Source organism: Pelomicrobium sp. P1 (assembly GCF_052805615.1).
This window is the reverse complement of sequence record NZ_JBRBEM010000016.1, coordinates 52,278-103,372: the sequence shown is the minus strand read 5'-3', so window position 1 is coordinate 103,372 and position 51,095 is coordinate 52,278. Positions and strand designations below refer to the sequence as shown.

Here is a 51,095-nt window from a genome sequence, read left to right as displayed (position 1 = left end):
CGTGACAGAACTCCTCGGCATGAGCCCAAGCTTCAGGGTCCTTCAAAGCCGCTGCTCAAAAGCGCACCCCACGACCCCTCTAACCCGTGCCCACACCGATCGGCTGTTCGATTGTTAAAGAGCAATGCCGCGAATGCGGCGAAGGGCGGCATTATACAGGGCGGCGCATCGGGGTCAAGGAATTTCACCGCCCGCGAGTGCGGACGGTGGCTCGCCAATGGAGGGAAACGGCTTCCAGACGTTACGCCAGAGGGCTCAGACCAGCACCACGCGGGCGAACCTGCGTTTGCCCACCTGCGCGACCACGGTCTCGCCCCGGTGAAGGCGAAGCTGGGCGTCGGTCACCCGCGTCCCGTTCAGCTTCACGCCGCCCTGGCCGATCATGCGCAGCGCCTCCGAGGTGCTGGCCGTCAGCCCCGCCCGCTTGAGCAGTTGGGCGATGGGTAGCCCTTCGCCACCCGCTTCCAGGCTGACTTCGGGCATGGTCTCGGGCAGAGCCCCATACCGGAACCGGGCCTCGAACTCGGCCTGGGCCCGCGCCGCGGCCTCCGTACCGTGGAAGCGCGCCACGATCTCCCGGGCAAATTCCGCCTTGACGTCCCGGGGATTGCGGCCCTGGGCGACCTCCTCCTTCCAGCGCCGGACGGTCTCCAGCGGCTGGAACGACAGCAGCTCGATGTAGCGCCACATCAGCTCGTCGGAGACGGACATGAGCTTGCCAAAGATCTCCTGGGGCGGCTCGTTGATGCCCACGTAGTTGCCCAGGGACTTGGACATCTTGTTGACCCCGTCCAGGCCCTCCAGCAGGGGCATGGTGAGGATCACCTGGGGCTCCTGGCCGAAGTGCTTTTGCAGCTCGCGCCCCATGAGCAGGTTGAACTTCTGGTCGGTCCCGCCCAGCTCCACGTCGGCCTTGAGCGCCACCGAGTCGTAACCCTGCACCAGAGGGTAGAGAAACTCGTGGATGGCGATCGGCTGGTTGCTGCGGTAACGCTTGGCGAAATCGTCCCGCTCCAGCATCCGGGCCACCGTGTAGGTGGCGGCCAGGCGGATCATGTCGGCGGCGGTGAGCCGGTCCATCCAGGTGGAGTTGAAGACCACCTCTGTCTGCTCGGGCTTGAGGATCTTGAACACCTGCTCGGCGTAAGTCCGGGCGTTCGCCTCGACCTCCTGTCGCGTAAGGGGGGGGCGGGTCGCGTTCTTGCCCGAGGGATCGCCGATCATCCCGGTGAAATCGCCGATCAGGAACAACGCCGTGTGGCCCAGATCCTGGAACTGCCTCAGCTTGTTGAGCAGCACGGTGTGGCCGAGGTGCAGATCCGGGGCGGTCGGATCGAAACCGGCCTTGACCCGCAGCGGCCCCCCCCGGGCGAGCTTGCGGGCGAGCTCGTCCTGGGAGATCAGCTCTTCGCAACCGCGGCGGATCTGGGCCAAAGCCCGCTCGATCCCTAGAGAATCGCTCAAGTCCGTTTCCTTATTTCAAACAATAAAATAAATTGATTTTTTAAAAAAGTTTCTTAGAATCTGATTTTGGGGCGGGCGACAAAGCCGCTGCCCGCCATGTTCCCATCGGGAGACGGCGCGCGGGCTCGGTGCTAAAGTTGCATTTTTTTACAAACCCAGCCGGTCAGTGAGGGAGGCATGATCGAGCATGAGATTCTAACCGAAGACCGCACCCGGGCCGTCCGGCGCTCTCGCCGCTGGATGATGGTCCTCTTCGCCATTCCCCTCTTCGGCATGGTGGCCGCTTTCGGCATCGCCCCCGGAACCCAGGTCGAGACCGTCCCCCAGCGCAGCGTGGTGGAAGAGTTCGACCTGCTCCTCGCCACGGAAGAGCGGGAACCCGCGCTGGCCTTCTGGCAGGAAGAGGTGATCCAGAAAGGCGACACGGTGGGAGCCCTCTTGTCCCGCCTGGGCGTGGACAACGGGGATACGGTCGCTTTTCTCCAGAGTGTGCGCGGCAGCCCCGCCCTGCGCCGCCTGGTCCCCGGCAAAACGGTGAAGGCCCAGGTGAGCGAGGACGGCCGGCTGCTGGCGTTCCGGTATCTGGACGGGTCCAACGAGGAGTTCGCCGTGGACCGCTCCGACGAGGGCTTTTCCGTGCGCACCGCCGCCCCGCCGATCGAGCAGCGGGTCGTGCTCAAGGCGGGCACCATCGAGAGCAGCCTGTTCGGGGCGACCGACGCGGCCGGCATTCCCGACGCCATCGCCATCCAGATGGCGGAAATCTTCGCCTCCGAGATCGACTTCCACCGCGACATTCGCAAGGGCGACCGGTTCATCGTCCTCTACGAGGAGGAGCTTTATGACGGGGCGCCGATCCGCTCGGGACGCATCCTGGCCGCGGAGTTCGTGAACGACGGCAAGACCCACCGGGCCATCCACTTCGCCACCCCCGAGGGCAGCGGTTACTACACCCCGGAAGGCAAGAGCCTGAAAAAGGCGTTTTTGCGCTCCCCCCTCCCCTTCTCCCGGATCACCTCCGGGTTCACCCAGGCCCGTTTCCATCCCATCTTCAAGGAGTGGCGGGCGCACCGAGGGGTCGATTACGGCGCCCCCACCGGCACGCCCGTGCGCGCCACGGGCAGCGGGCGGGTCGCGTTCGCCGGCAAGCAAGGGGGTTACGGCAACATCGTCATCCTCCAGCACGCCGGAGGCTACAGCACCGCCTACGCCCATCTGTCGGGCTTCGCCCGGGGCATCCGTCCCGGCGCCCGGGTGGAACAGGGTCAGACCATCGGCTACGTGGGCATGACCGGCTGGGCCACGGGTCCCCACCTGCACTATGAATTCCGGGTGAACGGGGTGCAGCGGGATCCCCTCCGAGTGGTCATGCCGGAGGCCCCGCCCATCGGCGCTCGGCACCGGGCTGCGTTCAAAGCCGCTGCGGCGAGCCTCACCGCCCGGATGGACCTGATGCGCAGCGTGATGCTGGCCCGCGCCGAATAGTCCTGCTAGGCCCCAGGGGCTGACCGCCCCTGGGGCCCGCGAGCTCCTCTCCCATGCCTTCCGCCGCCTCGAGCGCCGTCGAGCGATACGCGGGCCTCATGTCCGGAACCAGCCTGGACGGGGTTGACGGAGCGGTGGTGGAATTCCAGGGCGACCGCGGACGGCTGGTGGCCACCGCCCACACCCCCTACCCGGACGCCCTGCGCGCAGAGCTCATGGGCCTCGCCCAGCCCGGGGACAACGAGCTGGAGCGCTCCGCCCTCGCCGCCCAAGAAATCTCCCGGCTCTACGCCGCAACCCTGAAGAGGCTGCTGGAGACCGCTCCGGGGAAACCCGCCGTGCGGGCGGCAGGCTGCCATGGGCAAACGGTGCGCCACCGGCCCGAGTCCCGCTTCAGCCTCCAGCTTCTTGAGCCCGCCCTGGTGGCCGAGCTGGCCGGCGTGCCGGTGGTGGCCGACTTTCGCAGCCGGGACCTGGCGGCGGGGGGCCAGGGGGCGCCCCTGGTGCCCGCCTTCCACCGGGCCCAGTTCGGCCTTAAGGGCCGCACCCGCGCCGTGGTCAATATCGGCGGCATCGCCAACGTGAGCGTGCTCCGCTCTGACGGCACCGTGCTCGGCTTCGACACGGGCCCCGGCAACGTCCTGCTGGACGCCTGGTGCCACCGGCACAGGGGGCAGCGGTTCGACGCCGGCGGCGCCTGGGCGAGCTCCGGCCGGCCGATCCCCGCCTTGCTCGAGACCTTGCTGGAAGATCCCTACTTCCGGGCGGCGCCGCCCAAGAGCACCGGCCGGGAACGCTTCCACGAGGCGTGGCTGAACCGCCACCTGCGGGGAGGCGAGCGCCCGGAGGACGTGCAAGCCACGCTCCTTCGGCTCACCGCCGAAAGCGTGGCGGCGGCCATCGAGGCCGCCTGCCCCGACGCCGACGAGGTGTACCTCTGCGGCGGGGGGGCCCGCAACGGCGCCCTGGTGGCGGCTTTGAGGGAGCGGCTCGGCCCTCGCCGGGTCGAGCTGACCGACGTCCTGGGAATCGCGGTGGAATGGGTGGAAGCCGCGGCCTTCGCCTGGCTTGCCCGCGCCACCCTCCTGGGTCTTCCGGGAAACGTGCCGGAGGCGACCGGCGCCGCAGGACCCCGGGTCCTGGGAGCGATCTACCCGGCCTGATCCGGGTGGGCTGGAGAGGCGGCGGGAGAGCTCCCGCCGCCAGGAGACGGCCTCCCGGGACTTACACCGAGAACGAGGAGCCGCAGCCGCAGGTGGTGACCGCGTTCGGGTTCTTGATGACGAACTGCGCCCCCTCGATGCTTTCCTGGTAGTCGATCTCGGCGCCCACCAGGTACTGGAAGCTCATGGGATCGATCAGCAAGGTGACGCCATTCTTTTCCATCACGGTGTCGTCCTCGTTGATCGATTCGTCGAAGGTGAACCCGTACTGGAACCCGGAGCAGCCGCCGCCGCTCACGAATACCCGCAGCTTCAGCTCGGGATTGCCTTCTTCGTCGATCAACTGCCTCACCTTGTTCGCCGCGCTGTCGGTGAAGATCAGCGGAGTCTCGGTCACTGCGTTCATGTTCCGCTCCTGGAAAAACCCGTTTGCTTTCATTATGAAGCCGACGTCGACCCGGGTCAATCGCTGGTGGCGGGCTTGAGGGTCACCACGTTTTCCTTCTCCGCCGCGGCCTGGTCGTGCACGAGCTGCCCGTCCACCAACGCGCCCACCTGGATCTCGATGCGGGCGTAGTGCACATCTCCCCGGACCCGGGATTTGCTTTGGAGTTCCAGGTATTCGGAAGCGTGGACGGGTCCCACCACCGTGCCGTTGATCACTGCGTGGGACACCCGGATCTCCCCCTCGATGGTGGCGTTTTCGCTCAGCACCAGGGTGCACGCGGACTCGCCCGAGGCGATCACGCTGCCCCGCACGTGCCCGTCGACCCGCAGCCCGCCGTTGAAGACGATGTTGCCGTCGATGCGGGTTCCCGCGCCGATGAGACAATCGATGCGATTGTGCGGCTTGGTCGGCTTGTTGAAGAACATCCCGGTTCCTCCCCTTACGAAAGAGCGGTGGTTTCGGTGACGAGAGCCTCCCGCCGTCCCTCGCCGTACACCTGGACCTGCAGGCTTTCCACGGCCGTCCCCGGCGGCACCTTGAATCGCCCCTCCACGCGCTGAAACACCCGGAAGCTCACGTTGAAGGCAGCGGGATCCGGGGCGTCCGGCCCGGGAAGGGGAATGACCGCCTGCCGCCCGCCCTGCACCACCCGCACCGCGAACTGGAGCCGGCCGCGAAACGGCTTGCCCTGGCCCGGCGGCTGTACCAGCAGGAGACTGTAGCGGTATTCGTCCGGGACGATGTCCCGCTCCAGAACGAAGCGGTGCACCGCGAGCTGCCGCCCCGGACCGACGCCGGAGGTGAGGCTCTCGAAGAACGCCAGATCCTCCTTGAGCTGGGCGTTCTCCTGGATCAGGGTCTTGACCTGGCGCGCCAGATCCTCCTGGGCCGCCCGCTCCACCTGCAGCTCGCCTTCGGCCCGGGCGGTGCGCAACCGCAGCTCCTCGTTCTCCCGGGTGAGCCGCTCGCTCAGGCTCCGCAGCCGCGCCAGCTCGCCCGCCGCCTCCGCCGCGCTGAAGCCCGCCACCTCCCGCCCGGTCTCGAACAACCGCCAAGCGAGGAACCCCAAGGCCACCGTGAGGAGCACGATGCTCAAGGTTCTCCAGTACCACGGGACCTGGGGGCGGATCGCCACTTGCGGCGCAGCGATGCCGAAGCGCCTGCGCAGATCCTTGAGCGCCATCAGGGGAACAAGGGCGCGTGGGTGAGCCCCAAGCCTTCCGGCAGCCCGAACATGAGGTTCATGTTCTGGACGGCCTGTCCGGCGGCCCCCTTCACCAGGTTGTCGATGACCGACAGGATCACCAGGGTGTCGCCCCCCTGGGGCCGGTGCACGGCGATCCGGCACAGGTTCGCGCCGCGCACGGAGCGGGTGTCGGGATGGCTGCCGGGGGGCAGCACGTCGACGAAGACCTCGCGGGCGTAACGCTCCTCGAACAGGGCCTGGGCGTCCGTTTCCCGGGTGAGCCGGGCGTAGAGGGTGGCGTGGATCCCCCGCACCATGGGGGTCAGGTGGGGCACGAAGGTAAGCCCCACCGGCCGACCCGCCGCCCGCGTGAGCCCCTGGACGATCTCCGGGTGATGGCGGTGGCCCGGTACCCCGTAGGCTTTGAAGTTGTCGGAGGCTTCCGAGAAGAGCAGGGGCAGTTCCGCCTTGCGCCCGGCCCCGCTCACCCCCGATTTGGCGTCGGCCACCAGGTGCGCCAGGTCCACGACCCCCGCCTCCACCAGGGGCAGGAATCCGAGCTGGACCGCCGTGGGATAGCAGCCCGGGTTGGCCACCAGCCGCGCCGAGCGGATGCGCTCCCGGTTCACTTCCGGCAGGCCGTAGACCGCCTCGGAAACGAGCGCGGGACTCGCATGGCCCATGCCGTACCACTTCTCCCAGGCGGCCACGTCCGCCAGACGGAAATCCGCCGAGAGGTCGATCACCCGCGCCCCCGCCCGGAGAAGCGCCGGGGCCTGTTCCATGGCGACACCGTTGGGGGTGGCGAAGAACACCACGTCGCATTCCGCCAGGGGCGCCGCCTCCGGGGCGGAAAATTTGAGCTGCACCTGCCGGCGCAGGCTGGGAAACAGCTCCGCCACCGCCATGCCCGCTTCCTTGCGGGAGGTGATGGCGTGCAGCCGGACCTCGGGGTGCTCCGCCAGGATCCGGAGCAGCTCCACCCCCGTGTAACCCGTGCCGCCGACGATGCCGACCTTGATCATGAGTCCCGCTTCCACCGCCTGGGCGGCTCCACCGATCGGTGCCGCCCGAAAAGAAAAAGGGGTGAACCCCGGCCGGCGGGGCCACCCCCAATGTCCCTCGTTGGTATCGTTCTTACCGCTTGGAGAACTGCTTGCGCCGCCGCGCCTTGTGCAGGCCCACCTTTTTCCGTTCTACTTCCCGCGCGTCCCGGGTGACCAGCCCCGCCTTGCGCAGCACGGGTTTCAGGGCTGCGTCGTAGTCGATCAGGGCGCGGGTGATGCCGTGGCGCACCGCGCCGGCCTGGCCCGATTCGCCGCCTCCATGGACGTTGATGCGAATATCGAACCGCGCTTCGTTGTTTGTCAAGACCAGAGGTTGCCGCGCGATCATGCGGCCCGTCTCGCGGGAGAAAAACTCGTCGATGGGTTTGCCGTTGACCCGGATCTCGCCCCGGCCGGGCTTCATGAACACCCGGGCCACCGCGCTCTTGCGACGGCCGGTGCCGTAGTAAAACTCGCCTATCATCGGCGCTCCTCAGATGTCCAACTGCTTCGGTTGCTGGGCGGCGTGGGGATGCTCGGGACCCGCGTACACCTTGAGCTTGCGAAACATGGCGTAGCCGAGGGGACCCTTGGGCAGCATGCCCTTGACCGCCTTTTCGACTACCCGCGCCGGAAAGCGCGCCTGCAGCTTGCGCAGGCTGGTGCTGTAGAGCCCGCCGGGGTAACCGCTGTGCCGGTAGTAGATCTTCTGATCCAATTTTTTGCCCGTCACGCGGATCTTGTCCGCGTTGATCACCACGATGTAGTCGCCGGCATCCACGTGGGGGGCGTAGATGGGCTTGTGCTTTCCCCGGAGCCGGCGCGCGATCTCGCTGGCGAGGCGCCCAAGCACCTTGTCCGTGGCGTCCACCACGAACCAGTCGCGCTTCACGTCCTGGGGCTTGGTCGAATAGGTTTTCATCGGACGATTCGATCGGAGGAAAGGCGCGAATTTTAGGTTAGTTTTCCTTTAAGTGTCAAACCACAAGCGCACCCGCCCGGGCGGGGAAATGGGGCGATGGAGGGAATGCGGGTGAACCGGGAGGACGCCCCATCCGGTCACCGTTGAGGCCAATGAATATCACGTGAAACTAATATTTTATAACTCTAATATTGCGTTGCCATAAAAGGCGATTATGCCGCCGGAAATGGAAAGAGATTCAATCTCGACTACCCAAAAGGAGAAAAAAAAGGCGCAACCTGATGGGGTTGCGCCGAGTTCCACCTTAGGAGGAGGATGGAGGAGACAACCATTGAATACCCATGACGAGCATTCAATGTAAGCGCATTATGCCTGAAATGAGCCGCCAATGCAAGTATTTTTTTGCATCGCGTCACAGAGGCCGCGAAAAATATTTAACAAATTGATTTTAAATCATTAACATGACGAGCGGGCCCATGGTCAAGCTTTTAGGAGGGTTCCTTCTCCCGCCCGCCTCCCTTCTGCTTGCCCTGTTAGCAGGCTGGGCCCTGCTCAAGCGGCGCCCGGGAGCGGCAAAAGCCTTTCTGGCCACCGGGATCCTCGGCCTGTGGATCGCCTCCACCCCGGCGGTGGCCTACCGTGCCTTGGGGCTTCTGGAGCCCCCTCCCCTCGCGGGAGATCCCCAGCGCGTCCAGGCCCAGGCCATCGTCGTACTGGGCGGAGGCACCCTGTTCGCCTCCCCCGAATACGCCGAGGACACGGTCGGTTCCTGGACCCTGGAGCGGCTGCGCTACGCGGCGCGGCTCGCCCGCGCGAGCGGCCTTCCGATCCTAGTCACCGGGGGAAATCCCCGCGGCCGCCCCCGCAGCGAGGCGGCCGCCATGAAGGAAGCGCTGGAAGAGGACTTCGGCGTCCCGGTGCGCTGGGCCGAGGAAGGCGCGCGCAACACCCTGGAGAACGCGCTGCGGTCGAAGGAAATCCTCGCTCCCGCGGGGATCACGCGCATCCTGCTGGTGACCCATGCGGCCCACACGCCGCGGGCGGCGATGGCCTTCCAGCAGGCGGGCTTCGAAGCGATCCCGGCCCCCACGGGATACGCGGCCCGGCTCGCCGGCGACGTGTTCGATTGGCTGCCCCGCGCCGACGCGCTCCTTGCCACCCGCAGCTTCCTGCACGAAGCCCTGGGCTATGGCTGGTATCGACTACAATGGGCGCTTCGTTAAAGTAGAAAAGCCCTTCGTAGAGGCGCCGGAAAAGGAGAGGAAATCTCCTCTTCGCGCGCATATGGCGCCTTTTGCGTTTAAGGAATAATTCTTTCTCTGTGTCCCTGCGCCTCTGCGGCGAACGGCCGGAAACCATACGGCGGAAAGGAGCGGACGTGAAGGCGAGGATCAAATGGGTCGAAGAGGCGAGCTTCCTCGGCCAGAGCGAGAGCGGTCATGCCATCCTCATGGACGGGCCGCCCGAGGCGGGCGGCCGAAACTTGGGGCCGCGCCCCATGGAGACCGTGCTCATGGGCACGGGGGCGTGCACCGCCTTCGACGTGGTGCACATCCTGAAAAAAGCCCGCCAGAGCGTCACCGACTGCGTGGTGGAGATCGACGCCGAGCGGGCGGCCCAGGATCCCAAGGTATTCACCCGCATCCACTTCCACTTCGTGGTGAAAGGCAAGGGCCTCAAGCCCGAGCAGGTGGAGCGGGCGATCAAGCTCTCGGCGGAGAAATATTGTTCGGCCTCCATCATGCTAGGCAAAACGGCATCGATCACCCATGACTTCGAGGTGCTGGAGACCTAGTCCCTTGGAGGCCTCTTGCGTCCGCTCCCGCTCCCACCGCTGCGCGGCTTCCGTGTCGCGGCCGCCCTCCCTCATGCTAGGCAAAACGGCGTCGATCACCCATGACTTCGAGGTACTGGAAGCGTAGGGTGCATTGAGCGAAGCGAAATGCACCGCCCTTGGGTGTAGCACCGGCACCGGACCTCGAAGCGCCGAAGCGGTGCGCCCAGGCGCACCCTACCGGCATGTAGGGTGCGTTGAGCCACGCGAAACGCACCGGCAGCAGCACCGGCGGCAGGTCCCGAAGCGCCGAAGCGGTGCGCCAAGGCGCACCGCTTCTACAACCCAAATCCGTAGGGTGCGTTGAGCCATGCGAAACGCACCGGCCAACAGAGGGCGGCGCTATTCACCCCCAATGCTGTCCGGAACGCTCGGCGCCACCCCCGCTGCCCAATCGAGCGGATACCGCCCCTCCCTGACGAACCGGTGGAAGCTGGAATAGGGCCACTGCGCGGGGGTCGAGCACAACCGGTGCTTGACCGGGTTGTAATGAATGTAATCGAGGTGTGCCGCGAGATCCCGCTCGTCACGAATGGTGTGTTCCCAGAATCGCCGCTGCCATATAAGCCGCTCGCGCCGCTTGGCGCGGGAGAAAGCCGCCGGCTGCGTTTCATCGCCTCCCGCCCCCCAGCGTCTGGAGACCGCCGACTTGATCATGCGCCAGCGCCCCGAATAATCCGCATCGCCTGGTGGAAGCCGCCAGATGCAATGCAGGTGGTCGGGCAAGAGCACCCATGCCACGATCTGGAAAGGATGACGGGACCGTACCAGGCGGATCGCCTCCCGCAGGGCCTGGCGCATGGGCTCGGTGCAAAGCCAGGGGCGTCGTTCGTACGCGACCACCGTACAGAAAAATGTGGCGCCCGGAGTCCGATTTCGCCGGTAGTTGGGCATGCAGGAACCCCCTTTCTCCTGCTGCAAACGATACGCTGAAGCGCCGAAGCGGTGCGCTAAAGCGCACCCTACAACTCCATTCGCCTCGATCTCCTCTGCGCGCTTGAGCGCGCCAGAGGGCTACACCCAATACGCCGTCGACGTCATCACCCGGGAGGTGACCCGCATGGCGAGCCGCACCGGCGCGGGCAGCTCCGCGCCGCCGTGATAGAGCGCCGTGGAGGCATGGCGCGCCTCGTCGATCTTCATCTGGAGGAGGATCGCCCGGCTCTTCCTGTCCTGCTTGGGCAGCCGCTCCAGGTGTCCGTCCAGGTGGCCTTCCACCTGCCGCTCGGTCTCCGCCAGGAAGCCCAGGTTCCAGCGGTCGCCCAGGAGGCCCGCCACGGCGCCGATGGCCAACGACCCGGCGTACCAGACGGGATTGAGCACGCTCGTGCGCCCGCCGAGTTCCGCGAGCCGCGCCTCGGTCCAGGCGAGATGCTCGGTCTCCTCCTGGGCCGCCTTGCGCAGGGTCGCCTGGATCGCGGGATGGCGCGCCGTCAGGGCCTGGCCCTGGTACAGGGCCTGGGCGCAGATCTCCCCGGCGTGATCCACCCGCAAGAGCCCCACCACCCGCCGGCGCTCGTCGTCGGAAAGGGGCGCCTCGGGAAGATCGCTCCCCGGCCGCTTGCGGGCCGAGGGGGCCGGGGCGAAGAGGGTGCGCAGGGCGTTGTCCAGGGTGATCAGCAGGGGGTCCAGGTTGAACATTTTTCGCGGGTCGCCTCAACGGCGGACGTGTCAATGCGAAGGCGAGGCTCAGGCGGCGCGCTGGAAGCGCGCCTCTGCTGCCTCTACGAGGACTTAAGCAGTCCGTCAGGAAGCCGAGTCGACAACGCCGTCATGTTCGCGTTCCGAATCGTAGTCTGTTTTGGATTTATCGATGCAATCACGGCATTTCACGCCTGTCAAGGATATCGCACCGGGTAGACTTGAGAGCGGTGCGCCAAGGCGCACCCTACGGGCCTCGTAGGGTGCGTTGAGCCACGCGAAACGCACCGGCGGCAGGTCCCGAAGCGCCCCAAGCGGCGCGCCCAGGCGCACCCGACAACTAACCGGGAAAGAAGGCTTTGAGGATAAGGGCGAGCACGCCGCCCAAGAGGAGGCCCAGCATCCACTTGACGACCGTGATGTCCGCTTTGATGGGCGCGAGCTCGATTTGCAAATCCTTCTTGGTCACAAGATCCGCCTCGCCCTGGGCATCCCGGAAAGCGTCGGCCAAGGCTTCGGCCTGTGCCTCGGTCATGCCGGCCTCCTGCAGGCGCCGGATGAACTGTGGGTGTCGAAGGTGATGGTGGCCACGGAAAAAGTCTAGCACGAAACGCCCAAAAACCGGGCGCCTCGGTCGTAGGGTGCGTTGAGCGCAGCCGAAACGCACCGCCAGCGTGCGGGTGCCTGCGGAGCTGTGCTAACCGGGAAAGAGGGCTTTGAGGATAAGGGCGAGCACGCCGCCCAGGAGGAGGCCGAGCATCCACTTGATCAAGGTCATCTCACCCTTGAGCGCCTCGAAGCGCGCTTCCAGCTTCATCTCGAGCGCTCGAAGATCCTGCTTCGTGGCGAGCTCCGCCTCCCCATAGGCTTCACGGAAGGCATCGACGATCGCCTCGGCTTGGGCTTCGGAAACGCCCGCTTGCTGCAGGCGCCGGATGAACTTGTGGGTGTCGAAGGAAATGCTGGCCATGCCAGAAGTCTAACATGAAACCCGTCAGAGGCCGGGCGCCTCGGTCGTAGGGTGCGTTGAGTGAAGCGAAACGCACCAAATCCTAGCACAAGAAAACGCCCGGGGCTTTGGGCGTCGGGCCGAGCGAAACGCACCGGCATACGGAATCAGGGGCCTTGGAGCGGTGCGCTAAAGCGCACCCGACGGCGCTCAAGCGGTGCGTCGTGCGCGGGCGCGCCAGTAACCCGGGCGGCGTTTACCGTGGGCGACGGCGAGCACTTCCACCTCATCACCACGCAGCCGGTAGATCAAGCTGTAGGGAAAGCGAGGAAAAACGTAGCGCCGGGTGCAAGCGGCATACCGAGGCCACCTGGTCGGTGCCGTGGAAATCGCCACCACCGCGTGTTGGAGTTCTTTGCGAGACCCCTCCGCAGCGGCCTCGCTGCGTTCGGCGTACCATTCGAACGCTGCCAGGACCTCTTCGGCAGCGGCCGGGTAGAACCTAACGCCCGCCGGCACGCCTGTCGCCGAAGAGCTTCGCCCGGAGCGCTTCCCAGGAGACGGCCTGAACGGCTCCGCCGTCGAGCTCAGCCATGCGGCGCTCGATTTCAGCGAGCCAGGCCTCTTCTACGCTCTCCTCCGATCCGGGCTCCAGGCTTTCGATCAACAGGCCCGTCAGTGCCGCCCGTTCCTCGGGGTCGAGCCCCATCGCTTCCTCGTACAGTTTTTGTACCGTGGTTCCCATGGGCTCACCGCTCCTGCGACCCTTACGATGTCAACACAAGATAAGGCCAAGCCCGCCCAGCATGCAAGTCAGCCGTAGGCTACGAGACGTGGGGTGCTTTGGGCGTAGGCGAAACTCACCGGTCACGGGACAAAAGACCTCCGAGGCGGTGCGCTAAAGCGCACCCTACAGGCGTCGTAGGGTGCGTTGAGCCGCAGGCGAAACGCACCAATGCCCGGTGGAAGCGCCCGGACGGTGCGCTCGAGGGCACCCGAGAGCGACCGCCCCGGATCATTCCAGCGCAATTCCTTCGCAAGCCGCAATGTCCCGAATGTCGGCCGCGAGTTGTGGGAGATGCCGTTCGACGATATTCCAGACGAGGTGGATATCGACGCCCAGATACTGGTGGGCCAGCACGTTGCGGGATGCGGCGATTTGCGCCCACGGTGTCCCCGGATACCGGGCTTTGAGGTCATCGATGCCCATGTCCCTGACCGCCTGACCGATGACCTCCAGGTTTCGGATGACCGCGTCCTGGGTCTTCTTGTCGGCCAAAAAAGCTTCTTTCCCATCGCGGACGTATTCTTCGATCCGGCGAATGCAGTCGTGAATGTGCCGGATGTAGACGGAGCGGTCCTTGCTCAAAGGGGTTGAGCCTCGGTCAGGATGCGGTCCTTCAAATAGGGGCTGAGGGCATTGGGGGTCAGCACATCGGTCCTGCGGCGGAGAAGCTGCTCCAGATCCTGCTGGAGGGCCACCAGATCGTACAAGGTGCGGCCTTCCTCCATGTCCACCAGTAAATCAACATCGCTCGACGTCTCTTCCGATCCGCGTACGGCGGAGCCGAAGACCCGCACGTTGTGCGCGCCGTGGCGTGCCGCGATCTCGAGGATTTCCTGCCTGCGCTGCCTCAGCTGTTCCAATAACCCCATCGGCTCACCGTTACCGCCTGTTCGAGCGTTAACCCGGCCATCAACCCCTGCCTCTTCTCGGCGCCCAATAGCCTAGCACAAAGATAAAATCGGGCGCTGCGCCAAGGCGCACCCTACAACCCAAATCGTAGGGTGCGTTGAGCCGCAGGCGAAACGCACCGGACAGCGGAGCACCGCCCCCGTAGGGTGCGTTGAGCCGCAGGCGAAACGCACCGGACAGCGGAGCGAAAACCTCCAGAGCGGTGCGCCCAGGCGCACCCGACAAAAAAAACCGGGCGCCCGAAGGCGCCCGGCGAAAGCCCGCTTTAAGCGCGGTGGCGGCTCGTGGCCGCCCGCGCGCTTTAGAAGCTGTGGCGGACGTGGAGCGCGAAGGCGTCCGGATCCCGTCCAGCCGCAGCCGCGCCACTGCCAATACCAGCAGGGTTCACAAAGAAGTCGTACCCGGCGTTGGTGTCGTTCTTGATCTTGGTGTAGTAGGCGTAGGCCACGGTGCGCTTGGAGAAGTGGTAGCCCACCCCCACGGTGTAGTGATCGGCGCCGCTGTCGCCGATCCCGCAACCTGGCATGCCACCCACGAAGGTGGTGGTAGGCGTGCCGCCCGCGCAGGAGCCGTCCACATCGTCGGCGTGGAACCATTGGGCGCGCAGGTCGAAATTACCCATGCGGTGGGAGCCCACGATGCCCCAGGCGTCCCGCTCGGCCTTAGAGCCGGCGGCCACCACGTTTTCGTACTCCAGGCTTTCCCACACGGCGCCAACGAAGGTGTTGCCCTGGTTGAAGGTGTAGCGCACGCCCACTTTCCACCCGGTGTCGTCTCCCTTGGAACCACCGGTGGTGCGCTGCTCGTTGTGCTTCGCATAGGCGGCGTCGATGCCCAGGCCCATCCACTCGTAGCTGGCGCCGATGGCCCAGCGGTCTTGATTCTGAGCGTTGGTTTTACCCTCGTCGGGGGCATAGGACACCTTGAACGAGAAGCCGGCGAACTTGGGCGACCAGTACTGGACGATGTTCGACTGCCGGTTGCTGAAGCCCGCTGACGTGCCGCCGACGCCGTTATTGTTGCCGATCAGGGCCTCGATGTCGGGCATGCCGGTGGCGTAGAAGCGGTCGTAGCCGATGGTGGCGAGCTTGTACGGCTCATCCCAGCGGCCCAAGAACACATTACCCCAGTTGCCGGAGAGACCCACGGCGCTGTTGCGGCCCGCCCAGGCGCCGCTGGTGGAGCCGTCGGGACGGACGTCGTTTTCCACTTGGAACCAGGCCTTCAAGCCCCCGCCCAGGTCCTCCTGGCCCTTGAAGCCGATGTTGGACGAGTTGCTGTTCACCCGGGTGCGGCGGGCGTCCGTGGGATTGTCGTTGTCCACGGACTCCAAGCTCATGTTGAGGGTGCCGTAGATGGTCACGTTGTCGGCGGCCGTGGCGGCCAGGGGGGCGGCCAGGGCGCCGGCGACGGCCAGCGCGATCAACTTCTTGTTCATGCGGTTTTCTCCTCTGAAGAATCGCTGCTCTAAATAAGGATGGTTCGCGAACGTTCCTTATTTCCTCGACTTCCCTCCCCAAGGTCGAGAAGTCGAGGGTATTGTGGCAAGGGGGCGGCCCGGGAAACAAGAAAAAACCGCCTAAACGCCCCCCCCGGACCCCCCATTTGTTGCGCGGACGCAACACCTCCCGGCGGCTGCCGGGGAGCCCGTCCGCCCAAGGACTTAGGGAAAAATATTGCAACGGCGCCTCAAGGCGCTTGACAAATCCGCCGGCAAAAACGCAACAGGGGCGGCGGGAAGGGTTAGAAAATACGATATATCAAAGGCTTATGCCGATGCGGCGCGCCCAGGCGCATCCGACGGGCATCGTAGGGTGCGTTGAGCGAAGCGAAACGCACCGCCCCCGTAGCACCGGGCGGCAGGTCCCGAAAACGCCGGAGCGGTTGCGCCCATGGCGCACCCGGGCGGGGGCTCGAGCGGCGGCAAGCCCCGAAGCGCCCCAAGCGGTGCGCTAAAGCGCACCCTACAACCCCGAACAGGCATCGTAGGGTGCGTTGAGCGCAGCCGAAACGCACCGCCCCCGTCGCTTGGTCAACAGGCAAACGCCCGCTCGAGGGATCGCCGCACCGCCCTCCGGTCGACCTGGGCCAGGGCGCCCAGCTTGCGGACGACAAAGCGATGGTCCAGCGTGAACAGCTTCATGCGCACCACGGAGGGCGCGGGCAAGCCGGCGCGGGCGAGATCGGCAAGGCGCACATCCAGCGGCCAGGGGGGGTTCTTTGCGCTCGTGATCATGGCCATGACGCTGTGCCCCACCGGATCGTTGAAGGCCTCCCGGTCGGACAGCACAAGGGCCGGGCGCCGCTTTTGCCGGGCCGAATCGGTGAACGGGAAGGGCACCGCCACTACGTCAAACCTTTCATAGGCCACGATAGGCCTCCTCGTCGTTTTCCGACGCCCATTCGCTCAACGTCCCGACGACGGCTTTGGCGTATTCCACGTCGAGGGGTGACACCCGACGCAGGACGACCTTTTGGCCTTCCACCTCGAAGGCCACCCTGTCGCCTTTCTCGATACCCAGCCGCTTGCGCACCTCGGCAGGGATGGTTGCCTGGTATTTGCTCGTGACTTTCGACGCCAGCATGATGACCGCCTCCATGCGTATTGCAGTATTACTGTATGGCGGCACGAGCGGGGCGTCAAGGGACCCGGGGGGCGGGAAGCGTCGTAGGGGGCGTTGAGCCACGCGAAACGCACCGCCCCCGTAGGGTGCGTTGAGCGACGCGAAACGCACCGGGCGGCAGGACCCGAAACGCCGGAGCGGTTGCGCCCAAGGCGCACCCGGCGGGGGCTCGAGCGGCGGCAAGCCCCGAAGCGCCCCAAGCGGTGCGCTAAAGCGCACCCTACAACCCCGAACAGGCATCGTAGGGTGCGTTGAGCGACGCGAAACGCACCGCCCCCGTAGGGTGCGTTGAGCGACGCGAAACGCACCGGGCGGCAGGACCCGAAACGCCGGAGCGGTTGCGCCCAAGGCGCACCCGGCGGGGGCTCGAGCGGCGGCAAGCCCCGAAGCGCCCCAAGCGGTGCGCTAAAGCGCACCCTACAACCTGGAGAAAGGCTGCGGCGAGGCGCGACCGACCAGGCTACCCCATCCCCTCCCTAACCCGTCCACGGCCCGGCCTGCAGGCCGGACCGGCTCCGCGGGCGAGAGAGCTGTGCTCTGCGAAACCCCCGCTCCGCCCCCTTGAAGGGGAGGGAACCCATCCCCTCCCTAACCCTCCCCTTGAAGGGGAGGGGACCCTACCCCAGCCCGTCCACGGTCTGGCATGCCCCTGTCATCCTGCCCCTTCAAGGGGGAGGCCGGGAGGGGGATGGGTGGGCGCGGGCAATTTTTGAGACAGGTGCTCAGAGGGTATACGGCACCAGGACGAAGTCCCACCGGCCGGGAGGGAAGTCCTTCACGTTCCGCGTCGCCAGGCGCAGCTCGTGGTGCTGGGCGAGCGCCACTTGAAACGCGTCGGGCAGCTTCCAGCGGTGCCGGCGGCGTAACTCGGCGGCCCGGTCCGCGATGGGCTGATCGATGGCCAGGGTCGGAAAACAGTCGAGCAGGCGCTTCGCCAGGGCGGCCGCTCGGGTCCCGAAACCGGCCAGCACTTCGGCCCGGGTGATGACCGAGATGGCCGCGCTGCCCCCGCTTTGGGCCAGGTAGCGGGTGGCGGCATCGATCCCGTTGAAGTGATCGATCAGAATCACCGAGTCCAAGAGGACCGTCACCGGCGCCTGTCCCATTCCCGCCGCAGACGGCGCTGATAAACGAGGCCATCATCGCCTTTCCACATCCCCCGGGTCTTCTCCAAGAGTCGTTCCATGCGGGGCGCGGACTCGCACCGCTCGCGCAATTGGCGAACGGCTTGTCGGACGATCTCGGTCATGGGAACGCCTTCTTGCCGGGCTTTGCGGTCCAACCAGGCCTTGTCTTCCGGATCGAGACTCACGACCGTTCGGATCATTCTTTCACCGCGATATCGACTTTTAAGAAATGATATCGTCAATTCGCCGGGAGGCCAATGCAGACAGCGGCGGCCCGGCGGAATTCGAAACGCGCCCCGATCGTCCCGTCCGCGCCGGGCCCGGCAGGCCCGCCGGGTATAATCCGCCCATGGAATGGGACGTGGCGGTGGTGGGCGGCGGGTTCGTGGGGCGGGCCCTCGCCCGGGCGCTTCGGGGCAGCGGGCTCGCGGTGGCGTTGATCGACGCGGAGGCCCGGGCACGAACCGCAGGGGGCGTCGAGGGAGGCGAGACGCGCCGGAACGACACCGGAGAGCGGTGCGCTGAAGCGCACCCGACAAGCCCGATCGACGCGGCAGCGCCGGGGCGAACCGTCGAGGAACTCGAGGGGCGCGAGACGGTCCGAAATGGCGCCCCCGCGCCCCCCGGGGTCCTTCCCGGCTGGGACCCCCGCGTCTACGCCGTGAGCCCCGGGAGCCGGGCGTTCCTCGCCGAGCTGGAGGCGTGGGCCCGGCTCGATCCCGCCCGCGTCGCGACCGTGGAGCGCATGGAGGTCTACGGCGACGACGCCCGCTCCCGGATCGTGTTCAGCGCCTACGAGCTGGGGCGGCCGGCGCTGGCCTATATCGTGGAGCACCGGGCGCTCCAGGCGGCCCTCGAGTCCGCCCTGGCGGGGCAGGCGAATCTCGCGTGGCGGCGGACGCCCCCGCCCGCGGGCCTGGCCTGGGGCCTCGAGGGCATTGCCCTCTCCCTGGAAGGGGGCGAGACCCTGGAGGCTCGGCTGGTGGTAGGGGCGGACGGGGCGAACTCCTGGGTGCGGCGCCAAGCGGGAATCGAGGCGACGGAGAAGCCCTACGGCCAGCAGGCGGTGGTGGCCCATTTCCGCTGCGAGCGCCCCCACCATAACACCGCCTTCCAGTGGTTCCGGGAGGACGGGGTGCTGGCGCTGCTGCCCCTGCCGGGGGAGTGCGTCTCTATGGTCTGGTCCACCTGGGACGCGCACGCGGCGGCGCTCCTCAACCTGGACGATTCCGCACTGGCCGCCCAAGTGGAGGAGGCCTCCCGGGGCGTGGTGGGGGGGCTCGCCGTGATCTCGCCGCCGGCGGCCTTTCCCCTGCGGCTCGTGAAGGTTAAGCGGCTCGCGGCGCCCCGGGTGGCCCTCGCGGGGGACGCCGCCCACACGATCCATCCCCTGGCCGGGCAAGGGGTTAACCTGGGCTTCCAGGACGCGCGGGTGCTGGCAGAGGTCCTCAGGAACCGGGGGCCGGTGACCGACTGCGGCGACTACTTTCTGCTGCGCCGCTACGAGCGGGCCCGCCGGGAGGAGGTGGCCCTGATGCAGCTCGCCACCGACGGGCTCGCGCGCCTCTTCAGCGCCCGGGCCTGGGGCGTCGGGTGGCTGCGCAACACGGGGCTGCGGCTGGTGGACGCCCTCACGCCCGTGAAAGCGCGCCTGGCGCAACAGGCGCTGGGCGAGGCGGTCGAATGAGGATAATGTAGGGTGCGTTGAGCCGCGCGAAACGCACCGGCGGGCCGGCAAAGTACCGCCGGATGCGGTGCGCTGAAGCGCACGCTCGACATACCAGACAGAGCGGTGCGCCCAGGCGCACCCTACCGCAACGACGAAAGGGACCGTGCCGTGCTGAAATCCGTCTTGACCGCCGGGATGGCGGCCGTACTCGCGGTGCTGCCTTCCGCCTTCGCCCGCGCCGACGCCGAGGCGGCGAAGAAGGCGCTGGAGGCGCGCTTGCAGGGGGAGCGCATCGAAAGCGTGAAACCCACCCCGTTCGCCGGCCTCTACGAGGTGATCGTGGCGAGCCCCCGGGGCAGCCTAGTGATGTACACCGACGAAAAGGCCCAGTTCCTGTTCGCCGGCGGGGCGCTTCTGGACGTGCGCAGCGCCCCCTACAAGGACCTTACCCGGGAGACGGTGAGCCGGCTCAACGCCGCCCTGATCAACGGGTCGCTCAAGCTCGCGGTGAAGCGGGTGAAGGGCAACGGCCAGCGCACCCTCATCACCTTCGAGGACCCCAATTGCCCCTATTGCAAGGCGCTGCAGAAGGAACTGGTGCAGCTTACCGACGTCACCATTTATACCTTCCTGTGGCCGTTCCTCTCCGAGAGTTCCCTCACCAAATCCCAGGCCGTCTGGTGCGCCAAGGACCGGGGCAAGGCGTTCGAGGATCTGATGCTGCGGGACCAGGTGCCTCCCGCCGACAAGGCGGGCTGCGAATACCGGGCGGAGCCCGTGCACGACATGGCCCGGCGTCTGGGCCTGCAGGGCACCCCCGCCATCTTCCTCGCCGACGGCACCGAGTACACGGGCCCCCGCACCGCGCAAGCCCTGGATCAGGCCCTCAAGGAGGCGAAGACCGCGGGCGGAGGGGGGCGATGAGGCAAAGCCGCCCGCCCCGTCCCGCCGCCCCGCCGGCCCGGCCCGGCTCTTCCGCCTGAGGCCGCGCCATGTGGGTGGTGCTGCTGGAGACCGCCCTCGCCCTCGGGCTGGTCGTGTTCATCGTGTGGTGGACGATGCCGCGCAAGGGGCGGCGCGACGAGGGACCGGACCGGGAGGGGTAGAAACCCGCGCCCGCCTCAATGGAGCATGCGGGGCGCGCTCAGGGTGAACTCGGGGATGGGCGCTTCGAAGGTCACCCCGTCCTCGGCCCGCATGTGGTAGCGGCCGGTCATGGTGCCCACGGGGGTGGCGATGGCGGTGCCGCTCGTGTATTCGAAGCTCTCCCCGGGGCGCAGCACCGGCTGCTCGCCCACCACCCCCAGGCCCCGCACTTCCTGCACCCGGTTGTCCGCGTCGGTGATGATCCAGTGGCGGCTCATGAGCTGGGCGGCGACCGTGCCGGTGTTGGTGAGGGTGATGGTGTAGGCGAACACGTAGCGGTTTTCCGCCTCGTCCGACTGGTCGGGCAGGTAGGTGGTGCGCGCCTTCACGTCGATCCGGTAAATTTTGCGTTCGCTCATAGGGTACCCTCGCCGAGGCCAGGCTTGCATTGCACACCAAAGGCGCGGCGGGCACAAGCGCCGCAGCATAACGGCGGCTTTTCCCGGCAATCAGCGCCCGTTATGCAGCCGGGGAGGCAATCCCGCTAAAATCCGGGCTTTATCGCCTGCGGAGGGTCCATGCCCACGTACCGGATCGCCCCCAGCATCCTTTCGGCCAACTTCGCGCGCCTGGGCGAGGAGGTGACCTCGGTCATCGCCGCCGGAGCCGACCTGATCCACTTCGATGTGATGGACAACCATTACGTGCCCAACCTCACCATCGGGCCGCTGGTGTGCGAGGCGATCCGGCCCCTCACCGAAGCGCCCATCGACGTGCACCTGATGGTGAAGCCCGTGGACCGGATCGTGCCGGACTTCGCCAAGGCGGGCGCCAACATCATCTCCTTCCACCCCGAGGCCTCGGAGCACGTGGACCGCACCATCGGCCTGATCCACGACTGCGGCTGCAAGGCGGGGCTGGTGTTCAACCCGGCGACACCGCTCCATTACCTGGACTGGACCCTGGGGAAGCTGGACCTGGTGCTCATCATGTCGGTCAACCCGGGCTTCGGCGGGCAGAAGTTCATCCCCACGGCCCTCGAGAAGCTTCGGGAGGTGCGCCGGCGGATCGACGCGAGCGGGCGCGACATCTGGCTGGAGGTGGACGGGGGCGTGAAGGTGGACAACATCGCGGAGATCGCCCGGGCCGGGGCGGACACCTTCGTCGCCGGCTCCGCGATCTACGGGACCAAAGACTACAAGGCGACCATCGCAGCGATGCGGGCGGAGCTGGAAAAAGCCCGAGGCCGAAACACGTGAATTCCCGCTTCCCCATCCCCGTGGGCGCGGTCGTTCTGGATCTCGACGGGACCCTGCTCGACACCGTCGATGACCTGGCGGTGGCGGCAAACGCCATGCTCCAGGAGCTGGGTTTCGAACCGTTGCCGGAGCACGTCATTCGCACCCACATCGGCAAGGGCCTCCAGAACCTGGTCACCCGTTGCCTGGCGGAGGTGACCGGCGCTGAGCCGACTGCGGCGCAGGTCGAGCGGGCATTGGCTGTCTTCGAGCCCCATTACCGGGCGAACCTGTGCGTGCGCACCCGTCCCTACCCCGGCGTGGTGGAGGGGCTCGAAGCGCTGCGCCAAGCGGGTTTCCCGCTTGGCTGCGTGACCAACAAGGCGGAACGCTTCACCCGGCCGCTGCTCACGCAGACGGGGCTTGCCCGCTATTTCGACCTGGTGCTGGGGGGCGACACCCTGCCGCGCAAGAAGCCGGATCCGATGCCCCTCCTCTACGCGGCACGGCACTTCGGCGTCGCCCCGGGCGAGCTCCTGCTGGTGGGCGACTCCCCCAACGACACCCGGGCGGCCCGGGCGGCCGGCTGCCCGGTGGTGTGCGTGCCCTACGGCTACAACGAGGGGACCGAGGTGCAGGACCTCGATTGCGATGCTATAGTAGCGGGCGTGGACGAGGTGCCCCGGCTGGTGCGCAAGGCCCGCCCCGCCGCCGGGCGCCCCCAGTAGGAATTTTTCCGCCAAGTTCAGCCGTGAGCTCCAAGAGGATTGAAATCGAACGGTTCGCGCTCCGCCGCTGGCGCCCTTGGCGCCCGTGACGCGTATCCAGGCGCTTCGCCCTGCCGTTTCCGGTTTCAAACCCTTTTGTGGAGACTTCCGTGACTGAACAGGAATTCGACGATCTGGCCGCGCGCGGCTACAACCGCGTGCCCGTGGTCCTCGAGACCCTGGCCGATCTGGACACGCCCCTCTCCCTCTATCTCAAGCTCGCCGGCGAGCCCTACTCCTACCTGCTGGAGTCGGTGATCGGGGGCGAGCGCTTCGGCCGCTATTCCATCATCGGGCTGCCCGCGGAGCTGCGCATCGAGGTGAAGGGCCACCGCGTCGGCCTGGTCCGGCGGGGGCTTGCCGTGGAAGAGCACGAAACCCCCGATCCCCTGGGCTTTCTCCAAGCGTATCTTGCCCGCTTCCGCGCCGCGCCGCTGGCGGCGGGCCCCCGCTTCTGCGGCGGGCTCGTGGGCTACTTCGGCTACGACACGGTGCGCTACATCGAGCCGCGGCTAGCCCGCACCGACAAGCCGGACGCCCTCGGCACGCCGGACATCCTGCTGCTCCTCTCCGAGGAGCTGGCGGTCATCGACAACCTGCTGGGGAAGCTCTACCTGGTGGTGTACGCCGATCCCCGGGAGCCGGGCGCCTACGCCCGGGCGCGCCGGCGCCTCGCCGAGCTGCTCGCGCGCCTGCGCCAGCCGGTGGCGATCCCAGCGAGCGACCCCTGCCCCTCCGGACCCACGGCTTGCGAGTTCGCGCAGGATGCCTTCATCGAGGCGGTAGAGCGGGCCAAGCGCTACATCTTCGAGGGCGACATCATGCAGGTGGTGCTCTCCCAGCGCATGCGCCAGCCGTTCCATGCCTCCCCCCTCGCCCTGTACCGGGCGCTCAGGGGATTGAATCCTTCGCCCTACATGTTCTACTTCGATCTCGACAGCTTCCACGTGGTGGGGGCCTCCCCGGAGATCCTGGTGCGGCTGGAGGGCGAGACGGTGACGGTGCGGCCCATCGCCGGCACCCGCCCCCGGGGGAAGACGCCGGACGAGGACGCCCGGCTCGCGGCGGAGCTCCTCGCCGACCCCAAGGAGCGCGCCGAGCACGTGATGCTCATGGATCTGGGCCGCAACGACGTGGGACGGGTGGCCCAGACGGGAACCGTGCGGGTCACCGAGAACATGGTGATCGAGCGCTACTCCCACGTCATGCACATCGTGTCCAACGTGGAAGGGCGGCTGCGCCCGGCGCTCGGGGCGCTGGACGTGCTCAAGGCCACCTTCCCGGCGGGCACGGTGAGCGGCGCCCCTAAAGTGCGGGCCATGGAGATCATCGACGAGCTGGAGCCCTCCAAGCGCGGCGTCTACGCGGGCGCCGTGGGCTACCTGGGGTTCAACGGGGACATGGACCTCGCCATCGCCATCCGCACCGCGCTGGTCAAGGACGGGGCGCTCTACGTGCAGGCGGGCGCCGGAATCGTCGCCGACTCGGTGCCGCGCAACGAATGGATCGAGACGCAAAATAAGGCGCGAGCGATCCTGCGGGCGTCCGAGCTGGCCCACGCGGGGTTGGATACAAGGTGGTGAAAATCATGCTGCTGATGATCGACAATTACGACTCCTTCACCTACAACCTGGTGCAGTACCTGGGCGAGCTGGGGCAGGAGGTGAAGGTCGCCCGCAACGACGAGATCACGCTGGAGGAGATCGAGGCCCTCGATCCCCAGTACATCGTCATCAGCCCGGGGCCTTGCACGCCCAACGAGGCCGGGGTGTCGGTGCCGCTGATCCAGCGCTTCGCGGGCCGGATCCCTATCCTGGGGGTCTGCCTGGGGCACCAGGCGATCGGGCAGGCCTTCGGCGGCCGCATCGTGCACGCCCGAGCGCTCATGCACGGCAAGACCTCCCGCATCCGCCATGCGGGAGAAGGCGTGTTTCGCGGGCTGCCGGACGGGTTCGAAGCGACCCGCTACCACTCCCTGGTGATCGAGCGCTCGAGCCTGCCCGACTGCCTCGCGGTGACGGCCTGGACCGACGACGGGGAGATCATGGGGGTGCGGCACAAGGCGTTCCGGGTGGAGGGCGTGCAGTTCCATCCGGAGTCCATCCTGACCCAGCACGGGCACGCCCTGCTCGGCAACTTTCTATGGCCGGAAGGGCCGCCGGGGCAAGCCGCCGCCCCGGGACAGGGAAGCGCCGAAGAACGGGTAAGCGCCGAAAGGAGGAAGGCATGACGCCCCAGGAAGCGTTGAACCGCCTGATCGACAACCGGGAGATCTTCTACGACGAGATGCTCTCGGTCATGCGCCAGATCATGAACGGCGAGATGACGCCGGCCCAGATCGCCGCCATCCTCATGGGCCTGCGGGTCAAGAAGGAAACCATCGGCGAGATCACCGCCGCGGCCCAGGTGATGCGGGAGTTCGCCACCTCGGTGCCGGTGGAGGACAGCGCCCATCTGGTGGACACCTGCGGCACCGGGGGAGACAACGCCCACACGTTCAACGTGTCCACGGCCTCCGCGTTCGTCGCCGCCGCCGCCGGCGCCCGGGTAGCCAAGCACGGTGGGCGGTCGGTGTCCTCCAAAAGCGGCAGCGCCGACGTGCTGGAAGCCCTGGGCGCCTGGGTCCAGCTCACCCCCGAGCAGGTCGCCCGGTGCATCGAACAGGTGGGCATCGGCTTCATGTTCGCCCCCAATTTCCACGCCGCCATGAAGCACGCCGCGCCGGTGCGGCGGGAGCTGGGGGTGCGCACCCTGTTCAACATCCTGGGGCCCCTCACCAATCCGGCGGGCGCCAGGAACCAGCTCCTGGGCGTGTTCCACCCGGACCTGGTGGGCATCCAGGTGCGGGTGCTCCAGCGCCTGGGCAGCCGCCACGTGATGGTGGTGCACGGGCTGGACGGGGTCGACGAGATCTCCATCTGCGCCGAAACCATGGTGGGGGAACTCAAGAACGGCGAGATCTCCGAGTACACCCTGCACCCGGCCCAGTTCGGGATGAAGCTGGGCGAGCCCGCCGCGATCCGGGTGGAGGACGCCGCCCAGGCGAAGGGCATGCTGCTCGGGGTGCTGGACAATGTCCCCGGGCCGGCCCGGGACATGGTGCTGCTCAACGCCGGCGCGACCCTCTACCTGGCCGGCGTCACGAAGACCATGGAACAGGGCATCGAAAAGGCCGCCGCGGCACTGGAGAGCGGCGCGGCGCGGCGCAAGCTGGAAGCCTTCGTCGAGCTAACCAACCGGTTCCGGGCCTGAGCCTGGATATTCGACGAAAGACGATGGCTGACATCCTGGAGCGCATCCTCGCCGCGAAGGCGGAGGAGGTGGCCGCGGCCCGCGCGGCACTGCCCCTGGAGGCGGTCCGGGAACGAGCCCAGACCGCGCCCCCGGCGCGGGACTTTGCCGGCGCCCTACGCGGGCGCATCGCCGCGGGCCGGCCCGCCGTCATCGCCGAGATCAAGAAGGCGAGCCCCAGCAAAGGGGTGCTGCGGGAGCGATTCGACCCGGAAGCGATCGCCCGTAGCTACGCCCGCCACGGGGCGGCGTGCCTGTCGGTGCTCACCGACCGGGCGTTCTTCCAGGGAAGCCCGGATTACCTCCGGGCGGCCCGCGCCGCCTGCGAGCTGCCGGTGCTACGCAAGGACTTCGTGATCGATCCGTACCAGGTGTTCGAAGCGCGGGCCATGGGGGCGGACTGCATCCTGGTGATCGTGGCGGCGTTTCGGCTTGCCGCGGGAGCCCGCCAGCCCTCTTCCTTGTCCCCTCTCCCCACGGGAGAGGGAGATCCACCAGCGGGCGGCGCCACCTGGCCTCCCGTCTCTTGGGAAAGCGAAAGCAGCGACCCCGCCTCCCCCCCGGGGGGAGGGGCTGGGGGAGAGGGCCCTTCCTGCGGGGCCCCCGGCTACGACCTTGCCCGCATGCAAGCGCTCGAGTCCCTCGCCCATTCCCTGGGCATGGCGGTGCTGGCGGAGGTCCACGACGGGGAGGAGCTGGCGGCGGCCCTCACCCTCGCCACGCCCTTGATTGGCATCAACAACCGGAACCTGCGCACTTTCGAAACCCGCCTGGAGACCACCCTCGGACTCCTCGACCGGGTTCCGCCCGCCCGGATCGTGGTGACCGAAAGCGGAATCCTGACTCCCGGGGACGTGGCCCGCCTGCGCGCCCGGGGGGTTCACGCCTTCCTGGTAGGAGAAGCGTTCATGCGGGCGGAAGACCCGGGCGCCGAGCTCGCCCGGCTGTTCGCCTAAGCGAGCTTGAGCGCCCGCACGCAGGCCTTCTCCTCCTGCACGGTCTTGTCGAGGAGCTTGGTGAGGGCGTAGACCGCGTCGATGTGGGGCGAGGGAGTGTCGGTCATGCGCCCAAGCTCCACCACCGCCCCCACCAGGGCGTCCACCTCCAGGGGCCGGCCGGCTTCCAGGTCCTGGAGCATGGAGGTCTTGTGCTTGCCCACCTTCTCGGCGCCGGCGATGCGCTTCTCCAGGGGCACGCGGAAGTGGATGTTGAGCTTATGGGCGATGGCCTGGGCCTCGGTCATCATCTTCGCCGCCAGGTCCCGGGTGAGGGGGTACTGGCAGATGTCCACCAGGGTGGAATGGGTGAGGGCGCTGATGGGGTTGAAGGTGAGGTTGCCCCACAGCTTGAGCCAGATCTCGGAGCGGATGTCGGGCAGGATGGGGGACTTGAAGCCGGCCCGGGTGAAGGTCTCGGACACGCGCCTCGCCCGCTCGGTCTCGGAGCCGTCCAGCTCGCCGATGGGGAAGCGGTCTCCCTCGATGTGCCGGATCACCCCCGGCGCGGCGATCTCGCTGGCAGGATAGACGACGCAACCCAGGATCCGCTCCGCCTCGATGTTCTTCACGCACACCCCGCCCGGGTCCACCGACTCCACGATGCGCCCCTCCAGGGGGCCGCCGTGGCGCTGGAAGTACCAGAAGGGGATGCCGTTCTGGGTCGGCACGACGATGGTCTGGGGCCCGAACATGGCCCGTAGGTCCGACGCCACCGGAGGAAGCTGGTGGGCCTTCATGCCCAGGATCACCAGATCCTGGACGCCCGCCTCGGCCATGGCGCTGGTCGCCTTAACGTTCTTCGCCACGTGCTCGGTGCCATCGTGCATGACGAGCTTGAGGCCGTTTTTCTTGATCGCCTCCAGATGGGCGCCCCGGGCGATGAGGGTCACGTCCTCGCCCGCCAGCGCCAACTTGACGCCCAAATAGCCGCCGATGGCGCCCGCACCCACAACGCAAATCTTCATTGCATCCCCCGTCTTGGCTGTTGTTTCAGGAAATTCCAGATGGCCGGATGGACATCATGCCAGGGCCCGCTGACCCGCTCCCGCCGGGAAGTCCCCGGAGGCCGTCTTCTACCCTTAAGCCCTGGAGCGCAGTGGAGTGTGGTGGAGCAGGCCGCGCCGGAAATTGACCGCGGTCAATTTTTCATATCAGCAAAAATAGATAATCCTTATGGAATGCATCATGCAAGTTTATCATCGCCCTCGGTGCCCGCCCTGCCGTCCGGACCTTCCTTGACAGCCCTCGAGGGCGGCTGGCATAGTTTCGCCCCTCCGTGGCGAATTAGCTCAGTGGTTAGAGCAGCGGAATCATAATCCGTTGGTCCGGGGTTCGAATCCCTGATTCGCCACCAGCGCTTCCGATTCCAGGTCTTTCCAGATCCCGCCCACCCTTCCGCCCGACCGTCTGCCCTCTCTGTCGGTCCCGCAACCGTCTGGGAGGGTTCCCGAGCGACCGGTCCGCCGCCGATTGCGAGCAGGCCCGCCAGCGTGCTATCGTAAGCCCATGCGGTTAGGTTCTATCCTCTTGTTTATCCTGTTTTTTTCCGTGAGCGGAGGCGCCTCCGCGCAGCGCATATTGCCCGCGGAGGCTGCCCTGGGCAAAGTGGACGCCTTCGAATATCCCCACGCCAAGATCGCCGGCAAGACCTATCGCCTCGCCCCGGGCGCCAGGATCTTCGATTCCTGGAATCGTGTCGTGATGCCCCCGGCCCTTCCGCAGGACGCCCGGGTGCTGTACCTGGTGGACGGCAACGGGGATTTGTCCCGTGTGTGGCTGCTCACTCCCGAGGAGCTCGCCCGGGAGGAGCTCAAGCGGCGCCGGTAACGCTTCGATTCCCGTGGGCGGCAAGGTTTACATCAAGACGTTCGGCTGCCAGATGAACGAGTACGATTCGGCCAAGATGGCCGACGTGCTTCGGGCGGCGGAAGGGTTGCAGCCGACCGACGATCCGGCGGAGGCCGACCTCATCCTTTTCAACACCTGCTCGGTGCGGGAGAAGGCCCAGGAGAAGGTGTTCTCCGACCTGGGCACCGTCAAGCACCTGAAGCGCCACCGGCCGGGGATGCTGATCGGGGTGGGGGGCTGCGTGGCGAGCCAGGAGGGGGAGCGCATCATCGCCCGGGCCCCCTACGTGGACCTGGTGTTCGGCCCCCAGACCCTGCACCGGCTGCCCCAGCTCATCCGGGCCCGCCGGGAAACCGGCCGGCCCCAGGTGGACGTGTCGTTTCCGGAGGTGGAGAAGTTCGACGCCCTGCCGCCCCCGGGCGTCAAGGGGGCGAGCGCCTTCGTCTCCATCATGGAGGGCTGCAGCAAGTACTGCAGTTTCTGCGTGGTGCCCTACACCCGGGGGGACGAGGTCTCCCGCCCCTTCGAGGACGTGCTGGCGGAGGTGGCGTCCCTGGTGGACCAGGGGGTGCGGGAAGTGACCCTCCTCGGCCAGAACGTGAACGCCTACCGGGGCGCCATGAGCGACGGGGAAACGGCGGACCTGGCTCTGCTGTTGCGCTACTTGGCGGAGCTTCCCGGCTTGGAGCGCATCCGTTTCACCACGTCCCACCCGCGGGAGTTCACCCAGCGGCTGATCGACGCTTTCGCCCAGATCCCGAAGCTGGCGGGCCACGTGCACCTGCCCGTGCAGTCGGGCTCGGACCGGGTGTTGGCCGCCATGAAGCGGGGCTACACGGTGCTCGAGTACAAGTCCATCCTCCGGCGCCTGCGCGCCGCGCGGCCGGGCATCTCCATTTCGTCGGATTTCATCGTAGGCTTTCCCACCGAGACGGAGGCCGACTTCGAGGCGACGCTGCGGCTCGTGGAAGAAGCGGGCTTCGACGCCAGCTTCAGCTTCGTCTACAGCCCGCGGCCGGGAACCCCCGCGGCGGAGCTGCCGGACCCGACCCCGCAGGCGGTGAAGCTCGAGCGCCTGGCCCGGCTGCAGGCGCTGATCGATGCCCAGGCCCAAGCCTTGAGCCGCGCCATGGTGGGCACCGAGCAGCGCGTCTTGGTGGAGGGACCCTCCAAGAAGGATCCGACGGAACTCCAGGGCCGCACGGAAAACAACCGGGTGGTGAACTTCCCGGGCCATCCGCGCCTGATCGGCCGGTTCGTCCACGTGAGCATCACGGCCGCCCTGCCCCATTCCCTCCGAGGCAGGCTTGCCTCACTACCGAATTGAAGTCCGCCGTCCTCGAACTGTCCTTCACCCCGCCCGACAACCAGCGCCTGGCCAACCTGTGCGGCGCCCTGGACGAGAACCTGCGCCAGATCGAGGTGGCCCTGGACGTGACCATCGCCCGGCGCGGCGAGCATTTCAAACTGAGCGGCGCGCCGGAGCGGGCCGATCTGGCGGCCCGGGCGCTGCGCACTTTTTACGACCAGGCCCAGCATCATTTGAGTGCGGAAGACATCCAGTTGGGGCTGGTGGAGGTGATGAGCCCGGCCCCCGGGACGGCGCGGCCGCTGGAGTCGCCACCCCTAGTGACCCGGCGCGCCGACCTGCACGGCCGCACGCCCCGCCAGGTGCAATACCTGCGCCAAATCCAGGAGCACGACATCACCTTCTCCATCGGTCCGGCAGGCACGGGCAAGACCTACCTCGCGGTGGCGAGCGCCGTGGACGCCCTGGAGCGGGACCGGGTCAAGCGCATCGTGCTCACCCGGCCGGCGGTGGAGGCGGGCGAGCGGCTGGGCTTCCTGCCCGGGGATCTCGCCCAGAAGGTGGATCCCTACCTGCGGCCCCTGTACGACGCCCTGTACGAGCTGATGGGGTTCGACCGGGTGGCAAAGCTGTTCGAGCGGGGGGCGATTGAGATCGCGCCCCTCGCCTACATGCGGGGTCGCACCCTCAACCACTCCTTCATCATCCTGGACGAGGCCCAGAACACGACGCCCGAGCAGATGAAGATGTTCCTCACCCGCATCGGCTTCGCCACCAAGGCGGTGATCACCGGCGACGTGACCCAGATCGACCTCGCCCGGGGACAGAAAAGCGGGCTGGTGGAAGCCCAGGAGGTGCTCGCCGGCGTGCGCGGCATCGCCTTCACCGTGTTCCAGGCCGAGGACGTGGTGCGCCATCCCCTGGTGCAGCGCATCGTCCAGGCCTACGACGAGTATGCCAAGCGGCAGTAGGCGCCCGGCGCCGTTCTCCCTCTCGGTCCAATACGCCACCGCTCGACCAGGGGTGCCCAGCCGCAGCCAGTTCCGCCGCTGGGTCGGCCGCACGCTCCAGCGGCCCGCGGCCATCGTGATCCGCGTGGCGGACGAGCCCGAGGCCCGGGCGCTCAACCAGCGCTTCCGCGGCAAGGACTACGCCACCAACGTCCTCACCTTCCCCTACCCAGAGTTCAAGCCTCTACGCGGCGACATCGTGCTGTGCGCGCCCGTAGTGGAGCGGGAAGCGCGGGAGGCGGGCAAGCCAGTCCTGGCCCATTACGCCCACCTCACGGTCCACGGCGTGCTGCACCTGCAGGGCCACGACCATCAGGGCGAGGACGAAGCGACCAGGATGGAACTCCTGGAGTCCCGGATCATGCGGGCGCTCGGCTACGCCGACCCTTACGGGCCGGAAGCGCCCAGACGCAAGGCACGAACAGCCCATGGAGAAATAGATGGAAGAAGTCGATAAGCCCGGCTGGCTCGAGCGCTTGTCGGCGCTCATCATGCGCGAGCCTGAGGACCGGGAGAGCCTCGTGCAATTGCTCCATTCGGCCTACCGGCGCAACCTCCTGGACGCCGACGCCTTGAGCATGATCGAGGGAGTGATCCAGGTCTCGGAGATGCCCGTGCGCGAGATCATGATCCCGCGCTCCCAGATGCAGATGATCGACATCGAGTCGACGCCGGAGGAGATGACCGCCTTCGCCATCGAAACCGCCCATTCCCGCTTTCCGGTCTACGACGGCCACAAGGACAACGTGATCGGCATCCTGCTCGCCAAGGATCTGCTGCGCTTCTACGCCGGCGAGGAGTCCAGCGTGCGCGCCATGCTGCGCCCGGCGGTGTTCATCCCCGAGTCGAAGCGGCTCAACGTGCTGCTCAAGGACTTCCGCAGCAACCGCAACCACATGGCCATCGTGGTGGACGAGTACGGGGGCGTGGCGGGGCTGGTGACCATCGAGGACGTGCTGGAGCAGATCGTCGGCGAGATCGAGGACGAGTACGACTACGAGGAGGCCGGCGACAACATCATCCGCGACAAGGACGGACGCTATCGCGTCAAGGCCACCACGGAGATCCAGGACTTCAACGCCGCCCTGGGCACCCGGTTCAGCGACGAGGAGTACGACACCGTGGGCGGGCTGGTGCTGTCCCTGTTCGGACGCCTGCCCCGGCGGGGCGAGTCGGTGAGCGCCGACGGGGTCAAGTTCCAGGTCCTGCGCGCCGACAGCCGCCGGCTGCACACCCTGCTGGTCGAGCGGCTCCAGGACGAGGCATGACGGCGGCGCACCGGTCGCTTCCCCGCTTCCGCTCCGCCTCCCGCGCCCGCAGCCTGTGGACGCTGGCCGGCGCCTTCGCCCTGGGGGCGGTGGCGGTCGCCGGCTACGCCCCGTTCCACGCCTTCTTCCTCGCGCCCCTGGCGCTCGCCCTGCTGTTCGCCCTGTGGGGCGTGCTGCCGCGCCCGGGAGCCGCCGCGGCCGCCGGGTTCGCCTTCGGGCTGGGGCTCTTCGGCGTGGGCGTGAGCTGGATCTGGGTGAGTCTGCACGTCTTCGGCGGCATGCCGGCGCCGCTCGCCGCCCTCGCCACCCTGCTCTTCTGCGCGCTGCTCGCCCTCTTTCCCGCCCTGGTGGGCTGGCTGCAGGCCATGGTACCTGTCCCGCCGCTCCGGCGCACGGCGCTTCTCATCCCGGGCCTGTGGGTGACCGTCGAATGGCTGCGGGGCTGGCTCTTCACCGGCTTTCCCTGGCTGGCGGTGGGCTACTCCCAGATTCCCGAAAGCCCTCTGGCCGGCTACGCGCCGGCGGCGGGGATTTACGGCGTCGGGCTCGCCGTGGCGGTCACCGCCGGGCTCGCCGCGGCGGTGCTGCTCGCCGCCGCCCGGCGGCTTCGCTTCTCCCCCGGGCTGCCGCTCGCCGTGGCGGCGGGTGCCGGCCTGTGGCTCGCCGGCCAGGCGCTGAAAAGCGTGACCTTCACCTGGCCGGTCACGGAACCAGTGAAAGTGACCCTGGTCCAGGGCAACGTGCCCCAGGAGCTCAAGTGGCGGGAGGAGCGGGTGGCGGCCACCCTGCGCCAGTACCTGGCGGCGGTGCAAAGGGCGTCCGGTACCCTGGTGATCCTGCCCGAGACGGCGCTGCCCCTGTTCTATCACCAGGTGCCGGAAGCCTACTGGACCGAGCTCACCGCCTCCGTGGCGAGCCGGGGCGGCGACCTGCTGGTGGGCATGCCGGAGAAGCCCGATCCCGACAGCGAGGTCTATTACAACAGCGTGGTGACCCGGGGCAGCTCCCCTCCCCAGGCTTACCGCAAGTCCCATCTGGTCCCCTTCGGCGAGTTCATCCCCCCGGGCTTCGGCTGGGCGATGAAAGCCCTCAGCATCCCGCTCACCGATTTCTCCCGGGGCGATCCGTGGCAGCGGCCGCTCCAGGTGGCCGGCCAACAGGTGGCGGTCAACATCTGCTATGAAGACGCGTTCGGGGAGGAAATCATCCGCCAGCTTCCCGGGGCGACGCTCCTTGCCAACGTGAGCAACGACGCCTGGTTCGGGGATTCCTTCGCCCTCTGGCAGCATCTGCAGATGTCCCAGGCCCGGGCCCTGGAGACCGGCCGCTACATGCTGCGGGCCACCAACACAGGCGTAACCGCAGTGATCGATCCCAAAGGGCAGGTGCTAGCGCAGGCGCCGGTGCACGAGGAAGCCCTGGTAGAAGCCGAAGTCCGGGGCTACGGGGGCGAGACCCCCTACGTGCGCTGGGGCAACGCGCCCGCCCTCCTTCTCGCCCTGGCCGCCTGCGCCGCGGCGTTGCTCTCCCAGCCGCGCCAACGGGAACCGTTCTGACATAAAAAACCGCCGGACCGCGTAAAATAACGATTTTTTTGCGGCTTTCATGCTCACCTTTCAGCAGGTCATTCTCAAGCTCCAGGAATACTGGGACCGGCAGGGCTGCGTGCTGCTGCAGCCCTACGACATGGAGGTGGGCGCGGGCACATCCCACACCGCCACTTTCCTGCGGGCCCTGGGACCGGAGCCCTGGAACGCGGCCTACGTCCAGCCGTCCCGGCGGCCCAAGGACGGCCGCTACGGCGAGAATCCCAACCGCCTGCAGCACTACTACCAGTACCAGGTGGTGCTGAAGCCTTCGCCGCTCCACATCCAGGACTTGTACCTGGACTCCCTGGCCTACCTGGGCATCGATCCCCGCAGGAACGATGTGCGCTTCGTCGAGGACAACTGGGAAAACCCCACCCTGGGCGCCTGGGGACTGGGCTGGGAGGTGTGGCTGAACGGCATGGAGGTGACCCAGTTCACCTATTTCCAGGAGGTGGGCAGCCTCCCGTGCCGCCCGGTCACCGGGGAGATCACCTACGGGCTGGAGCGGCTCGCCATGTATCTCCAGGGCAAGGAGAGCGTGTTCGACCTGGTGTGGACCGATGGGGTCACCTACGGCGACGTCTATCACCAGAACGAGGTGGAGCAGTCCCGGTACAACTTCGAGCAATCCAACGTGCCCTGGCTCTTCTCCCAGTTCGACGGCTTCGAGGCGGAGGCCAAGCGCCTCATCGAGGCGGGGCTACCCCTGCCCGCCTACGAGATGGTCCTCAAATGCTCCCACACGTTCAACCTCCTGGACGCCCGGGGCGCCATCTCGGTCACCGAGCGCGCCGCCTACATCGCCCGCATCCGCACCCTCGCGCGCCTGGTGGCCCAGGCCTATTACGCCTCCCGGGAGGCGCTGGGCTTCCCGATGCTGAACCAGGCCAAGGCGGCGTGAGCCATGACCGAGACCCTGCTGGTCGAGATCCTCACCGAGGAGCTGCCGCCGAAGGCACTGCGGGCGCTGGGGGAGGCCTTCACCGAGGGGCTCGCCCGGCGGCTCGGGGAGCTGGATCTGCTGGAGCCCGACAGCCGGGCCATCGGCTACGCCACGCCGCGCCGGCTGGCGGTGGCGATCTCCCGGGTGCGGGAGAAGGCACCCGACAAGGCGGTAGAGGTGAAGGGCCCTTATGTCGCCACCGCCCTGGACTCCACGGGCCGGCCCACCCAGGCCCTCCTGGGGTTCTGCCGCAAGCACGGGGTCGAGCCGGAGGCGCTCGCCCGCGCCACGGACGCCAAGGGCGAGCACTTCGTCTGCCGCAAGAGCGAAAGCGGCAGCACGCTCGCCGCGGTGCTGGCTACCGCGGTGGAGGAGACGGCCGCCCGGCTGCCGGTGCCGAAGATGATGCGCTGGGGCGCGGGCGAGGAAGAGTTCGTGCGTCCGGTGCACGGGGTCATCCTGCTCCACGGCGAGCAGGCTATCCAGGGCACGGTCCTGGGGGTGGCGAGCGGGCGCGCCACCCGCGGCCACCGGTTCCTGGGCGAAGGCCGGCTGGAGATTCCCCACGCCGAGGCCTACGCCGAGCGGCTCGCCGCCCGGGGCTGCGTCATCGCCTCCTTCGACGAGCGCAGAGGCCGCATCGAGGCCTTGCTCATGGAGGCGGCGGGTCCGCTCAGGCCGGACATGGACGAGGCCCTGCTCGACGAGGTCACCGCCCTGGTGGAGTATCCCGCGGTCTACGCGGGAAGCTTCGATCCGGCCTTCCTCGCCGTGCCCCAGGAATGCCTGATCCTGTCCATGAAGCAGCACCAAAAGTACTTCCCGCTGCTCGACCCGGGGACGGGGAGACTGCAGCCCCGCTTCCTCATCGTCTCCAACCTGCGGGTGGACGACCCCCGGGAAATCATTCACGGCAACGAGCGGGTGCTGCGGGCCCGGCTCGCCGACGCCAAGTTTTTCTACGACCAGGACCGCAGAATACGGCTGGAGGCGCGGGTGCCGCGGCTCGCGGAGGTGGTGTACCACAACCGCCTGGGCAGCCAGCTCGAGCGGGTGCTGCGCATCCAGAAGCTCGCCGGAAAGATCGCAGAAGCGCTGCGGGCGGATCGAAGCCTCGCGGAACGGGCCGCCTACCTCTCCAAGGCCGATCTGTTGACCGACATGGTGGGAGAGTTCCCCGAGCTGCAGGGCGTCATGGGCATGCACTACGCCCGCCACGACGGCGAGCCCGAGGCGGTGGCCCGGGCGATCGAGGCCCACTACCACCCGCGCTTCGCCAACGACACCCTGCCCGAGGATCCCGTGGCCATCGCCGTGGCCCTAGCCGACAAGCTGGATGCGCTCATCGGCATCTTCGGCATCGGCCTCGCCCCCAGCGGGGACAAGGACCCCTACGCCCTGCGGCGCCACGCCCTGGGGGTGCTGCGTCTCCTGATCGAGCGCAACCTGCCCATCGATCTGCGGGCGCTCCTCGCCGACGCCCGCGAGGCCTTCGCTCCAGGCATCATCGCAGCCGGCGTGGAGGCGGAGGTGTTCGAGTTCATGCTGGAGCGCCTGCGGCACTACCTGCGGGGCCAGGGCTACGAGGCCGATGAGGTGGAGGCGGTGGTGAGCCAGCGGCCGAGCCGCATCGACCGGGTGATGCCCCGTATCCAAGCGGTGCGGGCGTTCCGCCGCCTGCCGGAAGCGGAGAGCCTGGCCACGGCCAACAAGCGCATCCAGAACATCCTCAAGAAGGCGGACGCCGAGGATTGGGCGCCGGAGGCCTCCCTTCTGCGGGAGCCCGCGGAGAAACAGCTCTACCTAGCCACCCGGGAGCTGGCGCCCCGGGTGGAGGCCCTCATGCAGCGGGGGGACTACACCCAGGCCCTGGCGGCGCTGGCGGGGATCAAGCCCCAAGTGGACACCTTCTTCGACCAGGTGCTAGTGATGGCCGAGGAGCCGTCCATCCGCTCGAACCGCCTCGCCCTGTTGCGGCAACTGGCAGGGGTGATGAACCAGGTGGCGGACATCTCCAAGCTCGCCGCGTGACACAACCGGTTTAAAATACTTCCGCCATCGAGGAGCGCAGGCCTTGCCCGCCACCACCAAACTGGTCATCCTGGACCGCGACGGCGTCATCAACTACGACAGCGTCAACTTCATCAAGTCGCCCGAGGAATGGCGGCCCATTCCCGGCAGCCTAGAGGCCATCGCCCGGCTGAACCGGGCGGGTTACCGAGTCGTGGTGGCGACCAACCAGTCGGGCATCGGGCGGGGGCTCCTGGACATGACCACCCTCAACGCGGTACACGAAAAGATGCACCGGGCGCTGGCCGCGGCCGGCGGCCACATCGATGCGCTCTTCTTCTGCCCCCACACCGCCGAGGCCCGCTGCCCCTGCCGCAAGCCCGCTCCGGGCATGCTGCAGGAGATCGCCCAGCGCTACAACGTGTCCCTGGAGGGGGTGCCGGCCATCGGCGATTCCCTGCGGGACCTGGAAGCGGCCGCGGCCGTGGGCGCCTTGCCGCTCCTGGTGCTCACCGGCAAAGGCGAACGCACCCGCCTGGAAGGAAACCTGCCGCCCCGCACCGCCGTGTTCTCCGATCTCGCGGCGGCAGTGGATGCCTTGGTTTCGTCCTGATGACGGGGCGGGACACACAGCCGGCCAGCGTCGCCCCATGATCTGGCTGCGCTCGGCCCTCTTCGCCGCAGCGCTCGCCATCACCACCCCCGTCTTCTCCCTCATCGCCCTCGCAACGTTTCCCTTCGGCGCCTTCACCCGCTACCGCATCATCACCCGGTGGTCGCGGATCACCATCTTCCTCGCCCGGGTGATTTGCGGCATCCGCTACCGGGTGCTGGGGCGGGAGCGCTTGCCGGCGCGGCCGTCGGTAGTGCTCTCCAAGCACCAGTCGGCGTGGGAAACCCTGGCCTTCCAGGAGATCTTCCCGCCCCAGGTGATCGTGGTGAAGAAAAGCCTGCTCTACATCCCGTTCTTCGGCTGGGGGCTGGCCATGCTTTCCCCCATCGTCGTGGACCGCGCTTCGCCGCGCACGTCGCTCAAGCAGTTGCTGCGCCAGGGCATGGAGCGGCTGGCCGCCGGCTTCTGGGTGATCGTCTATCCGGAGGGAAGGCGGGTCGATCCGGGCGAGCGGGGCCGCTACCAGGTGGGCGGCGCGTGGCTCGCCGTGCACGCCGGCGCGCCGGTGGTCCCGGTGGCGGTGAACGCGGGGCGCCTGTGGGGCCGGCGCGCGTTTCTCAAGCGTCCCGGGCTGGTGACCGTGAGCATCGGCGAGCCCATCGACCCCCGGGGACTCAAACCCGAGGAGGTGCTGCGCCGGGCGGAAGAGTGGATCGAGGCGGAAATGCAGCGCATCGACGCCGCGCCGGAGGAGCGCTGACGTGGCCCGGCAGAGGCAGGCTGCGGACCCATCCCCAGTCGCCCAGCTCCTGGGGGCGGTCGGTCCCTTACCGCTTTCGATCTCGGCTATCATTGCCGCCATGATCCGCGGTCCAGCCATGCGCGCCCTGCTGCCCCTCTTCCTCCTTCTCGCGTTCCTGAACGGTTGCGGCTTCAAGGGTCCGCTCTACCTGCCAGAAGAGAAGAGCGCGCCTGCTTCCCGGGACGCGGCCCCTAGACAAGAATGAGCGCCTTTCATTACCGCGACGGCGTGCTGCACGCCGAAGACATGCCGCTCACCGAAATCGCGGCCCGTTTCGGCACCCCGTGCTTCGTTTATTCCCGCGCCGCCTTTACCGAAGCCTATCGCGCTTTCGACCAGGCCCTGGCGGGGCATCCCCACCTGGTGTGCTACGCGGTCAAGGCCAATTCCAACCTGGCCATCCTGGATCTCCTGGCGCGCCTGGGCAGCGGCTTCGACATCGTCTCCGGCGGGGAGCTCAAGCGTGTGCTGGCGGCGGGCGGCGACGCGCGCCGGGTGGTGTTTTCCGGCGTGGGCAAGACCGAGGCGGAGATGCGGGAGGCGCTCGCCGCCGGGGTGCTGTGCTTCAACGTGGAATCGGAAAGCGAGCTGCAGCGCCTCAACCGGGTCGCGGCGGCGCTCTCCGCGCGGGCGAGCGTGAGCCTGCGGGTGAACCCGGACGTGGATCCGAAGACCCATCCGTACATCGCTACCGGGCTCAAGGAGAACAAGTTCGGCGTCCCCTTCGCCGAAGCCCTGCCTCTGTACCGGGAGGCGCGGCGCCTGCCCCATCTCGCGGTGGCGGGCATCGGCTGCCACATCGGCTCCCAGCTCACCGAGCTGGATCCCTTCGTCGAGGCGGCGCGCAGAGTCCTCGAGCTCGCCGACCGTCTCGCCGCGGAAGGCATGCCCCTCGCCCACGTCGACCTGGGCGGCGGCCTCGGCATCCGCTATCGCGACGAGCGGCCGCCGTCGATCGAGGCGTACGGCCGCGCCCTCGTCGGATTGCTGCGCGGGCGCCGGGAGCGGCTCATCGTCGAGCCTGGCCGCGCCCTGGCGGGCAACGCCGGCGTGCTGGTGACGCGGGTCGAATACTTAAAGCACGGGGAAACGAAGAACTTCGCGGTGGTGGACGCAGCCATGAACGATCTCATGCGCCCTTCCCTCTACGACGCCTATCACGAGGTCCTGCCGGTCGTGCAGGAGGCCGCGCGGGCGAGCGCCGTCTACGACGTGGTCGGACCGGTGTGCGAGAGCGGCGATTTTCTCGCCCGCGATCGCGAGCTTGCCCTGGCGGAGGGCGACCTCCTGGCGATCGGCTCCGCCGGCGCGTACGGCATGAGCATGAGCTCCAACTACAACACGCGCCCGCGCGCGGCGGAGGTGATGGCGGACCGCGACCGGGTACACCTGATCCGCAGCCGCGAAACCGTCGAGCAGTTGATCGCCCTGGAAAGACGCCTGCCGGATTGATCCGCCAAGTGTGGGAAAAATGCAACGCCGCGGCGCGCCTCAAGACGCTTGTCTCGAAGCTCGCTGTTGTGCGTCGCTGCCCGAGACCATAGAATCGACTTACCGAGCCGGAGCGTCGATCGTTTTCGTCCATCATTGAGCGTCATTGGACGCCAGCGGAAGCGGCGCAGCGGGCTCGGAAGTGCGGCGCAGCGCCGCAGCATCCATCCAACTTGGAGCCTGGACCGAAGAAAGGAGCATGGAGATGGCAGTAAGCAGAAAGAAACCAGCGGCGAAGAAGAGCGCTGCAAAGAAGAAGCTCGCGACCAAGCCTGCTGCGCGCAAGGCATCCGCCAGAAAGAGCGTGCGCAAGGCGACGCCCAAGAAAGCGGCGCCCAGGAAGAGCGCGCGCAAGAAGCCCGCCAGAAAAGCCGCCAATCCCGCAGCCCGCAAGACGGTGAAGAAACCGGCGGCGAAAAAGATCCGCAAGAACCCGCAGCGGCCGGCCACCAGGAAAAAAGCGCCCGCCAGAAAATCGGCGGCGGCCAGGAAAAAGCCCGCGGGGAAATCGAGCGCCAGGAAACCCGCCAGAAAAAGCCCGGCGCGCAAGCGCGTGGCCGCCACCGGCGCGCTCGGCGCCTGACGGCCGTCTCCCGGCGGCCCTTGCGAGCCTTGTCCCGCGCCCGGCCGCCGGGTCGTTTCTATCCTTGCCTTCTTTTCATTCCGCCTCGACGCCGGCCCGCCCCACGCGCCACAGGGAAAGGGCGCGGCTGCGGAAGGCGTGCACCACGCGGCTGCCCAACAGGAGGGCGAGCGCGGCGGCGAAGAGCGCGGGCCGGGTCACGTCCGCCTTGACCAGCCACCAGAAGTGGATCACTCCGCCGATGCCGATGACATAGACCAGCCGGTGTAGCCGCTGCCAGCGGCGGGCGCCGAGACGCCGGATCATGCGGTCGGTGGAGGTGGCCGCCAGGGGGATCAGGAGCAGGAAACAGGTGAAGCCCACGGTGACGTAGGGGCGCTTCGCCACGTCCTGCACGATGGCCGCCAGATCGAAAAACTGGTCCAGGACCAGGTAGGTGGAGAAATGCAGGCAGGCGTAGAAGAAGGCGTACAGGCCCAGCATGCGCCGCAGCCGCAGCAGCCACGGCCACCCGAGGAGGCGCCGCAGCGGGGTCACCGCCAGGGTGAGGGTGAGGAAGGCGAGGGTCCAGAAACCCGTGGAGCGGGTGATGAATTCCACCGGATTGGCCCCCAGGCCGTCGTCGAACCCCAGCCAGACGAGGCGCGCGAGGGGCGCGAGGCCCAGCAAGAACAGCAAGCGCTTGAAGTCGCGTATGCGCTCGAGGGAAGGCTGAGCTAGGGTGGCTGCCATGGCGCCGGCGGCTCAGAAGTGTTTTTTCAGGTCCATGCCGGCGTAGAGATGGGCCACCTGCTCGGCATAGCCGTTGAACATGAGGGTGTCCCGCTTGGGGGCGAAAAATCCCTCGCCGATGCGCCGCTCCTTGGCCTGGCTCCAGCGCGGATGATCCACTGTGGGATTGACGTTGGCGTAGAATCCATATTCGTGGGGTGCCGCCAGGTTCCACGAGGTCCTGGGTTGGAACTCGGTAAAGCGAATCTTCACGATGGATTTCCCGCTCTTGAAGCCATACTTCCAGGGCACTACGATACGCACCGGCGCCCCGTTCTGGTTGGGCAGCACCTCGCCGTACAGGCCCACGCACAAGAGGGTGAGGGGATGGAGCGCCTCGTCCAGGCGCAGCCCCTCCACGTAGGGCCAGGCGAGGATGGGCAGGCGCTGGCCGGGCATCTCCGCGGGTCGCAGCAGCGTGGTGAATTCGACGTACTTGGCGCTGCCTAGAGGCTCCACCTGCCGGATGAGCTCGGACAGGGAATAGCCGACCCAGGGCACCACCATGGACCAGGCCTCCACGCAGCGCAGCCGGTAGATGCGCTCCTCCAGCGGCGCGAGCTTGAGCAGCTCGTCGATGTCGTACACCCGAGGGCGGCGCACCAGTCCTTCCACCGCCACCGTCCAGGGGCGGGTCTTGAGCAGATGGGCCCGCTCGGCGGGGTCGCCCTTGTCCGTGCCGAATTCGTAGAAGTTGTTATAGCGGGTGATGTCCTTGTAGGAGGTGGGCGGCTCCGGCGTGCTCATGGGGGATTTGCGCACCTCGGGAAGCCGCGCGCTGCCACTTTCCGCGGCCCGCGCCGCCAGCCCTGCGCCCAAGCCCAGGGCGAGCGCGGCCTTGAGGAATTCCCGGCGCCGGAGATACGCCTCCTTGGGTGTGATCTCCGAAGGTAACACGTCGCTCGGCTGCTTGATCACCATCGCGCTCTCTTCCCTTTGCGGCTTTAGTCGCCCCCGCCTCCGTCCCCCTTACAGGAAAGACCGCGGCGCCCGCCGGCAATCGCCGGAAGCAAGGGGCGCAGGCTCGCTACTCGCTCAGTTGGCGATAGGCTGCGAAGGCGAGCCGCTGCAATTCCTCCTTCGCGAGATTGCCCGACAGGGCGTAGCCGAATTCCCGGTCGATCCAGTAGAAAATGGCTACGCCGCCTTCCTGGGCGAAGCGAAACGCCGTCTCCCCGGCCTCCGCCCGTCGCCGTACGTACAGGGTTAGACGCTGTCCCTGGGCGTTTTCGTACATGAACTGGGCCGCCGGCCCCGCCTCGTCAGCGAGGAGCCGGCCGCCCACCAGGACATAGCCTTCAGCGGCCAGGGACGGAGCCTTGACCGGTGCCCCCAGTCGTTTCGACAACCAAGCCACCAGATGTTGCTCCTGCTCCGCCCCCACCTCCACGGGATGGCGCACCTCGGGGGTATAGACGGTATGGGCCACCGCCGCCCGCCGGGCCAGGGTCTCCGGCGCCGAGGAAGCAGGCTGGGACGGGGGCTTCAGGCTCCAGCCGATTGCCCCGCCCAAGACCATCCAGGCCGCGGCTGCCGCCGCCCGCCAGACCAGAACGCGCCGGCCTCCGGCCGTCGGCCGCAGCCGCTGCGGCACAGGCTCGTCCATCACGGCATCGTACGAAGCGTGGAGCGCCCGTTTCTGCTCGGCGTAGGCGGCAAGCCGCGCCGCGTCCTCAGCGTGGGCCGCCAGGTGCGCCTGCACTTCCGGCCGCCGTTCGGGGGGAAGCTCCCCGTCCAGATAGGCGTGCAAATCCGCTTCGACGACAGGGTCGTTCTTCATTTCACCACTCGCAACGAAGGCGCGCCGCCCTCGCCGTTCATCAATCGCCGCAACCGCTCCCGTCCCCGGGCGAGCCGGGACATGACCGTGCCGACGGGCACGCCCAGGACGTGGGCCGCCTCCCGGTAGGTCAATTCTTCCAATCCCACCAGCAACAGCACCTCCCGCTGCTCGGGGGGCAGCCGGGCCAGGGCGGAAGCGAGATCGAGCAACTGCACCCCGGCCGAAGCGTCGGCGGCGGTAGGGCGCTCCAGCCCGGTCTCGTCCAGCGGGATCTCCACGTCCCTTCTCCGCGCCCGCACCTGGTTCACGAACAGGTTGTGCATGATGGCGAACAGCCACGCCCGCAGGTCGGTGCCCGGCCGCCACAGGGCCGCCTTGCGCCAGGCCCGCTCTAGGGTGTCCTGCACCAGGTCGTCGGCCGCGCCGGGATCCCCCAGTAAGGCCCGGGCGTAGCGTCGCAGCCGGGGAATGAGGGCCGCGATTTTCTCCGTCTCGTTCATCGATGGTCCCTCGCCTTGGCGGCGGCCGGCTGCTTACGGGCCCCGGCCCCGCCGCCTCGACCCGGCGCGAAAACGGGTCTGCAAGTATAAACAGGGCCGGGCGGGGGTTTATTCCCTTTCCCGCGATAGGCTCGCGAAAGCGGCGACGCTACAATGCGGCGAACCCATTCCACCGCTCCGGCACCATGACACGCGCTCAGCCCATTACCTACCGCATCTTTCCCAAGTCCCCCGAGGCCCACCTGTTCGAGGTGAGCTGCACGGTGAACGATCCCGATCCGGAGGGCCAGCACTTCGCCCTGCCGGCGTGGATCCCCGGCAGCTACATGATCCGGGATTTCGCCAAACACGTGGTGACGATCCGGGCCGCGAGTGGCGGGAAACCTCTCACCATCGAGAAGGTGGACAAGCATACCTGGCGCTGCGACTCCGCGCCCGGCCCGGTGACGGTGACCATGGAGGTGTACGCCTGGGACCTGTCGGTGCGGGGCGCCCACCTGGATACCTCCCACGGTTTCTTCAACGGCCCGTGCGTGTTCCTGCGGGTGCCGGGAAAGGAAAGGCAGCCCTGCCGGGTGGAGATCGCGCCGCCCCGGGGCGCCCGTTACCGGGCCTGGCGGGTGGCCACCACCCTCGCCCGGGACAGCGTCGAGGCCCACGGCTTCGGCCGCTACGCCGCCCGGGACTATGACGAGCTGATCGACCATCCCGTGGAAATGGGGGAGTTCCGGCTGGCGCGCTTCCGCGCCTGCGGCGTGCCCCACGAAGTGGCCCTCACCGGCGTGAGCGATGCGGACCTCCCGCGCCTGTCCCGGGACCTGCAGCGATTATGCGAGTATCATATCCGCTTTTTCGGCGAGCCGGCTCCCTTCGACCGCTACCTGTTCCTGGTGACCGCGGTGGGCGAAGGCTACGGAGGGCTCGAGCATCGCGCCTCGACGGCGCTGCTCGTCGCCCGGAACGATCTGCCCCGCTCCGGAGTCAAGGAGGTGACCGAAGGCTACCGCCGGTTCCTGGGGCTCGCGAGCCACGAGTACTTCCACACCTGGAACGTGAAGCGCATCCGGCCATCCGCCTTTTCCCCTTATGACCTGGATCGGGAATGCTACACCACGCTGCTCTGGGCGTTCGAAGGCTTCACCTCCTACTATGACGATCTCGCCCTCGTGCGCTGCGGGCTGATCCCGCGGCAGGACTACCTGGAGCTTTTGGGCCAGGCCATCACCCAGCTCCTGCGCACCCCTGGCCGCACCAAGCAAACGGTGACGGAATCGAGCTGGGACGCCTGGATCAAGTACTACCGCCAGGACGAGAACACGCCCAACGCGGTGGTGAGCTACTACACCAAGGGAAGCCTCATCGCCCTGTGCCTGGACCTTCTGATCCGCGACCGCACCCGCGGCCGTAAGAGCCTGGACGAGGTGATGCGGGCGCTGTGGCGCAGGCACGGCCTGACGGGCGTGCCCGTGCCCGAAGACGGGATCGAGCGGCTCGCGGAAGAGGTGACCGGATTGAAGCTTGGCGCCTTCTTCGACCAGGCGCTGCGTTCCACCGAGGAGCTGCCCCTCAAAAACCTGCTTGCCCGCTTCGGGGTGAAGATGGCGCTGCGCCCCGCGGAGTCGGCGACGGACAAGGGAGGAAAGCCGGCAGGAAAGCCCGCCGCTAAGCTCCAGGAGCGGGTCACCCTGGGCGCCCGCACTTCCGGCAACGGGGACGAGGTGAAGCTCACCCACGTGCTGGACGGCGGGCCCGCCCAGGCGGCGGGGCTTGCCGCAGGCGATACTCTCGTCGCCCTGGATGGACTGCGGGTCACGCCTTCCAATCTGGAAGCGCGCCTCGCCCGCTATCGGCCCGGAGACAACGTGGAAGCGACCGGCTTCCGCCGGGACGAACTGTTCGTCCGGCGCTTGACCCTCGGCGCCGCACCCCTCGACACGTGCTATCTCACCCTGGATTCCTCGGCCCGCTTCGCCGGGCGGCTCAAGGGCTGGCTGGGCAAGTGAGCGCGGCGGGGATCACCCGCGGCCATAAAACCATTGTGAAAGAAGGCCATCAGTGGATGGTCCACTCGTGGCCGCACTTGCGGCAGCGCACCTGGAGCCAGGGCTCCGCCGCTTCGGCCTCTCCATCGTCCTTCGACGCCGAGTCCTCGTGAGGTCCCCACGCCGTGACGGTGAACGCGCCATAGGTGCGACAGCGGAGGCAGGTGGCGTGGTCCGCCAGCCGCTCGGCCAGGTTCATGGTGATTTTGTAGCGCCCCCAGGAGAAGAGGCTCAAGGCGCCGCCGCCGAAGGCGAGGGTGAGCAGGGCGAAAGGCTCCAGCCCCGGCCCCCGGAAACTGAAGCCTTCCAGCGTCGCAGCCACCACCAGCATGCACAGGAAACAGGTCACGAGGTAGGCGTGGCTTTCGATGAGCTGGCGTTCGTACCAGCGCCTGAAGCCAAGCCGGCGGATGCGCTCCCCAGGGCCCATGGGAGGAAACTCCGAAAGGAAAGAGGATTGTACGCTGGCTTGAGACCCCGCCGGTAGCCGCGGGCCGCCCCCTCAGACGAGGGGCAGTCTTACCGTGACCACTACTCCGTCCACGTCCTCCCGGTTCGCCAGCGCGGCGCTGCCTCCGTGGAACTCGGCGATTAGGCGCACGATGTAGAGTCCCAGCCCCAGGTGGGGCTCGCCGGATTCCTTGCCGTCGGGCCGCAGCGATACCATGGACTCGAAGAGGCGGCCCTGCATCTCGGCGGGGAGCCGGGGGCCTTCGTTCAGCACCCGCAGCAGGGCCTGGTTTCCGTCCCGCTCCAGGCGCACTGTGACGGACGTCCCGGGTCGGGCGAAGTCCATGGCGTTCGCCACCAGCTTGTCGAGAAGCTGGGCGATGAGGTCGGGCACCCCCATCATCCCCATTGGTCCGCTGGCCCCCAGGTGAAAGACCAGCTCGCGTCCGGGATAGGCGGTCCGGTAGCCTTCCACGCAGCCCGAGATCACTTGGACGAGATCGAAGGGTTCCCGCTCCGCTCGGGCGAGGGCTTGCTCGAGCCGCGTCGCCTCGGTCATGCGGGTGAGAATGGTGGAGAGGCGCGCAAGTCCCTGCTCGGCCCGATCGAGATAGACCTGGGCTTCCCCGGGCAGGGGTTGTCCCTTCAGGTTTTCCAGGGAAGAGCGCACCACGGCGATGGGGGTGCGGAACTCGTGGGACAGGCGGCTCGCCATCTGTTCCAGATATCCGGTGTACTGGCGCAACCGCGCCAGCATCGCGGCGAAGCTGCGGGCGAGGTCGCCGATCTCGTCCCCAGAAGCGGGGGTCTCGATCTCCCTCCGCACCCGTCCCTGGGGATCGATGGCCCGGTCCACCGCGTCCCGCAGGCGCCGGATGCGCACCGAGACGTGGCGGGCGAAGAGGAAGAGGGCGAGCGCCCCCAGGACGAAAACGGCGAGCGTCAGGTCGAAAAGGGCTTCCAAGGCCTCGTTGCGCACGCTCAAGATCGGCTGGGTGCTCTCCTCCACCAGCACCACCCCCATGACCCGGTCCTCGTTCCACACCGGGTGAGCCGCCGAGACCACCGCGGCGCGCTCGTCGGCCAGGCGGCGCCAGCGGGTGGTGGCGATGCCGGAGAGGGCCGCTTCCACCTCGGGTCCCTCGAGCCGCCCTTCCTCAGGCCAATCTTCGGCATGGGTTTCTCCCGGCTGCTGCAGAATGAGGGCATAGAGGGGCCGCAGCAGGTGCTCCCGCAGGCGCGCCCCCACGCTCCCGCCGTCCTTGCCGGCCTGCGGCGCAGGCGGCTGGAGGCTGCCGGCCTGGGCCAGAACGCGGCGCGCTCCGTCGAGCACCCAGATGCGGGAGCTCGCCCGGGCGAGACCCTTGATGATGAGATCGATCTCCGTGTCGGAAAAGGCGAGGGTCGCCACTTCCACCGGCGGCGCTCCGGACCGGGCGCCGCGGCCCGCGTCCACGTCCACGGCGAAAAGCCGCACCCGCTCGCTCGCCAGGCCAAAGGGCAGGCGCAGCTCTGCGGTATAGCCCGTTTCGCCCCACAGCCACGCGCCTTCCACGCCCGGGTCGGGCTCCCATCGGCCGCCGGGTTGCTCCCCTTCGGCCAGGAGCCGCCCGCCCCGATCGCCCGTGAGGCGCCAGCGGCGCGGCTCGCCCCCGACTCCTCCCATCTCCAGCAGGAGGTGATCCGCCCGCCACGGGTCTTCGCCCTGGCCGGCGGGTCTCACCACCCGGTCGTCGGTGGCGCGCACGAAAAGATAGAGGTGGCGGCCGAACCTTCCCGCCCGCAGGTCCATGGACAGGGAGTAGAAGATGAGCCCTCCCGGCGCGGCGGAAAGCTCCCCCAGGCTGCGCTGATGGAGGGTCACGGCCTGGCGTTCCCAGTCGGACGCCTGGCCGTCCAAGCGCATCGCCGCGGTGAGATTGGCCACCATGAGCCCGGCAGGCGACGGCTCGCCCGCCGGCCCCGCCAGGAAAAGCTGCGGCCGGTCGTGGAGGGTGGTGGCCACCGCCCGGGCGAGGCCCGCCACCGTCCGCTCCTGGCCTTCCCGCAGGAACTTCTCCATCTCCACCACGTAGCGGTAGCCGAGCCACGGGATGGTCAACAGCACCGCGGCCACCAGCAGCACCTTGGCGCGGATGGAGAGGGTAGGCTTGAAAGGGATCACTCGGCGGCGCGCGGGTCGTTCCAGCGGTAACCCATGCCGTAGACGGTCTCGATGCAGTCAAAGGCGGGGTCGCGCGCCGCGAACTTCTTGCGGATGCGCTTCACGTAGGAGGTGATGGTGCTGTCGTCCACCACCATGCGCGCCTCCGCCATCAACTGGTCCCGGCTCTTCACGTGGCCGGGAAACTTGGCGAGGGCGTGCACCATCCAGAACTCGGTGAGGGTGAGGTCCACCGGCTCCCCATTCCAGCGCGCCACGATGCGCTTGAGATCCAGGGTGAGCCGGCCGCGCCGCAGCACGTCCTCCGCCTCGGCCGTCTTTCCCGCCAGGTCGCTGCGCCGGAACAGAGCCGCGATGCGGGCGAGGAGATGGGGCAGGCTCACGTCCTTGGTGAGATAGTCGTCGGCGCCCAGGCGCAGCCCCGCCACCGTATCGAAATCGCTGTCGCGGGCGGTGAGGAAGATGATGGGCAGCGTGGCCGACAGGGCACGCAGGTCCCGGCACAGGGTGAAGCCGCCGTCGGGTTCGTCCTCCAGCCCAATGTCGATGATGGCCATGTCGGGCAGCCGCAGCCGGAACGCCTCCAGCGCCTCGCGCCGGTTGGAATAGGTGGCCACTTCGTAGTGGCGCTGGCGCAGCGCGTCCGCGTAGTTATCCCGGATGGCGGGCTCGTCCTCCACGATGGCGATGCGTCGGCTCATGGCGGTGATGACTTTGGAAAAGCCTGCAGGGACTATAGCGCCGCGGCTGGACGCGGGGAATCCCGGCGGGCCATCTGCCATTTTTTTGCCCCAATTGCTCCTCGGAATTCCATTTTTGCTTCCCCCGCGCCGCCACGCCGGCACGGTGGAATCTCCTCCCGGCGGCCGGTCGTCCCGGCCGGCTCCAATGGATGAGGTGAAGACAATGAGTACCATGCAACCGTTCCACCCTACCCGCCGGCTCCCGCGGTCGGAGCTCGTCCGCGATGCCCTGTCCGCCCTGGGCTTGAGCGTTCTCGCCGGCCTCGCCGCCAGCTTCGTCCTGGGAGCCCTGGTGCTGCTCCTCGCCTTGTTCCCGGGATCCCTCTGAACACGCCGCGTCCGGGCGCAGCCGACCATGCACGCCCGTCGCCCACCGAATGGGGGTGCGCTCTCGCAGGGTGTCCCTTCCGCCAGGCGGCGGAACACACCCTGCCACTCCCACAGACGGCCACGTCGGGAACGCCCCGCATCGAGGAGGTCGGATCATGAAACCCTGGTCCTGGGCCGATGCCTGGCCCGTCGCAAAGCTGAGCGTCCCGCGCCTCGGGGTCAAGCTCTTGCTGCTGGCGGACATGGGTGCATGCGGCCCGGCGCCGGACCCCCCCGCGGGCGCCGCCGGTCCCGGCGCGGGCCGTGCCCATCTCGTGCTCTCGGCCTCGGGCGGCGCCCATTTCCGCTTTCTCCAGGCGTTGCGGCCGGGAGACGAGATCCGGCTGGAGACGCCCGGAGGCGAAGAAAGGCGCTACCGGGTGAAGGAGCATTTCGTCGCCGACCGGCGCGCGGTGCCCCTGCACCTGGATCCGTTCGCCCAGGTGCTCACCCTGATGAGCCCCTATCCCTCCCAAAACCCCGAGTCCGGCGGAGCGCTGCGCTACGTGGTGAGCTGCGAGCGGCACGAGGCCCTGCCGGCCGCCCAAGGGGAGGCCGAAGGCTGCCGGGCGATCGAATGAGCTTGCCTTGGAGCGGAGGGCGCGAATGCTTATACTGGCCCTCTTTTCCGCTCCGGGAGCCGCTTGCGTGCACATCGCTTGCCTCGATCTGGAAGGCGTCCTAGTCCCCGAAATCTGGGTCGGCCTGGCCGAGCGCGCTGGTATTCCCGAGCTGCGGGCCACCACCCGGGACATTCCCGATTACGACCAGCTCATGCGCCAGCGCCTGCGGCTGCTCCACCAACATCACTTGGGGTTGCCCGACATCCAGGCGGTGATCGCCACCTTGGAGCCGTTGCCCGGGGCGCGGGAGTTCCTGGACTGGCTGCGGGAGCGCTGCCAGGTGGTGATCCTCTCGGACACCTACTACGAGTTCGCCCTGCCCCTCATGCGTTCCCTCGGATATCCGACCCTGCTGTGCCACCGCCTGGCGGTGGACGGCAACGGGCGCGTCGTGGACTACCGGCTGCGGCAGAAGGACGCCAAGCGCGAAGCGGTCAAGGCCTTCCACGGCCTGAACTTCAAGGTGGTAGCCGCCGGCGATTCCTACAACGACACCGCCATGCTGGCGGAGGCGGACGCCGGCATCTTCTACTGCCCGCCCGAGAACGTGGCCCGGGAATTCCCCCAGTTCCCCATCGCCCGGAACTACGAAGAGCTGAAATCGGCCTTCACCGCCGTCCTCGCCCGGCTCTGAGGAGGAAAGCCCATCCGGCGTCCGCGCTCCGGTTTGCCCGCCGGGCCTTCTCCCGTATCCTGACGGGGCGAGCAGCGGGGATCGGCGATGAAGGGGTGGATCGAGGGCTTGAAAGCGTTGCGCCGGGGCAGGCCAGGCCACCGCTTCCAGGAGTGGCACCGCTCCAGCCGCCCCAGGGTGAACGGCTGGGGCAGGGTGTTGGTGGCCCTTGCCGGTCTCCTGCTGGTCTTCGTCGGGCTCCTCCTCATGGCGATGCCGGGGCCAGGCCTGCTGGTGGCCCTGGTGGGCCTCACCCTGCTGGGCAGCACCTCCCTCACGGTGGCCCGGGCCCTGGACCGGGCCGAGCGGTGGCTGCGCCCGGCATGGAAGCGCCTGCGGCAACGGTGGCGCAACCGCCCTCCCCGCGGTTCGAGGTAGCGTTCCCTGCGCCGCGCCCAGGTGGGCGGATTCAGGGGATTCTCCGGGAGCGGCGCCGGGCGAGCCGCCGATTCAGGTGCCACCACAGGTATTTCGCGCCGCTCGCCGCCAGCGCCCAACGCTCGGCGGGCCGGAGGGGCGCGCGCAACACCACGCGGGCGCAGGCCAAGCCCGCGCCCAGCCACTGGCGCGGCGTGCCGCGCCAGGTGAGGTGCAACGCCCCCGGGCGGAAGGTCTTGCGCACCAGGGGCTCGGGCACGCGAACGAATTCCCCTAGCAGCGCCAAGTGAAGGAGCCAGGGCCAGTCCGCCTGGAATTCGCCGCCCGGGTGGACCCGCATCCCGCCGACGCGCCGCGCCGCCTCGGCGCGGAAGAGTCCCCGATTGGGTATCCACCAGTGCCCTGCCCGGCGCAGCAGGCGCCGGCCCCGTTCCAGGCGCTCGGCCACCCCGTCGAGCTCGGTGTAACGCCAGACCGGGCGCTCGGCGCCTCCGTGATC

At 67.9% G+C, this 51,095-nt stretch carries 60 protein-coding genes and 1 tRNA gene (1 of these 61 only partly in view); 31 read left to right on the top strand and 30 right to left on the bottom strand.

Going from position 1 to position 51,095, the window contains the following annotated elements; genetic code table 11:
- Positions 1–255: 255 nt before the first annotated feature.
- Positions 256–1,464: a tyrosine--tRNA ligase gene (gene tyrS, locus ACUVYZ_RS14970; protein ID WP_439935245.1), complete on the bottom strand. Its 1,209-nt coding sequence runs from the start codon at positions 1,462–1,464 to the stop codon at positions 256–258.
- A gap of 177 nt (positions 1,465–1,641) precedes the next feature.
- Here tyrS and ACUVYZ_RS14965 point away from each other — a divergent pair, with 177 nt between their 5' ends.
- Together ACUVYZ_RS14965 and ACUVYZ_RS14960 are read left to right on the top strand one after the other, a co-directional pair.
- Positions 1,642–2,949, top strand: a complete 1,308-nt coding sequence (locus tag ACUVYZ_RS14965) for a M23 family metallopeptidase (RefSeq protein WP_439935244.1) — start codon at positions 1,642–1,644, stop codon at positions 2,947–2,949.
- 53 nt (positions 2,950–3,002) lie between these two features.
- Positions 3,003–4,112, top strand: coding sequence for an anhydro-N-acetylmuramic acid kinase (locus ACUVYZ_RS14960; protein ID WP_439935243.1), 1,110 nt, complete (start codon positions 3,003–3,005; stop codon positions 4,110–4,112).
- 61 nt (positions 4,113–4,173) lie between these two features.
- Here ACUVYZ_RS14960 and erpA read toward each other — a convergent pair whose 3' ends face one another.
- The 6 genes from erpA to rplM all read right to left on the bottom strand — a co-directional run bounded on the left by erpA (position 4,174) and on the right by rplM (position 7,714).
- Positions 4,174–4,518 (bottom strand): iron-sulfur cluster insertion protein ErpA, encoded by a 345-nt coding sequence (gene erpA, locus ACUVYZ_RS14955; protein ID WP_439935242.1) that lies wholly within the window; start codon positions 4,516–4,518, stop codon positions 4,174–4,176.
- A gap of 56 nt (positions 4,519–4,574) precedes the next feature.
- The gene (locus tag ACUVYZ_RS14950; RefSeq protein WP_439935241.1) at positions 4,575–4,985 is read right to left on the bottom strand and encodes a bactofilin family protein; all 411 of its coding nucleotides are present in this window, start codon (positions 4,983–4,985) and stop codon (positions 4,575–4,577) included.
- Positions 4,986–4,999: 14 nt separating this feature from the next.
- The gene (locus ACUVYZ_RS14945) at positions 5,000–5,743 is read right to left on the bottom strand and encodes a DUF6776 family protein (protein ID WP_439935240.1); all 744 of its coding nucleotides are present in this window, start codon (positions 5,741–5,743) and stop codon (positions 5,000–5,002) included.
- On the bottom strand, positions 5,743–6,771 hold the full coding sequence (gene argC, locus ACUVYZ_RS14940) for an N-acetyl-gamma-glutamyl-phosphate reductase (protein ID WP_439935239.1): 1,029 nt from the start codon (positions 6,769–6,771) through the stop codon (positions 5,743–5,745). The genes ACUVYZ_RS14945 and argC overlap by 1 nt, the downstream gene beginning before the upstream one ends.
- A 112-nt stretch (positions 6,772–6,883) precedes the next feature.
- Positions 6,884–7,276, bottom strand: a complete 393-nt coding sequence (gene rpsI, locus ACUVYZ_RS14935; RefSeq protein WP_439935238.1) for a 30S ribosomal protein S9 — start codon at positions 7,274–7,276, stop codon at positions 6,884–6,886.
- A gap of 9 nt (positions 7,277–7,285) precedes the next feature.
- Positions 7,286–7,714 (bottom strand): 50S ribosomal protein L13, encoded by a 429-nt coding sequence (gene rplM / locus ACUVYZ_RS14930; protein WP_439935237.1) that lies wholly within the window; start codon positions 7,712–7,714, stop codon positions 7,286–7,288.
- Positions 7,715–8,190: 476 nt separating this feature from the next.
- Between rplM and ACUVYZ_RS14925 the strand changes: the two genes are divergently transcribed.
- Positions 8,191–8,937 carry a YdcF family protein gene (locus ACUVYZ_RS14925; RefSeq protein WP_439935236.1) on the top strand — a complete coding sequence of 249 codons (747 nt, stop codon included), beginning with the start codon at positions 8,191–8,193 and terminating at the stop codon, positions 8,935–8,937.
- 155 nt (positions 8,938–9,092) lie between these two features.
- Positions 9,093–9,509 (top strand): OsmC family protein, encoded by a 417-nt coding sequence (locus ACUVYZ_RS14920; protein WP_439935235.1) that lies wholly within the window; start codon positions 9,093–9,095, stop codon positions 9,507–9,509.
- Positions 9,510–9,890: 381 nt separating this feature from the next.
- Here ACUVYZ_RS14920 and ACUVYZ_RS14915 read toward each other — a convergent pair whose 3' ends face one another.
- The 13 genes from ACUVYZ_RS14915 to ACUVYZ_RS14855 all read right to left on the bottom strand — a co-directional run bounded on the left by ACUVYZ_RS14915 (position 9,891) and on the right by ACUVYZ_RS14855 (position 17,785).
- Positions 9,891–10,442, bottom strand: a complete 552-nt coding sequence (locus tag ACUVYZ_RS14915) for an REP-associated tyrosine transposase (RefSeq protein WP_439935234.1) — start codon at positions 10,440–10,442, stop codon at positions 9,891–9,893.
- Positions 10,443–10,562: 120 nt separating this feature from the next.
- Positions 10,563–11,189, bottom strand: coding sequence for a 2-polyprenyl-3-methyl-6-methoxy-1,4-benzoquinone monooxygenase (gene coq7 / locus ACUVYZ_RS14910; RefSeq protein WP_439935233.1), 627 nt, complete (start codon positions 11,187–11,189; stop codon positions 10,563–10,565).
- Positions 11,190–11,529: 340 nt separating this feature from the next.
- A complete protein-coding gene (locus tag ACUVYZ_RS14905) occupies positions 11,530–11,724 on the bottom strand; it encodes a DUF1640 domain-containing protein (protein ID WP_439935232.1) in 195 nt (64 codons plus the stop codon).
- Positions 11,725–11,886: 162 nt separating this feature from the next.
- Complete coding sequence (locus ACUVYZ_RS14900; protein WP_439935231.1) at positions 11,887–12,159, bottom strand: coiled-coil domain-containing protein; 273 nt, start codon at positions 12,157–12,159, stop codon at positions 11,887–11,889.
- A gap of 189 nt (positions 12,160–12,348) precedes the next feature.
- On the bottom strand, positions 12,349–12,657 hold the full coding sequence (locus ACUVYZ_RS14895) for a type II toxin-antitoxin system RelE/ParE family toxin (RefSeq protein WP_439935230.1): 309 nt from the start codon (positions 12,655–12,657) through the stop codon (positions 12,349–12,351).
- Positions 12,641–12,883: an addiction module protein gene (locus ACUVYZ_RS14890; RefSeq protein ID WP_439935229.1), complete on the bottom strand. Its 243-nt coding sequence runs from the start codon at positions 12,881–12,883 to the stop codon at positions 12,641–12,643. Before ACUVYZ_RS14890 ends, ACUVYZ_RS14895 begins: the two co-directional genes overlap by 17 nt.
- 270 nt (positions 12,884–13,153) lie before the next feature.
- The gene (locus tag ACUVYZ_RS14885; RefSeq protein ID WP_439935228.1) at positions 13,154–13,507 is read right to left on the bottom strand and encodes a HepT-like ribonuclease domain-containing protein; all 354 of its coding nucleotides are present in this window, start codon (positions 13,505–13,507) and stop codon (positions 13,154–13,156) included.
- Positions 13,504–13,794, bottom strand: a complete 291-nt coding sequence (locus tag ACUVYZ_RS14880; RefSeq protein ID WP_439935227.1) for a nucleotidyltransferase family protein — start codon at positions 13,792–13,794, stop codon at positions 13,504–13,506. The genes ACUVYZ_RS14885 and ACUVYZ_RS14880 overlap by 4 nt, the downstream gene beginning before the upstream one ends.
- A 341-nt stretch (positions 13,795–14,135) precedes the next feature.
- A complete protein-coding gene (locus ACUVYZ_RS14875; protein WP_439935226.1) occupies positions 14,136–15,272 on the bottom strand; it encodes a porin in 1,137 nt (378 codons plus the stop codon).
- Positions 15,273–15,866: 594 nt separating this feature from the next.
- Positions 15,867–16,205, bottom strand: coding sequence for a type II toxin-antitoxin system PemK/MazF family toxin (locus ACUVYZ_RS14870; protein WP_439935225.1), 339 nt, complete (start codon positions 16,203–16,205; stop codon positions 15,867–15,869).
- On the bottom strand, positions 16,195–16,434 hold the full coding sequence (locus ACUVYZ_RS14865; RefSeq protein WP_439935224.1) for an AbrB/MazE/SpoVT family DNA-binding domain-containing protein: 240 nt from the start codon (positions 16,432–16,434) through the stop codon (positions 16,195–16,197). Before ACUVYZ_RS14865 ends, ACUVYZ_RS14870 begins: the two co-directional genes overlap by 11 nt.
- 746 nt (positions 16,435–17,180) lie before the next feature.
- Positions 17,181–17,549 (bottom strand): PIN domain-containing protein, encoded by a 369-nt coding sequence (locus tag ACUVYZ_RS14860; protein WP_439935223.1) that lies wholly within the window; start codon positions 17,547–17,549, stop codon positions 17,181–17,183.
- Entirely contained in the window at positions 17,546–17,785 is a 240-nt protein-coding gene (locus ACUVYZ_RS14855; RefSeq protein WP_439935222.1) for a ribbon-helix-helix domain-containing protein, read from the bottom strand. Before ACUVYZ_RS14855 ends, ACUVYZ_RS14860 begins: the two co-directional genes overlap by 4 nt.
- Positions 17,786–17,934: 149 nt before the next feature.
- On the opposite strand from ACUVYZ_RS14855, the gene ACUVYZ_RS14850 reads away from it, so the two are divergent.
- Together ACUVYZ_RS14850 and ACUVYZ_RS14845 are read left to right on the top strand one after the other, a co-directional pair.
- Positions 17,935–19,272 (top strand): FAD-dependent monooxygenase, encoded by a 1,338-nt coding sequence (locus ACUVYZ_RS14850; protein ID WP_439935221.1) that lies wholly within the window; start codon positions 17,935–17,937, stop codon positions 19,270–19,272.
- A 150-nt stretch (positions 19,273–19,422) separates the two neighbouring features.
- Positions 19,423–20,178, top strand: a complete 756-nt coding sequence (locus tag ACUVYZ_RS14845; RefSeq protein WP_439935220.1) for a DsbC family protein — start codon at positions 19,423–19,425, stop codon at positions 20,176–20,178.
- Positions 20,179–20,375: 197 nt separating this feature from the next.
- On the opposite strand, the gene apaG is transcribed toward ACUVYZ_RS14845, so the two are convergent.
- Positions 20,376–20,759, bottom strand: coding sequence for a Co2+/Mg2+ efflux protein ApaG (apaG, locus tag ACUVYZ_RS14840; RefSeq protein WP_439935219.1), 384 nt, complete (start codon positions 20,757–20,759; stop codon positions 20,376–20,378).
- A 159-nt stretch (positions 20,760–20,918) separates the two neighbouring features.
- On the opposite strand from apaG, the gene rpe reads away from it, so the two are divergent.
- The 6 genes from rpe to ACUVYZ_RS14810 all read left to right on the top strand — a co-directional run bounded on the left by rpe (position 20,919) and on the right by ACUVYZ_RS14810 (position 26,592).
- Positions 20,919–21,599 (top strand): ribulose-phosphate 3-epimerase, encoded by a 681-nt coding sequence (rpe, locus tag ACUVYZ_RS14835; protein WP_439935218.1) that lies wholly within the window; start codon positions 20,919–20,921, stop codon positions 21,597–21,599.
- Entirely contained in the window at positions 21,596–22,306 is a 711-nt protein-coding gene (locus ACUVYZ_RS14830) for a phosphoglycolate phosphatase (RefSeq protein WP_439935217.1), read from the top strand. The genes rpe and ACUVYZ_RS14830 overlap by 4 nt, the downstream gene beginning before the upstream one ends.
- A gap of 149 nt (positions 22,307–22,455) precedes the next feature.
- Positions 22,456–23,928, top strand: coding sequence for an anthranilate synthase component I (trpE, locus tag ACUVYZ_RS14825; protein ID WP_439935216.1), 1,473 nt, complete (start codon positions 22,456–22,458; stop codon positions 23,926–23,928).
- A 5-nt stretch (positions 23,929–23,933) separates the two neighbouring features.
- Positions 23,934–24,575, top strand: coding sequence for an aminodeoxychorismate/anthranilate synthase component II (locus ACUVYZ_RS14820; RefSeq protein WP_439935249.1), 642 nt, complete (start codon positions 23,934–23,936; stop codon positions 24,573–24,575).
- Positions 24,572–25,597, top strand: a complete 1,026-nt coding sequence (trpD, locus tag ACUVYZ_RS14815; RefSeq protein ID WP_439935215.1) for an anthranilate phosphoribosyltransferase — start codon at positions 24,572–24,574, stop codon at positions 25,595–25,597. The genes ACUVYZ_RS14820 and trpD overlap by 4 nt, the downstream gene beginning before the upstream one ends.
- Positions 25,598–25,620: 23 nt before the next feature.
- A complete protein-coding gene (locus tag ACUVYZ_RS14810) occupies positions 25,621–26,592 on the top strand; it encodes an indole-3-glycerol phosphate synthase TrpC (RefSeq protein ID WP_439935214.1) in 972 nt (323 codons plus the stop codon).
- Here ACUVYZ_RS14810 and ACUVYZ_RS14805 read toward each other — a convergent pair.
- A complete protein-coding gene (locus ACUVYZ_RS14805) occupies positions 26,589–27,599 on the bottom strand; it encodes a 2-dehydropantoate 2-reductase (protein WP_439935213.1) in 1,011 nt (336 codons plus the stop codon). The two genes, ACUVYZ_RS14810 and ACUVYZ_RS14805, sit on opposite strands and share 4 nt — an antisense overlap.
- Positions 27,600–27,912: 313 nt before the next feature.
- Here ACUVYZ_RS14805 and ACUVYZ_RS14800 point away from each other — a divergent pair.
- The 14 genes from ACUVYZ_RS14800 (at position 27,913) to ACUVYZ_RS14735 (ending at position 40,100) form a co-directional block, all read left to right on the top strand.
- Positions 27,913–27,988: transfer RNA gene (locus ACUVYZ_RS14800), tRNA-Met, on the top strand.
- 224 nt (positions 27,989–28,212) lie between these two features.
- Entirely contained in the window at positions 28,213–28,461 is a 249-nt protein-coding gene (locus ACUVYZ_RS14795; protein WP_439935212.1) for a hypothetical protein, read from the top strand.
- Between the two features lie 13 nt (positions 28,462–28,474).
- Positions 28,475–29,809 (top strand): tRNA (N6-isopentenyl adenosine(37)-C2)-methylthiotransferase MiaB, encoded by a 1,335-nt coding sequence (miaB, locus tag ACUVYZ_RS14790; RefSeq protein ID WP_439935211.1) that lies wholly within the window; start codon positions 28,475–28,477, stop codon positions 29,807–29,809.
- Positions 29,806–30,762, top strand: a complete 957-nt coding sequence (locus ACUVYZ_RS14785; protein WP_439935210.1) for a PhoH family protein — start codon at positions 29,806–29,808, stop codon at positions 30,760–30,762. Before miaB ends, ACUVYZ_RS14785 begins: the two co-directional genes overlap by 4 nt.
- Complete coding sequence (gene ybeY / locus ACUVYZ_RS14780) at positions 30,746–31,258, top strand: rRNA maturation RNase YbeY (protein WP_439935209.1); 513 nt, start codon at positions 30,746–30,748, stop codon at positions 31,256–31,258. The genes ACUVYZ_RS14785 and ybeY overlap by 17 nt, the downstream gene beginning before the upstream one ends.
- A complete protein-coding gene (locus tag ACUVYZ_RS14775) occupies positions 31,242–32,069 on the top strand; it encodes an HlyC/CorC family transporter (protein ID WP_439935208.1) in 828 nt (275 codons plus the stop codon). Before ybeY ends, ACUVYZ_RS14775 begins: the two co-directional genes overlap by 17 nt.
- A complete protein-coding gene (gene lnt, locus ACUVYZ_RS14770; protein WP_439935207.1) occupies positions 32,066–33,625 on the top strand; it encodes an apolipoprotein N-acyltransferase in 1,560 nt (519 codons plus the stop codon). Before ACUVYZ_RS14775 ends, lnt begins: the two co-directional genes overlap by 4 nt.
- A 49-nt stretch (positions 33,626–33,674) precedes the next feature.
- Positions 33,675–34,559 carry a glycine--tRNA ligase subunit alpha gene (glyQ, locus tag ACUVYZ_RS14765; RefSeq protein ID WP_439935206.1) on the top strand — a complete coding sequence of 295 codons (885 nt, stop codon included), beginning with the start codon at positions 33,675–33,677 and terminating at the stop codon, positions 34,557–34,559.
- A 3-nt stretch (positions 34,560–34,562) separates the two neighbouring features.
- Positions 34,563–36,632, top strand: coding sequence for a glycine--tRNA ligase subunit beta (glyS, locus tag ACUVYZ_RS14760; protein WP_439935205.1), 2,070 nt, complete (start codon positions 34,563–34,565; stop codon positions 36,630–36,632).
- Between the two features lie 43 nt (positions 36,633–36,675).
- Positions 36,676–37,224: a D-glycero-beta-D-manno-heptose 1,7-bisphosphate 7-phosphatase gene (gmhB, locus tag ACUVYZ_RS14755; protein WP_439935204.1), complete on the top strand. Its 549-nt coding sequence runs from the start codon at positions 36,676–36,678 to the stop codon at positions 37,222–37,224.
- 37 nt (positions 37,225–37,261) lie between these two features.
- A complete protein-coding gene (locus ACUVYZ_RS14750; RefSeq protein ID WP_439935203.1) occupies positions 37,262–37,984 on the top strand; it encodes a lysophospholipid acyltransferase family protein in 723 nt (240 codons plus the stop codon).
- A 100-nt stretch (positions 37,985–38,084) separates the two neighbouring features.
- Positions 38,085–38,231 carry an LPS translocon maturation chaperone LptM gene (lptM, locus tag ACUVYZ_RS14745; RefSeq protein ID WP_446033081.1) on the top strand — a complete coding sequence of 49 codons (147 nt, stop codon included), beginning with the start codon at positions 38,085–38,087 and terminating at the stop codon, positions 38,229–38,231.
- Positions 38,228–39,478: a diaminopimelate decarboxylase gene (lysA, locus tag ACUVYZ_RS14740; RefSeq protein ID WP_439935201.1), complete on the top strand. Its 1,251-nt coding sequence runs from the start codon at positions 38,228–38,230 to the stop codon at positions 39,476–39,478. The genes lptM and lysA overlap by 4 nt, the downstream gene beginning before the upstream one ends.
- A gap of 238 nt (positions 39,479–39,716) precedes the next feature.
- Positions 39,717–40,100: a histone gene (locus ACUVYZ_RS14735; protein ID WP_446033080.1), complete on the top strand. Its 384-nt coding sequence runs from the start codon at positions 39,717–39,719 to the stop codon at positions 40,098–40,100.
- Positions 40,101–40,175: 75 nt separating this feature from the next.
- Here ACUVYZ_RS14735 and ACUVYZ_RS14730 read toward each other — a convergent pair whose 3' ends face one another.
- From ACUVYZ_RS14730 to ACUVYZ_RS14715, 4 genes are all read right to left on the bottom strand, one after another.
- Positions 40,176–40,832 (bottom strand): sulfite oxidase heme-binding subunit YedZ, encoded by a 657-nt coding sequence (locus ACUVYZ_RS14730; RefSeq protein WP_439935199.1) that lies wholly within the window; start codon positions 40,830–40,832, stop codon positions 40,176–40,178.
- Positions 40,833–40,844: 12 nt separating this feature from the next.
- Positions 40,845–41,792, bottom strand: coding sequence for a protein-methionine-sulfoxide reductase catalytic subunit MsrP (gene msrP / locus ACUVYZ_RS14725; protein WP_439935198.1), 948 nt, complete (start codon positions 41,790–41,792; stop codon positions 40,845–40,847).
- A 106-nt stretch (positions 41,793–41,898) separates the two neighbouring features.
- Positions 41,899–42,651, bottom strand: a complete 753-nt coding sequence (locus ACUVYZ_RS14720) for an anti-sigma factor family protein (RefSeq protein WP_439935197.1) — start codon at positions 42,649–42,651, stop codon at positions 41,899–41,901.
- Positions 42,648–43,154, bottom strand: a complete 507-nt coding sequence (locus ACUVYZ_RS14715; RefSeq protein ID WP_439935196.1) for an RNA polymerase sigma factor — start codon at positions 43,152–43,154, stop codon at positions 42,648–42,650. Before ACUVYZ_RS14715 ends, ACUVYZ_RS14720 begins: the two co-directional genes overlap by 4 nt.
- A gap of 185 nt (positions 43,155–43,339) precedes the next feature.
- Between ACUVYZ_RS14715 and ACUVYZ_RS14710 the strand changes: the two genes are divergently transcribed.
- On the top strand, positions 43,340–45,157 hold the full coding sequence (locus tag ACUVYZ_RS14710) for a M61 family metallopeptidase (RefSeq protein ID WP_439935195.1): 1,818 nt from the start codon (positions 43,340–43,342) through the stop codon (positions 45,155–45,157).
- Between the two features lie 49 nt (positions 45,158–45,206).
- On the opposite strand, the gene ACUVYZ_RS14705 is transcribed toward ACUVYZ_RS14710, so the two are convergent.
- The 3 genes from ACUVYZ_RS14705 to pdsR all read right to left on the bottom strand — a co-directional run bounded on the left by ACUVYZ_RS14705 (position 45,207) and on the right by pdsR (position 48,511).
- Positions 45,207–45,626 carry a hypothetical protein gene (locus ACUVYZ_RS14705; protein ID WP_439935194.1) on the bottom strand — a complete coding sequence of 140 codons (420 nt, stop codon included), beginning with the start codon at positions 45,624–45,626 and terminating at the stop codon, positions 45,207–45,209.
- A 72-nt stretch (positions 45,627–45,698) separates the two neighbouring features.
- A complete protein-coding gene (gene pdsS, locus ACUVYZ_RS14700; protein ID WP_439935193.1) occupies positions 45,699–47,810 on the bottom strand; it encodes a proteobacterial dedicated sortase system histidine kinase in 2,112 nt (703 codons plus the stop codon).
- Positions 47,807–48,511, bottom strand: a complete 705-nt coding sequence (pdsR, locus tag ACUVYZ_RS14695; protein ID WP_439935192.1) for a proteobacterial dedicated sortase system response regulator — start codon at positions 48,509–48,511, stop codon at positions 47,807–47,809. Before pdsR ends, pdsS begins: the two co-directional genes overlap by 4 nt.
- Before the next feature lie 205 nt (positions 48,512–48,716).
- Here pdsR and ACUVYZ_RS14690 point away from each other — a divergent pair, with 205 nt between their 5' ends.
- From ACUVYZ_RS14690 to ACUVYZ_RS14675, 4 genes are all read left to right on the top strand, one after another.
- Complete coding sequence (locus ACUVYZ_RS14690) at positions 48,717–48,881, top strand: hypothetical protein (protein WP_439935191.1); 165 nt, start codon at positions 48,717–48,719, stop codon at positions 48,879–48,881.
- 157 nt (positions 48,882–49,038) lie between these two features.
- Positions 49,039–49,503: a sortase domain-containing protein gene (locus ACUVYZ_RS14685; protein ID WP_439935190.1), complete on the top strand. Its 465-nt coding sequence runs from the start codon at positions 49,039–49,041 to the stop codon at positions 49,501–49,503.
- A 67-nt stretch (positions 49,504–49,570) separates the two neighbouring features.
- On the top strand, positions 49,571–50,179 hold the full coding sequence (thrH, locus tag ACUVYZ_RS14680) for a bifunctional phosphoserine phosphatase/homoserine phosphotransferase ThrH (protein ID WP_439935189.1): 609 nt from the start codon (positions 49,571–49,573) through the stop codon (positions 50,177–50,179).
- Positions 50,180–50,266: 87 nt separating this feature from the next.
- The gene (locus tag ACUVYZ_RS14675) at positions 50,267–50,596 is read left to right on the top strand and encodes a PGPGW domain-containing protein (protein WP_439935188.1); all 330 of its coding nucleotides are present in this window, start codon (positions 50,267–50,269) and stop codon (positions 50,594–50,596) included.
- 31 nt (positions 50,597–50,627) lie between these two features.
- On the opposite strand, the gene ACUVYZ_RS14670 is transcribed toward ACUVYZ_RS14675, so the two are convergent.
- Positions 50,628–51,095, bottom strand: the 3' portion of a protein-coding gene (locus ACUVYZ_RS14670; RefSeq protein WP_439935187.1) for a glycosyltransferase family 2 protein. It continues 387 nt past the right edge of the window; 468 of the gene's 855 nt are visible here — the last part of the coding sequence; its start codon lies beyond the right edge, outside the window — the gene reads right to left on this strand; its stop codon occupies positions 50,628–50,630.

Coding starts and splice junctions, on each gene's coding strand:
- ACUVYZ_RS14965 (WP_439935244.1), top strand. CDS start 1,642: ATGATCGAGCATGAGATTCTAACCGAAGACCGCACCCGGGCCGTCCGG.
- ACUVYZ_RS14960 (WP_439935243.1), top strand. CDS start 3,003: ATGCCTTCCGCCGCCTCGAGCGCCGTCGAGCGATACGCGGGCCTCATG.
- erpA (WP_439935242.1), bottom strand. CDS start 4,518: ATGAACGCAGTGACCGAGACTCCGCTGATCTTCACCGACAGCGCGGCG.
- ACUVYZ_RS14950 (WP_439935241.1), bottom strand. CDS start 4,985: ATGTTCTTCAACAAGCCGACCAAGCCGCACAATCGCATCGATTGTCTC.
- ACUVYZ_RS14945 (WP_439935240.1), bottom strand. CDS start 5,743: ATGGCGCTCAAGGATCTGCGCAGGCGCTTCGGCATCGCTGCGCCGCAA.
- argC (WP_439935239.1), bottom strand. CDS start 6,771: ATGATCAAGGTCGGCATCGTCGGCGGCACGGGTTACACGGGGGTGGAG.
- rpsI (WP_439935238.1), bottom strand. CDS start 7,276: ATGATAGGCGAGTTTTACTACGGCACCGGCCGTCGCAAGAGCGCGGTG.
- rplM (WP_439935237.1), bottom strand. CDS start 7,714: ATGAAAACCTATTCGACCAAGCCCCAGGACGTGAAGCGCGACTGGTTC.
- ACUVYZ_RS14925 (WP_439935236.1), top strand. CDS start 8,191: ATGGTCAAGCTTTTAGGAGGGTTCCTTCTCCCGCCCGCCTCCCTTCTG.
- ACUVYZ_RS14915 (WP_439935234.1), bottom strand. CDS start 10,442: ATGCCCAACTACCGGCGAAATCGGACTCCGGGCGCCACATTTTTCTGT.
- coq7 (WP_439935233.1), bottom strand. CDS start 11,189: ATGTTCAACCTGGACCCCCTGCTGATCACCCTGGACAACGCCCTGCGC.
- ACUVYZ_RS14905 (WP_439935232.1), bottom strand. CDS start 11,724: ATGACCGAGGCACAGGCCGAAGCCTTGGCCGACGCTTTCCGGGATGCC.
- ACUVYZ_RS14900 (WP_439935231.1), bottom strand. CDS start 12,159: ATGGCCAGCATTTCCTTCGACACCCACAAGTTCATCCGGCGCCTGCAG.
- ACUVYZ_RS14890 (WP_439935229.1), bottom strand. CDS start 12,883: ATGGGAACCACGGTACAAAAACTGTACGAGGAAGCGATGGGGCTCGAC.
- ACUVYZ_RS14880 (WP_439935227.1), bottom strand. CDS start 13,794: ATGGGGTTATTGGAACAGCTGAGGCAGCGCAGGCAGGAAATCCTCGAG.
- ACUVYZ_RS14875 (WP_439935226.1), bottom strand. CDS start 15,272: ATGAACAAGAAGTTGATCGCGCTGGCCGTCGCCGGCGCCCTGGCCGCC.
- ACUVYZ_RS14865 (WP_439935224.1), bottom strand. CDS start 16,434: ATGGAGGCGGTCATCATGCTGGCGTCGAAAGTCACGAGCAAATACCAG.
- ACUVYZ_RS14855 (WP_439935222.1), bottom strand. CDS start 17,785: ATGATCCGAACGGTCGTGAGTCTCGATCCGGAAGACAAGGCCTGGTTG.
- ACUVYZ_RS14850 (WP_439935221.1), top strand. CDS start 17,935: ATGGAATGGGACGTGGCGGTGGTGGGCGGCGGGTTCGTGGGGCGGGCC.
- apaG (WP_439935219.1), bottom strand. CDS start 20,759: ATGAGCGAACGCAAAATTTACCGGATCGACGTGAAGGCGCGCACCACC.
- rpe (WP_439935218.1), top strand. CDS start 20,919: ATGCCCACGTACCGGATCGCCCCCAGCATCCTTTCGGCCAACTTCGCG.
- ACUVYZ_RS14820 (WP_439935249.1), top strand. CDS start 23,934: ATGCTGCTGATGATCGACAATTACGACTCCTTCACCTACAACCTGGTG.
- trpD (WP_439935215.1), top strand. CDS start 24,572: ATGACGCCCCAGGAAGCGTTGAACCGCCTGATCGACAACCGGGAGATC.
- ACUVYZ_RS14810 (WP_439935214.1), top strand. CDS start 25,621: ATGGCTGACATCCTGGAGCGCATCCTCGCCGCGAAGGCGGAGGAGGTG.
- ACUVYZ_RS14805 (WP_439935213.1), bottom strand. CDS start 27,599: ATGAAGATTTGCGTTGTGGGTGCGGGCGCCATCGGCGGCTATTTGGGC.
- ybeY (WP_439935209.1), top strand. CDS start 30,746: ATGCCAAGCGGCAGTAGGCGCCCGGCGCCGTTCTCCCTCTCGGTCCAA.
- ACUVYZ_RS14775 (WP_439935208.1), top strand. CDS start 31,242: ATGGAAGAAGTCGATAAGCCCGGCTGGCTCGAGCGCTTGTCGGCGCTC.
- lnt (WP_439935207.1), top strand. CDS start 32,066: ATGACGGCGGCGCACCGGTCGCTTCCCCGCTTCCGCTCCGCCTCCCGC.
- glyQ (WP_439935206.1), top strand. CDS start 33,675: ATGCTCACCTTTCAGCAGGTCATTCTCAAGCTCCAGGAATACTGGGAC.
- glyS (WP_439935205.1), top strand. CDS start 34,563: ATGACCGAGACCCTGCTGGTCGAGATCCTCACCGAGGAGCTGCCGCCG.
- ACUVYZ_RS14750 (WP_439935203.1), top strand. CDS start 37,262: ATGATCTGGCTGCGCTCGGCCCTCTTCGCCGCAGCGCTCGCCATCACC.
- lptM (WP_446033081.1), top strand. CDS start 38,085: ATGATCCGCGGTCCAGCCATGCGCGCCCTGCTGCCCCTCTTCCTCCTT.
- lysA (WP_439935201.1), top strand. CDS start 38,228: ATGAGCGCCTTTCATTACCGCGACGGCGTGCTGCACGCCGAAGACATG.
- ACUVYZ_RS14735 (WP_446033080.1), top strand. CDS start 39,717: ATGGAGATGGCAGTAAGCAGAAAGAAACCAGCGGCGAAGAAGAGCGCT.
- ACUVYZ_RS14730 (WP_439935199.1), bottom strand. CDS start 40,832: ATGGCAGCCACCCTAGCTCAGCCTTCCCTCGAGCGCATACGCGACTTC.
- msrP (WP_439935198.1), bottom strand. CDS start 41,792: ATGGTGATCAAGCAGCCGAGCGACGTGTTACCTTCGGAGATCACACCC.
- ACUVYZ_RS14720 (WP_439935197.1), bottom strand. CDS start 42,651: ATGAAGAACGACCCTGTCGTCGAAGCGGATTTGCACGCCTATCTGGAC.
- ACUVYZ_RS14715 (WP_439935196.1), bottom strand. CDS start 43,154: ATGAACGAGACGGAGAAAATCGCGGCCCTCATTCCCCGGCTGCGACGC.
- ACUVYZ_RS14710 (WP_439935195.1), top strand. CDS start 43,340: ATGACACGCGCTCAGCCCATTACCTACCGCATCTTTCCCAAGTCCCCC.
- ACUVYZ_RS14705 (WP_439935194.1), bottom strand. CDS start 45,626: ATGGGCCCTGGGGAGCGCATCCGCCGGCTTGGCTTCAGGCGCTGGTAC.
- pdsR (WP_439935192.1), bottom strand. CDS start 48,511: ATGAGCCGACGCATCGCCATCGTGGAGGACGAGCCCGCCATCCGGGAT.
- ACUVYZ_RS14690 (WP_439935191.1), top strand. CDS start 48,717: ATGAGTACCATGCAACCGTTCCACCCTACCCGCCGGCTCCCGCGGTCG.
- ACUVYZ_RS14685 (WP_439935190.1), top strand. CDS start 49,039: ATGAAACCCTGGTCCTGGGCCGATGCCTGGCCCGTCGCAAAGCTGAGC.
- ACUVYZ_RS14675 (WP_439935188.1), top strand. CDS start 50,267: ATGAAGGGGTGGATCGAGGGCTTGAAAGCGTTGCGCCGGGGCAGGCCA.